At 69.2% G+C, this 54,615-nt stretch carries 57 protein-coding genes (1 of these 57 running past the window's edge); 24 read left to right on the top strand and 33 right to left on the bottom strand.

Annotated elements, in window-relative coordinates; genetic code table 11:
• Positions 1–179 precede the first annotated feature (179 nt).
• On the top strand, positions 180–1,574 hold the full coding sequence (dnaA, locus tag J2Y58_RS14070) for a chromosomal replication initiator protein DnaA (RefSeq protein WP_310104130.1): 1,395 nt from the start codon (positions 180–182) through the stop codon (positions 1,572–1,574).
• A gap of 134 nt (positions 1,575–1,708) precedes the next feature.
• Here dnaA and J2Y58_RS14075 read toward each other — a convergent pair whose 3' ends face one another.
• The 4 genes from J2Y58_RS14075 to secB all read right to left on the bottom strand — a co-directional run bounded on the left by J2Y58_RS14075 (position 1,709) and on the right by secB (position 5,260).
• Positions 1,709–1,993 carry a PspC domain-containing protein gene (locus J2Y58_RS14075; RefSeq protein WP_310104131.1) on the bottom strand — a complete coding sequence of 95 codons (285 nt, stop codon included), beginning with the start codon at positions 1,991–1,993 and terminating at the stop codon, positions 1,709–1,711.
• A 142-nt stretch (positions 1,994–2,135) separates the two neighbouring features.
• Positions 2,136–3,143 (bottom strand): tryptophan--tRNA ligase, encoded by a 1,008-nt coding sequence (trpS, locus tag J2Y58_RS14080; RefSeq protein WP_310104383.1) that lies wholly within the window; start codon positions 3,141–3,143, stop codon positions 2,136–2,138.
• 5 nt (positions 3,144–3,148) lie between these two features.
• Complete coding sequence (murJ, locus tag J2Y58_RS14085) at positions 3,149–4,735, bottom strand: murein biosynthesis integral membrane protein MurJ (protein WP_310104134.1); 1,587 nt, start codon at positions 4,733–4,735, stop codon at positions 3,149–3,151.
• Positions 4,736–4,762: 27 nt separating this feature from the next.
• On the bottom strand, positions 4,763–5,260 hold the full coding sequence (gene secB, locus J2Y58_RS14090; protein WP_310104135.1) for a protein-export chaperone SecB: 498 nt from the start codon (positions 5,258–5,260) through the stop codon (positions 4,763–4,765).
• 202 nt (positions 5,261–5,462) lie between these two features.
• On the opposite strand from secB, the gene J2Y58_RS14095 reads away from it, so the two are divergent.
• The 3 genes from J2Y58_RS14095 to J2Y58_RS14105 are packed head-to-tail and all read left to right on the top strand — an operon-like array spanning position 5,463 to position 7,997.
• Complete coding sequence (locus J2Y58_RS14095; RefSeq protein ID WP_310104137.1) at positions 5,463–6,107, top strand: Tim44/TimA family putative adaptor protein; 645 nt, start codon at positions 5,463–5,465, stop codon at positions 6,105–6,107.
• 53 nt (positions 6,108–6,160) lie between these two features.
• Entirely contained in the window at positions 6,161–7,483 is a 1,323-nt protein-coding gene (locus J2Y58_RS14100; RefSeq protein WP_310104139.1) for a murein transglycosylase A, read from the top strand.
• A complete protein-coding gene (locus J2Y58_RS14105) occupies positions 7,458–7,997 on the top strand; it encodes a Smr/MutS family protein (RefSeq protein ID WP_310104141.1) in 540 nt (179 codons plus the stop codon). Before J2Y58_RS14100 ends, J2Y58_RS14105 begins: the two co-directional genes overlap by 26 nt.
• Before the next feature lie 162 nt (positions 7,998–8,159).
• Here J2Y58_RS14105 and dapE read toward each other — a convergent pair whose 3' ends face one another.
• Positions 8,160–9,290, bottom strand: a complete 1,131-nt coding sequence (gene dapE / locus J2Y58_RS14110; RefSeq protein WP_310104143.1) for a succinyl-diaminopimelate desuccinylase — start codon at positions 9,288–9,290, stop codon at positions 8,160–8,162.
• Positions 9,291–9,391: 101 nt separating this feature from the next.
• Here dapE and J2Y58_RS14115 point away from each other — a divergent pair, with 101 nt between their 5' ends.
• A complete protein-coding gene (locus J2Y58_RS14115) occupies positions 9,392–9,736 on the top strand; it encodes a cupin domain-containing protein (RefSeq protein WP_310104145.1) in 345 nt (114 codons plus the stop codon).
• Between the two features lie 2 nt (positions 9,737–9,738).
• On the opposite strand, the gene J2Y58_RS14120 is transcribed toward J2Y58_RS14115, so the two are convergent.
• Positions 9,739–10,401, bottom strand: a complete 663-nt coding sequence (locus tag J2Y58_RS14120) for a glutathione S-transferase family protein (RefSeq protein ID WP_310104148.1) — start codon at positions 10,399–10,401, stop codon at positions 9,739–9,741.
• A gap of 137 nt (positions 10,402–10,538) precedes the next feature.
• On the opposite strand from J2Y58_RS14120, the gene J2Y58_RS14125 reads away from it, so the two are divergent.
• Complete coding sequence (locus J2Y58_RS14125) at positions 10,539–10,706, top strand: hypothetical protein (RefSeq protein ID WP_310104150.1); 168 nt, start codon at positions 10,539–10,541, stop codon at positions 10,704–10,706.
• Positions 10,707–10,727: 21 nt separating this feature from the next.
• Here J2Y58_RS14125 and yihA read toward each other — a convergent pair whose 3' ends face one another.
• The 6 genes from yihA to J2Y58_RS14155 all read right to left on the bottom strand — a co-directional run bounded on the left by yihA (position 10,728) and on the right by J2Y58_RS14155 (position 14,249).
• Positions 10,728–11,393, bottom strand: coding sequence for a ribosome biogenesis GTP-binding protein YihA/YsxC (gene yihA, locus J2Y58_RS14130; RefSeq protein WP_310104153.1), 666 nt, complete (start codon positions 11,391–11,393; stop codon positions 10,728–10,730).
• Positions 11,390–13,093 (bottom strand): membrane protein insertase YidC, encoded by a 1,704-nt coding sequence (gene yidC, locus J2Y58_RS14135; RefSeq protein WP_310104155.1) that lies wholly within the window; start codon positions 13,091–13,093, stop codon positions 11,390–11,392. The genes yihA and yidC overlap by 4 nt, the downstream gene beginning before the upstream one ends.
• A gap of 18 nt (positions 13,094–13,111) precedes the next feature.
• Complete coding sequence (gene yidD, locus J2Y58_RS14140; RefSeq protein WP_310104158.1) at positions 13,112–13,324, bottom strand: membrane protein insertion efficiency factor YidD; 213 nt, start codon at positions 13,322–13,324, stop codon at positions 13,112–13,114.
• A complete protein-coding gene (gene rnpA, locus J2Y58_RS14145) occupies positions 13,321–13,689 on the bottom strand; it encodes a ribonuclease P protein component (RefSeq protein WP_310104160.1) in 369 nt (122 codons plus the stop codon). Before rnpA ends, yidD begins: the two co-directional genes overlap by 4 nt.
• A gap of 47 nt (positions 13,690–13,736) precedes the next feature.
• Positions 13,737–13,871, bottom strand: a complete 135-nt coding sequence (gene rpmH, locus J2Y58_RS14150) for a 50S ribosomal protein L34 (RefSeq protein ID WP_028056723.1) — start codon at positions 13,869–13,871, stop codon at positions 13,737–13,739.
• An 87-nt stretch (positions 13,872–13,958) separates the two neighbouring features.
• Entirely contained in the window at positions 13,959–14,249 is a 291-nt protein-coding gene (locus J2Y58_RS14155) for a hypothetical protein (protein WP_310104181.1), read from the bottom strand.
• A 99-nt stretch (positions 14,250–14,348) separates the two neighbouring features.
• Here J2Y58_RS14155 and J2Y58_RS14160 point away from each other — a divergent pair, with 99 nt between their 5' ends.
• Entirely contained in the window at positions 14,349–15,857 is a 1,509-nt protein-coding gene (locus tag J2Y58_RS14160; protein WP_310104184.1) for a YifB family Mg chelatase-like AAA ATPase, read from the top strand.
• Positions 15,858–15,967: 110 nt separating this feature from the next.
• On the opposite strand, the gene J2Y58_RS14165 is transcribed toward J2Y58_RS14160, so the two are convergent.
• Positions 15,968–17,290: a dicarboxylate/amino acid:cation symporter gene (locus J2Y58_RS14165; RefSeq protein WP_310104187.1), complete on the bottom strand. Its 1,323-nt coding sequence runs from the start codon at positions 17,288–17,290 to the stop codon at positions 15,968–15,970.
• 73 nt (positions 17,291–17,363) lie between these two features.
• Between J2Y58_RS14165 and J2Y58_RS14170 the strand changes: the two genes are divergently transcribed.
• Entirely contained in the window at positions 17,364–18,632 is a 1,269-nt protein-coding gene (locus tag J2Y58_RS14170) for a Xaa-Pro peptidase family protein (RefSeq protein WP_310104385.1), read from the top strand.
• Here the strand turns inward: J2Y58_RS14170 and J2Y58_RS14175 are convergent.
• Positions 18,629–19,336, bottom strand: a complete 708-nt coding sequence (locus J2Y58_RS14175) for a choice-of-anchor E domain-containing protein (RefSeq protein WP_310104190.1) — start codon at positions 19,334–19,336, stop codon at positions 18,629–18,631. The two genes, J2Y58_RS14170 and J2Y58_RS14175, sit on opposite strands and share 4 nt — an antisense overlap.
• A gap of 115 nt (positions 19,337–19,451) precedes the next feature.
• Between J2Y58_RS14175 and alaS the strand changes: the two genes are divergently transcribed.
• Positions 19,452–22,115 carry an alanine--tRNA ligase gene (alaS, locus tag J2Y58_RS14180; protein ID WP_310104191.1) on the top strand — a complete coding sequence of 888 codons (2,664 nt, stop codon included), beginning with the start codon at positions 19,452–19,454 and terminating at the stop codon, positions 22,113–22,115.
• Positions 22,116–22,411: 296 nt separating this feature from the next.
• On the opposite strand, the gene J2Y58_RS14185 is transcribed toward alaS, so the two are convergent.
• Positions 22,412–23,113: a hypothetical protein gene (locus tag J2Y58_RS14185; protein ID WP_310104195.1), complete on the bottom strand. Its 702-nt coding sequence runs from the start codon at positions 23,111–23,113 to the stop codon at positions 22,412–22,414.
• Between the two features lie 161 nt (positions 23,114–23,274).
• Between J2Y58_RS14185 and radA the strand changes: the two genes are divergently transcribed.
• The 8 genes from radA to J2Y58_RS14225 all read left to right on the top strand — a co-directional run bounded on the left by radA (position 23,275) and on the right by J2Y58_RS14225 (position 30,745).
• Positions 23,275–24,642, top strand: coding sequence for a DNA repair protein RadA (gene radA / locus J2Y58_RS14190; protein ID WP_310104198.1), 1,368 nt, complete (start codon positions 23,275–23,277; stop codon positions 24,640–24,642).
• Between the two features lie 148 nt (positions 24,643–24,790).
• On the top strand, positions 24,791–25,345 hold the full coding sequence (locus J2Y58_RS14195; RefSeq protein WP_310104201.1) for a CvpA family protein: 555 nt from the start codon (positions 24,791–24,793) through the stop codon (positions 25,343–25,345).
• Positions 25,342–25,776 carry an iron-sulfur cluster assembly scaffold protein gene (locus tag J2Y58_RS14200; protein WP_310104204.1) on the top strand — a complete coding sequence of 145 codons (435 nt, stop codon included), beginning with the start codon at positions 25,342–25,344 and terminating at the stop codon, positions 25,774–25,776. The genes J2Y58_RS14195 and J2Y58_RS14200 overlap by 4 nt, the downstream gene beginning before the upstream one ends.
• The gene (locus J2Y58_RS14205) at positions 25,776–27,539 is read left to right on the top strand and encodes a cation:proton antiporter (protein WP_310104206.1); all 1,764 of its coding nucleotides are present in this window, start codon (positions 25,776–25,778) and stop codon (positions 27,537–27,539) included. The genes J2Y58_RS14200 and J2Y58_RS14205 overlap by 1 nt, the downstream gene beginning before the upstream one ends.
• Positions 27,536–27,868, top strand: a complete 333-nt coding sequence (locus tag J2Y58_RS14210) for a DUF423 domain-containing protein (RefSeq protein ID WP_310104208.1) — start codon at positions 27,536–27,538, stop codon at positions 27,866–27,868. Before J2Y58_RS14205 ends, J2Y58_RS14210 begins: the two co-directional genes overlap by 4 nt.
• Before the next feature lie 22 nt (positions 27,869–27,890).
• Positions 27,891–28,136, top strand: a complete 246-nt coding sequence (locus J2Y58_RS14215; protein WP_310104211.1) for a hypothetical protein — start codon at positions 27,891–27,893, stop codon at positions 28,134–28,136.
• Positions 28,137–28,212: 76 nt separating this feature from the next.
• A complete protein-coding gene (locus J2Y58_RS14220) occupies positions 28,213–30,327 on the top strand; it encodes a prolyl oligopeptidase family serine peptidase (RefSeq protein WP_310104213.1) in 2,115 nt (704 codons plus the stop codon).
• Between the two features lie 76 nt (positions 30,328–30,403).
• Entirely contained in the window at positions 30,404–30,745 is a 342-nt protein-coding gene (locus J2Y58_RS14225) for a hypothetical protein (RefSeq protein ID WP_310104217.1), read from the top strand.
• Positions 30,746–30,893: 148 nt separating this feature from the next.
• Here the strand turns inward: J2Y58_RS14225 and J2Y58_RS14230 are convergent, their stop codons facing one another.
• A complete protein-coding gene (locus J2Y58_RS14230) occupies positions 30,894–32,528 on the bottom strand; it encodes an inorganic phosphate transporter (protein ID WP_310104220.1) in 1,635 nt (544 codons plus the stop codon).
• An 82-nt stretch (positions 32,529–32,610) separates the two neighbouring features.
• Complete coding sequence (locus J2Y58_RS14235) at positions 32,611–33,012, bottom strand: GFA family protein (RefSeq protein WP_310104225.1); 402 nt, start codon at positions 33,010–33,012, stop codon at positions 32,611–32,613.
• Between the two features lie 138 nt (positions 33,013–33,150).
• Between J2Y58_RS14235 and J2Y58_RS14240 the strand changes: the two genes are divergently transcribed.
• From J2Y58_RS14240 to J2Y58_RS14250, 3 genes are all read left to right on the top strand, one after another.
• Positions 33,151–35,490, top strand: a complete 2,340-nt coding sequence (locus J2Y58_RS14240; protein ID WP_310104389.1) for a UvrD-helicase domain-containing protein — start codon at positions 33,151–33,153, stop codon at positions 35,488–35,490.
• Between the two features lie 50 nt (positions 35,491–35,540).
• On the top strand, positions 35,541–36,035 hold the full coding sequence (locus J2Y58_RS14245) for a DUF5872 domain-containing protein (RefSeq protein ID WP_310104228.1): 495 nt from the start codon (positions 35,541–35,543) through the stop codon (positions 36,033–36,035).
• 216 nt (positions 36,036–36,251) lie between these two features.
• Positions 36,252–37,529: an MFS transporter gene (locus J2Y58_RS14250; protein ID WP_310104230.1), complete on the top strand. Its 1,278-nt coding sequence runs from the start codon at positions 36,252–36,254 to the stop codon at positions 37,527–37,529.
• Positions 37,530–37,532: 3 nt separating this feature from the next.
• Here J2Y58_RS14250 and rsmD read toward each other — a convergent pair whose 3' ends face one another.
• The gene (gene rsmD, locus J2Y58_RS14255; protein WP_310104233.1) at positions 37,533–38,072 is read right to left on the bottom strand and encodes a 16S rRNA (guanine(966)-N(2))-methyltransferase RsmD; all 540 of its coding nucleotides are present in this window, start codon (positions 38,070–38,072) and stop codon (positions 37,533–37,535) included.
• Positions 38,069–39,172, bottom strand: coding sequence for a pseudouridine synthase (locus tag J2Y58_RS14260; RefSeq protein WP_310104236.1), 1,104 nt, complete (start codon positions 39,170–39,172; stop codon positions 38,069–38,071). Before J2Y58_RS14260 ends, rsmD begins: the two co-directional genes overlap by 4 nt.
• 93 nt (positions 39,173–39,265) lie before the next feature.
• Between J2Y58_RS14260 and J2Y58_RS14265 the strand changes: the two genes are divergently transcribed.
• On the top strand, positions 39,266–39,715 hold the full coding sequence (locus J2Y58_RS14265) for a response regulator (RefSeq protein WP_310104238.1): 450 nt from the start codon (positions 39,266–39,268) through the stop codon (positions 39,713–39,715).
• A 50-nt stretch (positions 39,716–39,765) separates the two neighbouring features.
• On the top strand, positions 39,766–41,100 hold the full coding sequence (locus J2Y58_RS14270; protein ID WP_310104241.1) for an AmpG family muropeptide MFS transporter: 1,335 nt from the start codon (positions 39,766–39,768) through the stop codon (positions 41,098–41,100).
• Between the two features lie 65 nt (positions 41,101–41,165).
• On the opposite strand, the gene J2Y58_RS14275 is transcribed toward J2Y58_RS14270, so the two are convergent.
• From J2Y58_RS14275 to phhA, 11 genes are all read right to left on the bottom strand, one after another.
• Positions 41,166–41,603 (bottom strand): DUF6628 family protein, encoded by a 438-nt coding sequence (locus J2Y58_RS14275; RefSeq protein ID WP_310104244.1) that lies wholly within the window; start codon positions 41,601–41,603, stop codon positions 41,166–41,168.
• 69 nt (positions 41,604–41,672) lie between these two features.
• Positions 41,673–42,992 carry a glutamate ligase domain-containing protein gene (locus J2Y58_RS14280; protein ID WP_310104247.1) on the bottom strand — a complete coding sequence of 440 codons (1,320 nt, stop codon included), beginning with the start codon at positions 42,990–42,992 and terminating at the stop codon, positions 41,673–41,675.
• A gap of 12 nt (positions 42,993–43,004) precedes the next feature.
• A complete protein-coding gene (gene accD, locus J2Y58_RS14285; protein ID WP_310104250.1) occupies positions 43,005–43,871 on the bottom strand; it encodes an acetyl-CoA carboxylase, carboxyltransferase subunit beta in 867 nt (288 codons plus the stop codon).
• The gene (gene trpA, locus J2Y58_RS14290) at positions 43,868–44,668 is read right to left on the bottom strand and encodes a tryptophan synthase subunit alpha (protein WP_310104253.1); all 801 of its coding nucleotides are present in this window, start codon (positions 44,666–44,668) and stop codon (positions 43,868–43,870) included. Before trpA ends, accD begins: the two co-directional genes overlap by 4 nt.
• Complete coding sequence (gene trpB / locus J2Y58_RS14295; protein WP_310104256.1) at positions 44,665–45,909, bottom strand: tryptophan synthase subunit beta; 1,245 nt, start codon at positions 45,907–45,909, stop codon at positions 44,665–44,667. The genes trpA and trpB overlap by 4 nt, the downstream gene beginning before the upstream one ends.
• Positions 45,906–46,544: a phosphoribosylanthranilate isomerase gene (locus tag J2Y58_RS14300; RefSeq protein ID WP_310104258.1), complete on the bottom strand. Its 639-nt coding sequence runs from the start codon at positions 46,542–46,544 to the stop codon at positions 45,906–45,908. The genes trpB and J2Y58_RS14300 overlap by 4 nt, the downstream gene beginning before the upstream one ends.
• 121 nt (positions 46,545–46,665) lie before the next feature.
• Complete coding sequence (gene pyrF, locus J2Y58_RS14305; protein WP_310104261.1) at positions 46,666–47,340, bottom strand: orotidine-5'-phosphate decarboxylase; 675 nt, start codon at positions 47,338–47,340, stop codon at positions 46,666–46,668.
• Entirely contained in the window at positions 47,340–47,666 is a 327-nt protein-coding gene (locus J2Y58_RS14310; protein WP_310104263.1) for a hypothetical protein, read from the bottom strand. Before J2Y58_RS14310 ends, pyrF begins: the two co-directional genes overlap by 1 nt.
• A gap of 44 nt (positions 47,667–47,710) precedes the next feature.
• Positions 47,711–49,006 carry a homogentisate 1,2-dioxygenase gene (hmgA, locus tag J2Y58_RS14315; RefSeq protein WP_310104268.1) on the bottom strand — a complete coding sequence of 432 codons (1,296 nt, stop codon included), beginning with the start codon at positions 49,004–49,006 and terminating at the stop codon, positions 47,711–47,713.
• Between the two features lie 155 nt (positions 49,007–49,161).
• Positions 49,162–50,220 carry a 4-hydroxyphenylpyruvate dioxygenase gene (gene hppD, locus J2Y58_RS14320; protein ID WP_310104271.1) on the bottom strand — a complete coding sequence of 353 codons (1,059 nt, stop codon included), beginning with the start codon at positions 50,218–50,220 and terminating at the stop codon, positions 49,162–49,164.
• Between the two features lie 24 nt (positions 50,221–50,244).
• Positions 50,245–51,096 carry a phenylalanine 4-monooxygenase gene (gene phhA / locus J2Y58_RS14325; protein ID WP_310104273.1) on the bottom strand — a complete coding sequence of 284 codons (852 nt, stop codon included), beginning with the start codon at positions 51,094–51,096 and terminating at the stop codon, positions 50,245–50,247.
• A gap of 94 nt (positions 51,097–51,190) precedes the next feature.
• Between phhA and J2Y58_RS14330 the strand changes: the two genes are divergently transcribed.
• Positions 51,191–51,661 carry an Lrp/AsnC family transcriptional regulator gene (locus J2Y58_RS14330; RefSeq protein WP_310104276.1) on the top strand — a complete coding sequence of 157 codons (471 nt, stop codon included), beginning with the start codon at positions 51,191–51,193 and terminating at the stop codon, positions 51,659–51,661.
• Positions 51,662–51,703: 42 nt separating this feature from the next.
• Here the strand turns inward: J2Y58_RS14330 and trmFO are convergent, their stop codons facing one another.
• Positions 51,704–53,014: a methylenetetrahydrofolate--tRNA-(uracil(54)-C(5))-methyltransferase (FADH(2)-oxidizing) TrmFO gene (trmFO, locus tag J2Y58_RS14335; protein WP_310104279.1), complete on the bottom strand. Its 1,311-nt coding sequence runs from the start codon at positions 53,012–53,014 to the stop codon at positions 51,704–51,706.
• A 59-nt stretch (positions 53,015–53,073) separates the two neighbouring features.
• On the opposite strand from trmFO, the gene J2Y58_RS14340 reads away from it, so the two are divergent.
• The gene (locus J2Y58_RS14340; protein WP_310104282.1) at positions 53,074–53,517 is read left to right on the top strand and encodes a DUF488 domain-containing protein; all 444 of its coding nucleotides are present in this window, start codon (positions 53,074–53,076) and stop codon (positions 53,515–53,517) included.
• A 126-nt stretch (positions 53,518–53,643) separates the two neighbouring features.
• On the opposite strand, the gene J2Y58_RS14345 is transcribed toward J2Y58_RS14340, so the two are convergent.
• Positions 53,644–53,997, bottom strand: a complete 354-nt coding sequence (locus J2Y58_RS14345; RefSeq protein WP_310104285.1) for a DUF952 domain-containing protein — start codon at positions 53,995–53,997, stop codon at positions 53,644–53,646.
• Positions 53,994–54,615 carry the final stretch of a DNA gyrase subunit A gene (gene gyrA / locus J2Y58_RS14350; RefSeq protein WP_310104288.1) on the bottom strand. 2,150 nt of this gene lie beyond the right edge of the window, so the window shows 622 of its 2,772 coding nt (coding positions 2,151–2,772); its start codon lies off the right edge, out of view; its stop codon occupies positions 53,994–53,996. Before gyrA ends, J2Y58_RS14345 begins: the two co-directional genes overlap by 4 nt.

The raw sequence follows: 54,615 nt of genomic DNA on the forward strand, positions 1-54,615 counted from the left end.
ATCCTCTCGAACCGCGCCGCCGATCGTGCTGCGCGACACAAAGACAATGAGCGGATGCCGCCGCGCCAGGGGCCGCGGGCAGGGGGACGTTTGACTTTTCGGTTCTGGGGGCCGCGAACACGTCGTTCGCGCCGATGGGAGACGTGTGCGTGACGCAAGCTGGTGGACAGGACGACGGGATGAGCGATCTGGCACGGGCCTGGGCCCGGGTCCGCGCCAACCTGCGCCGGTCCGCCGGTGCCCGTGTGTTCGACCAGTGGCTGGCGCCGATCGCCCTGGCGGATGGCGACGACCAGATCGACGTGCGCCTGACGCTGTCGTCGGCATTCATGACCAACTGGGTCAAGAGCCATTATGCCGAGCGGCTGCTGCACGAATTCCGCGCCGTGCTGCCCGGCGTGCGCAGCGTCGCGATCGACACCGCGCCGCGCGCCGCCGCGCCGATGGTGCTGACCGCCCCCGCGCCGGTCGCCGCGAAACCGGTGGCGGCCCCTTCGACGACCCCCGGGCCGGTCGCCGCATCGTTCGAGCGGGCACCGGACGGGGTGGAGCGGCCGTCGCTCGACCCGCGGCTGACCTTCGACCGCTTCGTGGTCGATCCGTCGAACATGGTGGCGCTGAATGCCGCCCAGGCGCTGGCCGCGCCGGGTGCGGTGCGGTTCAGCCCGTTGTTCCTCCACGGCGGCACCGGGCAGGGCAAAACGCACCTGCTGCATGCGATCGCGCACCGGTTCCTCGCCGAGCACCCGCAGGCGCGCGTGATGCTGCTGTCCGCCGAGCGGTTCATGTTCGAATTCGTGGCGGCGATGCGCGCGCGCGACACGTTCGCGTTCAAGGCGCGGCTGCGCGGGTGTGACCTGCTGTTGATCGACGACCTGCAGTTCATCGCCGGCAAGGACGTGACGCAGGACGAATTCTTTCACACCGTCAACGAGATCATGGCGGCGGGCAAACGGCTGGTGATCGCCGCCGACCGCGCGCCGCAACTGTTGGACGGCGTCGAGGCGCGTATCCTCGGACGGCTGGCCTCCGGGCTGACGGTCGACATCCGCCCGTCCTCGCCCGAGCTGCGCCGCGCCGTGCTGGCGCGCCGGATCGCCGAAACGCCCGACGTGCGCGTGCCCGCCGAAGTGCTCGACCTGCTCGCCGAGCGGATCACGTCGAGCATCCGCGAGCTGGAGGGCGCGCTGACCCGCGTCACCGCTTATGCGATGCTGACCGGGCAGCCGATCGACCTGGCGTTCGCGACGCAGACGCTGGGCGACATGCTGCGCGGGCATCAGCGCCGCGTGACGATCGACCAGATCCAGAAGCTGGTGTGCGAGCATTTCGAGCTGAAGCCGCTCGACCTCGTCTCGGCGCGCCGCGCGCGGGCGGTGGCAAGGCCGCGACAGATCGCAATGTACCTGTCGAAGCGGCTGACGACGCGCTCGCTGCCCGAGATCGGGCGCAAGTTCGGCGGGCGCGACCATTCGACGGTGATCCATGCGGTGCGGCGGATCGAGGAACTGCGCGACAGCGATCGCGAGGTCGATCAGGCGGTGCATGTGCTGATGGGGCAGTTGCAGGGCTGATCGGGTCGGCCAGCGGGGCTCCGGCATCGCGGCTCTGGCATTTCATCCGTTCGTCCTGACCGTGTCGAATTACGTGCGACTCGGCACGTGCTCCGACAGGCTCAGCACGAACGGAGAGGTGCCGGCCGCTCTTTCTAAGCCGCCTTGCGATATTCCTGCTCGACGATCGTGTCGCTCGCGGCGGGTGCGTCGGCCACGGCCACCTTCGCCGGCTTGCGGTTCGGGAACAGCAGCCGGCTGACGACCACCAGCACGCCGAGCGCGGCATAGGTCAGCAAAACCTTTTCCAGCGAGAACAGCAGCGCCACCGCGAAGGCGAGGCGCAGCCACATCGGGTTGAAGCCGAAATCCTCGCCGAGCGCGGCGCAGATGCCGAAGAGGTTGTCGCGCGGGGCCTGCGGGGTATTCGTGTCGGTCATGTCTCGCTCCGTTGGTTGCGGAACGATCAGCAAGACCGATGCCAAGTACGCAAATACGTCGTTCTTGCGCGGGTAGCGGCCGTGGGGCGGTGCGATACGCCGAATGTTGGCGCGCGGTGCGGTGCCGCGCGCCAACCCGGGCTCAGATCAGCAGCCCCATCGCCTCCTGCGCGCGGCGCAGCGTGGGGGCGGCGAGCGCGGCAGCGCGTTCGGCGCCGTCGCGCAGGATCGCGTCGATCGCCGCCCGGTCGTTCAGCAGCCGCAGCATCTCGTCGCGGATCGGCGCGAGCGTGGCGACCGCCAGATCGGCGAGATCGGGCTTGAACTGGCCGAAGCCCTTGCCGGCATAGTCGCTCAGCACGTCCTGTGCGTCACGATCGGCAAGCGCGGCGAAGATCGTCAGCAGGTTGCGCGCCTCCGCACGCCCCTCCAGCTCGTCGAGCGTCGCGGGGAGCAGGTCGGGGTCGGTCTTGGCCTTGCGGAACTTGTCGGCGATCGTCTCGTCCGAATCGACCAGCTTGACCAGCGACTGTTCGGACGGGTTCGACTTCGACATCTTGGCGGTGGCGTCGCGCAAGCTCATGATGCGCGGCGCGGCCTTGCTGACCAAAGGTTCGGGCAGCGTGAACAGGTCGACCGCGAAGTCGGTGTTGAACTTGGTCGCGATATCGCGGGTCAGTTCCAGATGCTGCTTCTGGTCCTCGCCGACCGGCACGTGCGTGGCGTTGTAGAGCAGCACGTCGGCGGCCATCAGCACCGGATAATCGTAAAGTCCGACCGACGCGCCCTCGCGGTTCTTGCCCGCCTTGTCCTTGAACTGCGTCATGCGGTTCAGCCAGCCGACCCGCGCGACGTTGTTGAGCAGCCACGCCAGTTCCGAATGCGCGGCGACGCGCGCCTGGTTGAACACGATCGAGCGCGCCGGATCGATGCCGGCGGCGATCAGCGTCGCGGTCATCTCGACGGTGTTGGCGGTCATCTCGGCCGGGGCGATGAATTCGGTCAGGCCGTGGAGGTCGGCGATGAAGTACATCGTCTCGCCGCCCGACGCCTGGACGTCGTCCTGCATCGCCTTCCACTGCTTCACCGCGCCCAGGTAATTGCCGAGGTGGAGGTTGCCGGTCGGCTTGATGCCGGAAAGGACGCGCATATTGGTCATTTGGTGGCTCTGCGACGAAGGAGGGACTTGATGTCGGCGGGGCGATAGGCGCCGGTGGCGACACAGGCCAGCGCATAGATCGCCACGCCGCTGCCGACCAGTGCGGCGAGCGCGGCGATGCGGATGACGAGCGCGCCGGTCAGGAACGGGTCGACCAGCGGGGTCACCGCCAGCAGCGCCGCGCCCATCGCCGCGGCGGCAAGCGCGAGCCGCGGGACGCGGCGCTTCACCTGCGGATCGAGCGCGAAATGCCCGCGGCGCGCGAGGACGAGGTAGAGCGAGGCGACGTTGATCGAGGAGGCGAGCGCGGTGGCCAGCGGCGGCCCGATCTGCCCGATGTTCCAGTGCGCCAAGGTCGGGATCAGGATCAGATTCCCGACCAGGTTGATCGCGACCGAATACAGCGCGAGCCGGACCGGCGTCCTGGTGTCGGCACGCGCATAGAAGCCGGGGGTCAGTACCTTGACCAGCACGTAGCTGGGCAACCCGATCGAGAAGGCGGCCAGTGCGAGCGCGGCGCGCTGCGTATCGCCGGCGTCGAACGCGCCGTGCTGGAACAGCCCGCGCACGATCGGCTCGGCGGCGAAGACGAACGCGGCGGTGGCGGGCAGCGTGAGGAACAGCGCGAGTTCGAGTCCGCGGTTCTGCATGTCCATCGCCTCGGCGTCACGCCCTTCCGACAGCATCCGCGAAACGACCGGCAGCAGGATCGTGCCGAGCCCGATCCCGATCAGCCCGAGCGGCAGCTGGTTGAGGCGGTCGGCATAATAGATCGCCGAGATCGACCCAGCCGACAGCAGCCCGCCCGCCAGCGCCGAGGAGATGGCGAGGTTGATCTGCGCCGCGCCGGCGCCGGTCGCGGCGGGGACGATCAGCTTCAGCATCTGCTTCACGTCGTCGTCGATGCGCGGCGGGCGCAGCTTCAGGCTGACGCCCGCGCGGCGGCACGCCCACCACAGCCAGGCGAGCTGCAATGCGCCGCCCGCGGTGACCGACAGCGCCTGCGCGCGCGCGGTGGCGTAGGGGTCGGTGCCGTGGAAGAAGACCAGGGCCGCGACCATCGCGACGTTGAGCAGGATCGGTGCCGCGGCATTGACCCAGAAGCGGTGCAGCGAATTGAGGATGCCGCCGAGCAGCGACACCAGTGAGATCAGCAGCAGATAGGGGATGGTGAAGCGCGACAGCATCACCGCGAACGCGAACTGCTCCGCGGTGGGATGCTGGCGATCGAAGCCGCCGGACAGCGCCCAGGTGAGCGGATAGGCCGCCGCCAGCAACAGCGCGGTGAAGACCAGCAGAACCGGGAAGAGCAGCGCCAGCGCGCGTTCGGCGAAGTCGATGCCCGCTGCGGTGCCGCCGCCCTCCGCCACCTTGCGGTTGAACAGCGGGATGAACGCGGCGGAGAAAGCGCCCTCGGCGAACAGCGCGCGGAACATGTTGGGCAGGCGGAACGCGACGAGGAACGCGTCCGATGCGAACCCCGCGCCGACGTAGCTGGCCTGGAGCGTGTCGCGCACCAGCGCCAGCACGCGGCTGGCCAGCGTCAGCCCGCCGATCGAGCCCAGCGCGCGGGCGAGGTTCATCCGCCGATCCTCACCCGCCGTGTGGTGTTACGCCTGGCCCGCCGCGCCGAAGTTGACGCCCTGCGCCTCGGCCTGCTGGAGGAAGAGCGCGTTGAAGTCGATCGGCTCCAGCAGCAGCGGCGGGAAGCCGCCGTCGCGGATCGCATCGGCCACGACGCGGCGCGCGAACGGGAAGAGGAGGCGCGGGCCTTCGCCCAGCAGGAACGGCTGGACATGCTCGGCCGGCACGTTGCGCAGCCCGAACAGCCCGGCATAGGACAGTTCGGCGATGAACGCGGTCTTGCCGCCGGTGGTGGCGCGCACCTCGATCTTCAGGGTTACCTCGTGCACCTCGTCGGCGACCTGCGCGGCGCCGATGTCGAACTGCACGTTGATTTCGGGCGCCTGCGGCTCCTGGTAGATCGCCGGCGCGTTCGGGTTCTCGAACGACAGGTCCTTCACATATTGCGAGATCAGCCCGGCGGCCGGGGCGGTGTCGGCGCCGTTCGCCAGCGGCTCGCCGCCCAGATTGCCCAGATCGTCCATCGTCCTACCCCTATCATCATGCCAGGCGCGGCACGCGCACGCGCCACGCGGGAAACGTCGGGCGGTTAGCAGCGGGTCGCGTGCGTTACAATCCGGATACGGGCGCGGATACGGCGGGCGAAAGGATACAATGGGCGGGTCGGGCGATTTGATGTTCGGTGCCCACGCGCCTATGTACGCACACCAGCCTACTGGAGTTGCCGTGTTCTACGTTGTCCTGCTCGCCATGGTCGCCGGCTTCCTGGCCCTGCGGCTCTATTCGGTTCTGGGCAAGCGCTCCGGCCATGAACAGCCGCTGCCCAAGCCCGCGGAGGAGCGCGTGACGTCGGTAGCGATGCCGCGGGCGATCGAGACCGCGGCGGAGGCGCGCGAACTGACCGCGCGGCCGTTCGATGCCGCGACCGAGCCGGGGCTGCGCGCGATCGTCGCGGCGGAACCGCAGTTCGACGTCAACCGCTTCCTGGAGGGGGCGAAGTCGGCCTATCGCATGATCCTGGAGGCGTTCTGGCGCGGCGACGAAGCGGCGTTGCGCGACCTCGTCAGCGACGATGTCCACGCCGCGTTCGCCGAGGCGATCGAGACGCGGCAGCAGCAGGGTCAGGTGCTCGACAACCGCCTGATCGCGATCGAGCGGGCGACCATCGTGTCCGCCGCGGTCGCCGCCGGCGAGGCGCGGGTCGCGGTCCGCTTCGATGCCGATATCGTCGCGGTCACGCGCGATGGCGAGGGCAACGTCCTCGCCGGTTCGACCAGCGACGCGGTGCAGACGCACGATGTATGGACCTTCGTTCGCGCCGTGCGCGCGTCGGATCCCAACTGGATCCTGGCCGACACCGACGAGGCGTGAGGACGAGGATGGAACACGGGGCCTGAAAACAGGCACGACGAAAAGGGGTTGGAATGCGGATAGGAGCGACGCTCGCGGTGGCGGGCGCCTTGCTGACGGCGGGTTGTGTGGGGCCGGGGGGACGATCGATCCCGCCGGCCCCGTCGCGTCCGGTCACCGCCGTGCCGCGCCCCGCCGCCAACCCGCCGCGTCCCGGTTCGACCGCGTCGCGACCGGTGCGCCAGCCGGTCGCGTCGGTGCCGCTCGCCGCGCTGCCCGCCGTCAGCGTGCCGGGCGCGGCCTCGGCCGCGGTCGCCGGTCTGCTTCCCGCCGCCGATCCCGCGACGCTGCCGATCGACGCCGCGCAGGCGCAGGCGGCGTTCGACGCCTTCCGCATTTCCTGCCCCAGCGTGATCCGGCGCACCGATACGTCGGGGCTGACGATCGGGAGCGATTGGCAACCGGCCTGCGCCGAGGCCGCGCGCACCGACCGCCGCAATGCCGTCGACTTCTTTCGCCGCTGGTTCGAGGCGGTGCAGGTCGGCGACGGCCGTGCGTTTGCCACCGGCTATTACATCCCCGAGATCGCCGGGTCGCGTAGCCCCCGTGCCGGCTATGTGCCGATCTACGCGCGCCCGACCGACCTGATCGAAGTCGATCTCGGCGCCTTTTCGCCGACCTGGGCCGGCAAGAAGATCCGCGGGCGTGTGCAGGGGCAAGCGCTGGTGCCCTATTTCGACCGCACCGCGATCGAGGACGGCGCACTGGGCGGCCGCGCGCCCATCCTGGGCTATGCCGCCGATCCGGTCGAATTGTTCTTCCTGCAGGTGCAGGGCTCGGGTTTCATCCGGCTTGACGAGGGCGGCGTGCTGCGGATCGGGTACGACACGCAGAACGGGCGCGACTATACGGGCATCGGCGCGCTGATGAAGAGCCGCGGGCTGCTGGGTCCGGGGCAATCGTCGATGCAGGGGATCGTCGCGTGGCTCCACGCGCACCCCGAGGAAGGTCGCGCGATCATGCGCGAGAACAAGAGCTACGTCTTCTTTCGCGAGCTGACCGGGGCGCCGCAGGGCGCGCTCGGGCTGCCGGTCAGCGGCGGGGCGACCGTCGCGGCCGACCCCAGGTTCGTGCCGCTGGGCGCGCCGGTGTTCCTGTCGATGGACCGCACCGACGCCAACGGCATCTGGATCGCGCAGGACACCGGCGGCGCGATCAAGGGCAGCAACCGCTTCGACACCTTCTGGGGCGCGGGCGAGGAAGCGCGCGCGATCGCCGGCGGGATGAGCGCGCGCGGCACCGCCTTCGTGCTGTTGCCGCGCGGCAGCTACGAACGATGGCGCGCGGCGCAGGCGGCGACGGGGCAGGCCGGTGGCGGCGCGACGCCTCGGCGCTGACGAGGAAGCGCTGTGGGCGCGGGTACGTGCCACGGTGCGCGCGATGCCCGGCCGCAAGGTCGCCGCGCCCGCGACCGCTCCCGAACGCCTGCCGCTGCCCGCGCCCGCGACGGGCATGATGGCGCTGACGACGCCGACCCCGCCGCCCTCACATGCGCGCCGCGAGCCGGGGCAGACGCTGGACGGCGGGTGGGACCGGCGGCTGGCGGGCGGCGTGGTCGCCCCCGACCGGACGATCGACCTGCACGGGCACACGCTGGCCAGCGCGCATGCCGCGCTGGAGATGGGGCTGGCGCAGGCGGTCGCGCGGCAGGACCGCGTCATCCTGCTGGTGACCGGCAAGCCGCCGCGCCCCGAAAGCCAGCGCCCGCACGGTCGCGGCGCGATCCGCGCCTCGATCGCGGACTGGCTGCGATTGTCCGCCCATGCGGGATCGATCGCCGCGGTCCGCAACGCCCACCCGCGCCATGGCGGGGCGGGGGCGCTGTATATCGTGTTGCGGCGACGGCGGTGAGCGCTATGAGCTCGCGCATGCTCGGCCGTGTCGGTGCGCGCTGTAGCGGCTTACCCTTTCGCCCTCGTCTACGGCATCATCTCAATCGTCGGTGCTGACTTCGTCGGGCCGCGTGCCCGCGACACGCCCTTCGACAAGCTCGGGACGAACGGTGTATTGTCGTCAAGCCTGCCCGGAGAACGCACGGCCGATCACCTGCTCGTAGATCTCGGTCAGCTGTTCCAGATCGGCGATCGCGACCGCTTCGTCGGCCTTGTGCATCGTCGCATTGAGGAGTCCGAACTCGACCACCGGGCACAAGGCGCGCAGGAAGCGTGCGTCGGAGGTGCCGCCGGTCGTCGATAGCTCCGGCGTGCGCCCGGTCACCTCCAGCACCGCCGCCGACACCATCGCCGACAGCGCGCCCGGCGCGGTCAGGAACGCCTCTCCCGAGATGCGCGGGGTGACGATCGCGTGCGGGTCATGGGCGTGGACGATCGCCGCAACCCGGTCCGCCAGCTGCTGCCCCCGGTGCAGGTCGTTGAAGCGGATGCTGACGCGCGCGGTCGCCCGCGCCGGGATGACGTTGGTGGCGGAATTGCCGACCGTTACGTCGGTGATCTCCAGGTTCGACGGCTGGAACCACGCGCTGCCTTCGTCGAGCACCAGGGCGTCGAGCTCGGCCAGGATCGCGACCAGCCGCGGGATCGGATTGTCGGCCAGGTGCGGATAGGCGACGTGCCCCTGCCGGCCGGGCACCTTGATCCCGATATTCACCGAGCCGCGTCGCCCGATCTTTATCATGTCGCCTAGCGCCGCGACCGAGGTCGGCTCGCCGACCAGACACAGATCGGGTGCGAGCCCGCGTTCGTGCATCCGCTCGATCAGCGCGACCGTGCCATGGGTCGCCGGGCCTTCCTCGTCGCCGGTGATGATGAGCGTCAGGCGCCCCGCATCCACGGGCACGCGCGCCGCGGCGGCGACGAAGGCGGCGACCGCCCCCTTCATGTCGACCGCGCCGCGCCCGACCAGCAGGCCGTCACGCCGCTGCGGGGCGAAGGCGTCGGCGCTCCACCCCTCGCCGGGAGGGACGACATCGACATGGCCGGCGAAGGCGAGATGCACGCCGCGGTCGCCGCGCGTGGCGAGCAGGTTTTCGACCGGGCCGTCCGGCGCCTCGCCGCTGATCCGGCGCTCGACCGCGAAGCCGAGCGGCACCAGCGCCGCCTCCAGCACGTCGAACACGTGCCCGCGCGCCGGCGTGACGCTGTCGGCAGCGATCAGGTCGCTGGCGAGTTGAACGACATCGGTCACGACAGGAGCCCGCCCTGCCCCGACTCGATCTCGATCACGTCCCTGCCGCGAACGGCAGCGATTACCCGCCGCCGTTCGCCGAAGCGGCCTCGAACCGGCTGGTGCGCGACCTGTCGGCGGCGGCGGGGCTGACCGACTTCGTCGCGACGCATGTCGTGGTGCCGCCCGGGGGCTGGTCGTCGCAGCGCCACTGGCACGAAGGCGAGGACGAGATCGTCGTTCTGCTCTCCGGCAGTGCGACGCTGGTCGACGATGCGGGTGCGCATCCGATGCGGGCCGGGGAGGTGGCGGTGTTCCGCAAGGGCGACGGCAACGCGCATCATCTGCGCAACGACGGGGACGCCGCGTGCGTGCTGTTCGCGGTCAGCCTGCCCGAACGCTCGACGGTCCATTATCCCGATATCGCGATGCGCTGGTCCCCGGACGACGGCTATGCGACGGACTGACATCAGGCGACGGGCTGCTCGAACTTCTCGATGATCCACTCCTCCTCCTGCGCGCCGGCGATCCAGTCCTGCATGAACGGGTGGTGGAGCACCGCCAGCACGTAGGCGGCGGCGAAGCGCGGCGTGGGGAGCGAGTAGGTGACGATGCGGGTGCATACCGGCGCGAACATGATGTCCGCCGCGCCGAAGTCACCGAACAGAAAGTCGCCGTCGCCGCCGAAGCGCGCGCGCGCCTGCGCCCACAGTTCGAACAGCCGCGCCAGCTCGACCTGCACGTCGGCGTCGGGCGTGACCGGCGGATAGACCTGCCGGATGTTCATGGTATGCTTGCGACGCAGCGCGGCGAAGCTGGAGTGCATCTCGGCGGCCATCGAGCGCGCCATTGCGCGCGCCGCATCGTCCGCGGGCCAGAAAAGGTCACGCCCGACCTTGTCCGCCAGATAGTCGACGATCGCGAGGCTGTCCCACACCACCGCCTCGCCGTCCCACAGGATCGGCACCTTGCCCGACGAGGGTGCGAATTCGTCGCCCTCGCGGCGGCGGTCCCATTCCTGATCGTAGAGCGGCACGACCACTTCCTCGAACGGCAGCCGCGACTGCCTGCACGCGAGCCAGCCGCGCAGCGACCAGGAGGAATAGGCCTTGTTGCCGATGATGAGCTTCATGCCACCGGCCTAGGGGGCAAACGGCCCAAGGGCAACATTCGCGACCGCGCCGTTAACCGCGCCCCTACATCGCGCGGAAGGGTTGCGGGGCTACCGTGCCGACAGGAAGAGGACTTCGTAAAGAAGGAGCACCGTACATGCCCCACGCAACCCCCGCCGACGCCGCGCTTCGCGCCGCCGCGCCCGCCTTCGTGCAGGCGCCGACCTTCGTTTTCGCACCGACCGCGCCGGCGCCGACCCGTTCGGAGCTGCTGCGCCGCCAGATCGACGCGGCGCGCGGCGCACGGAGCGCGACGCTCTGGTGACGCACGCCGGAGCGGCGGCGGTCAGCCGATCGCCTCGATCACGGCCGCACGCAGTTCGGGGATGCCCATCCCGCCTTCGCTGGAGGTGACGATGATGTCGGGGTGCGCGGCGGCCCGCTTGCGCGCCTCGGCGCGCGTCTCCGCGACGATCTGCGCCAGGTCGCTGGCCTTCACCTTGTCCGCCTTGGTCATCACCAGCCGGTAGCTGACGGCGGCGCGATCGAGCATCTCCAGGATTTCTCGGTCGACGTCCTTGATGCCGTGGCGGCTGTCGATCAGCACCAGCGCACGCTTCAGCGCCTGCCGCCCGCGCAGATAGTCGTTCACGAGGAAGCGCCACTTCTTGACGATGTCCTTGGGCGCCTTCGCGAAGCCGTAACCGGGCATGTCGACCAGCCGGAAGGCGAGCGGGTCGCCGACATCGAAGAAGTTCAGTTCCTGCGTGCGCCCCGGCGTGACCGAGGTACGCGCCAGCGCCTTGCGGCCGGTCAGTGCGTTGAGCAGCGACGACTTGCCAACGTTCGAGCGGCCCGCGAACGCCACCTCCGGCACGGCGGGCGCGGGCAGGAAGTTGAGCGCGGGCGCCGACTTCAGGAAGTCGATGCGCCCGGCGAACAGCTTGCGCGCCGCCTCGATCGCCTCGGAGTCGAAGGCGGGGGCGTCGAACGTGGGCGTGTCCTCGCTCATTTCGCCGGTGCGTTCTTGAGTTGCGGATGGCGGCTGTAGAGCCACTTCTGCTGCGCGATCGAGATGCAGTTGGTGGTGATCCAGTAGATCTGCAAACCGACCGCGAACGGCGCCATCACGAACATCAGCACCCACGGCAGGATTGCGAACACCTGCTGCTGCGCCGGGTCCATCTGCGTCGGGTTCAGGCGGAACTGGAAGAACATCGAGATGCCCAGCAACACCGGGATGACGCCGATCGCCAGGAAGTGCGGCAGCGTGATCGGGATATAGCCGAACAGGTTCAGGATCGTCGCAGGGTCGGGCGCCGACAGGTCCTTGATCCACAGGATGAAGTGCTGATGCCGCATCTCGATCGTCAGCATCAGCGCCTTGTAGAGCGCGTAGAAGATCGGAATCTGGATCAGCGACGGCAGGCAGCCCGCCAGCGGGTTGACCTTTTCCGTCTTGTAGAGCGCCATGATCTCCTGCTGCTGGCGCTGCTTATCGTCCTTGTGGCGCTCCTGGATCGCCTTCATCTTCGGCTGGAGCGCACGCATCGCCGCCATGCTGGCGAACTGGCGCTGCGCGATCGGAAATACGATTACTCGGATCGTCAGCGTCAGGATGATGATCGCGACGCCGAAGTTGCCGACGATGCGGAACAGCCAGTCGAGATAATAGAAGATCGGCTTTTCGACGAGCCGGAACCAGCCCCAGTCGATCGCATAGTCGAGCTTCACGACCGCGCCGGTATCGGTGTAGCGGTCGAGCAGTTTCACTTCCTTGGCGCCCGCGAACAGCTTGGCGGTCTGCGTCAACTGGCGGCCCGGCGGCAGCATCTGCGGCGCGGTGGTGAAGTCGGCCTGATACGCCTGGTTGGCGCCGGCGCGGAACTGCCCGTCGAACGCGCGGCCCTGGTCGGGGACGAGTGCCGCCAGCCAGTATTTGTCGGTGAAGCCCAGCCAGCCGCCGGTCGTCGTGAAGCGCGTCGGCGCCTTGTCGACGTCGCTGAAATTGGGATTGTAGTGCGCCGCGCCGTTGTTGACCGACATCGGACCGGTGTGGATCGTCCAGCTGTCGGGGTCCTTCGACACGCCGCTGCGATTGACGAGGCCGTAGGCCGCGACCGGCACCGGCGCGCCGCCGCCGTTGGCGACGGTCTGCTTCACGGTGAAGAGATAGTCGTTGTCGACCGCGATCTCGATCGCGAAGCGCTGCCCGGTGGCGTTGCCGGCGGTCAGCGTGACCGGCCTGCCGGGGGTCAGCACCGGCGCGGACGCGGTCCAGACCGCGTCGGCGGCCGGCGGGGTCAGCCCGTCGGCACGCCAGCCGAAGCCGGCGAAATAGGCGTCCTGCGTGCCGGCGGGCGAGAACAGCCGGATCGGCGGCGAATTCTTCGCGACCGTCTCGTTATAGCGGGTCAGCACCAGATCGTCGATCCGAGCGCCCTTGAGGTTGATCGAGCCCTTCAGCGCGGGCGTGTCGATGCGGACGCGCGGGCTTTCGGCGAGCACGACGCGGCGGTCGCGGATCGCGGCGGGCGAATCGGCGGTGGGATCGGCCGCGGGGTTGGGCACGGGCTTGTTCTTGCCGTCGACCATCTTCGTCGCGGGCGGGTTCGCCGTGGGGAAGAAGCGGTTCTGGATCAGCGGCCATCCGAACAGGATGAGCGCCGCGATCACCGCGAACACCACGAAGTTCTTGCTTTCGTCCTTCACCAGCGTCCCACTTTTTCCTTATGGCACCGGATCGTGGCCGTGCCCGCCCCAGGGATGGCAGCGCGCGATCCGGCGCACCGCCAGCCAGCTGCCCTTGCCCGCGCCATAGCGGCGAAGCGCCTCGATTGCATAGGCGGAACATGACGGCTGGAACCGGCACGACGGCGGCAGCAGCAGCGACGGCCCCAATTGCCACCCGCGCGCCAGCAGGATCAGCGCGCGCGTGATCATCGGCGCGGGCGCGCCCGGTTGCCGCCCGGCGCGGTCGTGCGGCTCTTCGCCAGCGCCCTGGCCAGTTGTTCGCGCAACACCGACCATTCGGCGGTCAGCGCCGCCTCGCGCCCGATCAGCACATGGTCGGCGCCGGGCCAGCCGTGCTCGGGCAGGATCTCGCGCGCCAGCGCGCGGAAGCGCCGCTTGATGCGGTTGCGCACCACCGCATTGCCGACCTTCTTCGTCACGGTGATGCCGATCCGCATCCCCGCCTCGTTCGCCCCGGCCGCATCACCGCCACGCGGGTGCACCAGAAGCACGAAGCCGGGCATCGGCACCCGACGCCCGGCGTTCGCGGCCAGATAGTCCGGCCGTCTGGTCATCCGCCCGACCGCGACGCGAGTCGCGGGCAGGCGGGGATCGCTCGTGCTTACGCCGACAGCTTCTTGCGGCCGCGCGCGCGACGCGCCCGGATCACCGCCCGGCCGCCGACCGTGGCCATCCGCGCGCGGAAGCCGTGACGGCGGGCGCGCACCAGATTGCTCGGCTGAAAGGTCCGCTTCATCGTTCATGTCCCGAAATCGAATGTCGAAGGGCCGCCCAAGCGGACGGCCCGAAAGAAGGACGCCGTTAGGGGAGGGCGCCGCGAAAGTCAACGCACCGCCGCCCGGTCGCGCGCGCGTCGCCGCAGCGCCTGCCGCCTGAGTGCACTGCGCCGCCGCATCGCCACGTCGACGGCATGCCCGATTCGCGGCCAGCGGCGCTTGGCGCGCGCGAACCAGCCGCGCGCCCGCGCCGAGTTGCGCAGGATCAGCAGCATCCCGCCGGCGAACGGAAACACGCCGCCCGGCCCCGGCAGCGGCGCGATCACCGCCGCGAGCAGCAGCAGAAGGCCGCCCAGCGCCAGTTGCGTCATGCGCATCGCGGGGTGGCGTCGGGTCATGACCGGCGATGTGGCGAACGTGTGTTGCGGTTGCAAGTCACCGGCGCCATTCCCCCGCGCGCCAAACCCGCTATGAGCATCGGCGGGGTTGGGGGACACATGGTCGCGATCGTATCGACGGTAGCCTATCTGGGGCTGGAGGCGCGCAGCGTCGAGGTGCAGGTGCAGTTGATCCCCGGCCTTCCCGCCTTCAACGTCGTCGGGCTGGCCGACAAGGCGGTCGGCGAAAGTCGCGAACGGGTGCGCGGCGCGATCGCCGGCATGGGGCTGTCGCTGCCGCCCAAGCGGATCGCGGTGAACCTGTCGCCGGCCGACCTGCCCAAGGAGGGCTCGCATTTCGACTTGCCGATCGCGCTCGGGCTGCTCGCTGCGATGGGCGTGGTCGATGCGGAGGCGCTGGCCGATTACGTCGTGGTCGGCGAACTGGGGCTCGACGGCCGGCTCGCGCCGTCGCCGGGCGTGCTGCTCGCCGCGCTCCATGCCGCTGAGACGGGCAGGGGGCTGATCTGCCCGGCGGCGCAAGGGAGCGAGGCAGCGTGGAGCGGCAGTATCGAGGTGATCGCCGCGCCAGACCTGCTCGCGCTGCTCAACCATCTGAAGGGGCAGGGGCTGCTCGCGCTGCCGCAGCCGGGCGCCGTCGCCGACGCGCGCACCGGCCCCGACCTGCGACAGGTGAAGGGGCAGGAGGTGGCCAAGCGCGCGCTGGAGATCGCCGCGGCGGGCGCGCACAATCTGCTGTTCGTCGGGCCGCCGGGCGCGGGCAAGTCGCTGATGGCGGCCTGCCTGCCCGGCATCCTCCCGCCGCTCGACCCCGCCGAGGCGCTGGAGGTGTCAATGGTGCAGTCGGTGGCGGGGACGCTGCCCGGCGGCACGCTGACGCGCACGCGCCCGTTCCGCGCACCGCATCATTCCGCCAGTATGGCGGCGCTGACCGGCGGCGGGCTGAAGGTGAAGCCGGGCGAGGTCAGCCTGGCGCACCACGGCGTGCTGTTCCTCGACGAACTGCCCGAATTTCAGCGCGCGGTGCTTGATTCGCTGCGCCAGCCGCTGGAGAGCGGGACGGTCAGCGTCGCGCGCGCCAATGCGCACGTGACCTATCCGGCGCGGGTGCAGCTGATCGCGGCGATGAACCCGTGCCGCTGCGGGCACCTTGCCGACGCCGCGCTGGCGTGCGCGCGCGCGCCGAAATGCGCGGCCGACTATCAGGCGAAGGTCTCGGGACCGCTGCTCGACCGTATCGACCTGCACGTCGAGGTCGCGGCGGTCAGCGCGGTCGACCTGACGCTCCCGCCGTCGGCCGAGGGCTCGGCCGAGGTCGCCGCCCGCGTCGCTGCGGCGCGCGCGGTGCAGGCGGAGCGGCTGGCGGACTGCGGCTTGCGGACGAATGCCGAGCTGGACGGCGACACGCTCGACCGCTTCGCGTCGCCGGATGAGGCGGGAAGGGCGTTGCTGGCGCAGGCGGCGGTGGCGATGAAGCTGTCGGCGCGCGGCTACACCCGCATCCTGCGCGTCGCGCGCACGATCGCCGATCTAGCGGGCGCGGAGACGGTCGGTCGCATCCATGTCGCCGAGGCGCTCAGTTACCGCCGGCAACCACCACGAAATTAGCGTTTCTTCGTCATTCCCGCAAAGGCGGGAATCCAGAATCGCTGAGGTGGCGCCTCTATGGACGGACCTGCGCGTCTGGATTCCCGCCTTCGCGGGAATGACGGAACCGGTCACACCTCCCGGAAGCTCTCCACCTCCCGTGCCGGCCCGTTGCCGGACGGTGCCGCCGCTCCGACGATCAGCGGCGATTCGCGCGGGTCGAGCCCGCCCTCCCATTTCGCGATCACCGCGCTCGCCACCGCATTGCCGATCACGTTGGTCGCGGTGCGCCCCATGTCGAGGAAGTGGTCGATCGCCAGCACCAGCAGCAGCCCCGCCTCGGGCAGCTTGAACATCGGCAGCGTCGCGGCGATCACCACCAGGCTGGCACGCGGCACGCCCGCGATACCCTTGCTGGTGACCATCAGCACCAGCAGCATCGTGATCATCTGCCCGACCGACATGTCGATGCCATAGGCCTGCGCGATGAAGATCGACGCGAAGGTCATGTAGATCATCGACCCGTCGAGGTTGAACGAATAGCCGAGCGGCAGCACGAAGCTGGCGATGCGCGGGGGCACGCCGAAGCGGTCGAGCGCCTCCAGCATCCGCGGATATGCCGCCTCCGACGAGGCGGTCGAGAAGGCGACCAGCAGCGGCTCGCGCACGTAGCGGATCAGTTCGCGGATGCGCGAACCGATGAAGAGAAAGCCGATCCCCAGCAGCACCGCCCACAGCACCAGCAACGTCAGGTAAAAGCTGCCCATGAAATAGGCGAGCTGGCCGATCACCGCCGGCCCGCGCTCGGTCAGCGTCCCCGCCACCGCCGCGAACACCGCGACCGGCGCGACGCGCATCACGTAGTCGGTCACCTGCAGCATGACGTGGACCAGTGCGTCGATCGCCTTGACCAGCGGCGCGGCCTTCTCGCCGACCGCGGTGATCGCCACGCCGACGAACACCGACATCACGACGATCTGGAGGATCTCGTTCTTCGCCATCGCGTCGACCATCGAGGCGGGGACGATGTGGGTGAAGAAGTCCTTGAGGTTGAACGCTGCGGTCGCGAGGCCCGTCGCCTCGCCCGCGGGGGGCAGCGGCAGCCCGATCCCGACGCCGGGCTTCAGCAGGTTGACCATCACCAGCCCCAGCGACAGCGACAGCAGGCTGGCGGAGATGAACCAGGCGAGGCTGCGCGCCCCGATCCGCCCCAGCGCGGCGGTGTCGCCCATCTGCGCGATCCCCGAGACGAGCGTCGCGAAGACGAGCGGCGCGATGATCATCTTGATGAGGCGCAAGAAAATCCCGGTGACGATCGAGAAATAGCCGGCGATCTCGGTCAGCCGCCCCTGCGCGGCGGACGTGCCCTCGTCCAGCGAGGTGTTGAGCACCAGCCCGACGACCAGCCCGAGCACCAGCCCGCCGAGAATATAAAGGGTCAGCCGCTTGGCCATTCATCGCTCCGTCTATCTCGCCGGAGCCAAGGGGATTGCGGCCGCGCGGTCAAGCACCGTATCGCTGGCGACCATGATCCCGAGCCCACTTCGCCCTCCGTATCGCCCCTCGCGTCGCGCCGTCGCGGGCGGGGCGGCGGCGCTCTTCGCCACCTCGATCGTCCGTGCCGCCGAGCCCGATCTGGCGGGGTTGTCCGACATGACCATGGGCGCGGTGCCGATCGGTCCCAACGAGCGGCGCGCTCGGCTCGCGCGTGCGCAGGCGTTGATGCGCGCCAACGGGATCGGTGCGGTGCTGGTGGAGCCGGGATCGAGCCTCATCTACTTCACCGGCGTGCGCTGGGGGCGCAGCGAGCGGCTGACCGCGGCGATCATCCCCGTCGAAGGCGAGCCGTGCATCGTAACGCCGTTCTTCGAGGAGCCCTCGGTCCGCCAGACGCTCGCCGTACCCGCCGAGGTGCGGGTGTGGCAGGAGGACGAGGATCCGCTGAAGGTCGTCGCCGGCTTCCTGCGCGACCGCAAGCTGGGCGAACGCCCGGTCGGGATCGAGGAGAGCGCGCGCTTCTTCGCCTTCGACGGGCTGGCGCGGGCGTTGCCGGGCGCGAAGCTGGTCAGCGCCAACCCGGTCGTGCGCGGCTGCCGGATGGTGAAGACGCCGGCGGAGATCGCGCTGATGCAGCTTGCCACCGACGTGACGGTCGCCGCGTATCGCTGGACCCATCCACGCGTCGAGGCGGGGATGACCGGCGCACAGATCGGCGCGTTGATGAACGCCGCGACGAAGAAGCTCGGCGGCGATCCCGAATTCGCGCTCGCGCTGATCGGCCCCGCCGCCGCGCTGCCGCACGGCAGCCGCGAGGTGATCCGCGTCGCGGACGGGCAGGTCGTGCTGATGGACTGCGGGTGCACGGTGCAGGGCTATCAGTCCGACGTGTCGCGCACCTGGGTGCACGGCATCGCCACGCCCGAGCAGCGCAAGGTGTGGGACCTGGTCAGGGCCGGGCAGGCGCTGGCGTTCCGCACTGCGCAGGTCGGGGTTGCGGCGGGTGCAGTCGACGATGCGGTGCGCCGCTTCTACGAGGCGGCGGGCTATGGCCCCGGCTACCGCCTTCCGGGCCTGTCGCATCGCACCGGGCACGGGATCGGGATGGACGGGCACGAGCCGGTGAACCTCGTCCACGGCGAGACGACGCGATTGGCGCCCGGCATGTGCTTCTCCGACGAGCCCGGCCTCTATCTGCCCGGCAAGTTCGGCGTGCGGCTGGAGGATTGCTTCCACATGACCGCTGCGGGGCCGGCGTGGTTCAGCACCCCGCCGGCATCGCTCGACCGGCCGGTCTAGGCGGCGACGAGCGCACGGCGGCGGCGCAGCGCCGCCCCCGTCGCCGCGAACCCGGCGAGCATCATCGCCCATGTCGCCGGCTCCGGTACCGGCGGCGTATAGTCGTAGGTCAGCGTGTAATTCGCCGCCCCGCAGTAGCTTTCCGGCAACGACAGCGGATTGCCGTTCACCACCGCGCACGAACCGTTCAGCTGGTACACGCGCCCGCCGACCGGCACCCCGGTGAACGTCGTGTCGCCCGAACCGGGAAGATAGCCCAGGTCGAAGCCGTCGAAGGTCGTGCGCCGGCCGATGAACTGCGCCGGATCGAACTGGTAGGTCGCCGACCCGCGCGCGGTGACGGCGACGAATCCGTATACCGGGTCGCTGCCCCGTTCGAGCGCCACCGTGCTGCCGCCGCTACCGATCAGCGCGACGAGCGGGTTGCCGAGCGCAGCGTTGTTCGACCGGAACAGCCACGCGCCGTCGATCGTCCACGTCAGATCCGCCGCCGCGATGCCCGCCGGCGCGCTGACGCCCCACGCGCGCGTCTTCGTCAGTTCGACGCGCAGCGTCACCCTGTCGAGCGTGCCCATGGCGGCATCGAACCCGTCAAAGCCCCGCAGCGCCCCCTGCTCGCTGTCGAACTGAACGATCGTGGCCGCCTGCGCGGCAGGCGCGACGACGGCAGCAGCGATCGCCACTGTCCGTATGGAACCCTTCATCTCTCCAACCCCCGTTATGATGTCGCGCGCCGCTTCGCACAGCATGGTTAATGCCACAAGGCGAAGCGCGCGTGGCGGCTAGGCAGCGCGGCGTTGTCGGATTAAGTCGGGCGCCATGACCGCTACCAACGACATTCGCCGCTCGTTCCTCGACTATTTCGGCTCGGCCGGGCACCGCATCGTGCCGTCCGCCCCGCTGGTGCCGCAGAACGATCCGACGCTGATGTTCGTCAACGCGGGCATGGTGCCGTTCAAGAACGTGTTCACCGGGTTGGAGACGCGGCCGTACAGCACCGCCACCTCGTCGCAGAAATGCGTGCGCGCCGGCGGCAAGCACAACGACCTCGATAACGTCGGCTATACCGCGCGCCACCACACCTTCTTCGAGATGCTGGGCAATTTCAGCTTCGGCGATTATTTCAAGGAACAGGCGATCACCCACGCCTGGACGTTGCTGACGAAGGAATGGGGGCTGCCGGCGGACAAGCTGACCGCCACCGTCTTCCACACCGACGATCAGGCGTTCGACCTGTGGAAGAAGATCGCCGGTCTGCCCGACCACCGTATCATCCGCATCCCGACGAAGGACAATTTCTGGGCGATGGGCTCGGACGGGCCGTGCGGGCCGTGTTCGGAGATCTTCTACGACCACGGCGAGCACATCCCCGGCGGCCCTCCCGGCAGCCCGGACGAGGACGGCGACCGCTTCGTCGAAATCTGGAACCTCGTCTTCATGCAGCACGTGCAGGAGGCCGATGCGATCGTGGGCGACCTGCCGCGCCCGTCGATCGACACCGGGATGGGGCTGGAGCGTATCGCCGCCGTCCTGCAAGGCGTCCACGACAATTACGACACCGACACGTTCAAGGCGCTGATCGCCGCCTCCGGCGCGCTGACGCACACCGCGACCACCGGCGACAATCAGGCGAGCCACCGCGTGATCGCCGATCACCTGCGTTGCTCGGGCTTCCTCGTTGCCGACGGCGTGCTGCCCGCCAACGAAGGCCGCGGCTACGTCCTGCGCCGGATCATGCGCCGCGCGATGCGCCACGCCCACCTTCTAGGCGCGAAAGAGCCGTTGATGCACCGGCTGGTCCCGGCGCTGGTCGCCGAGATGGGCGCCGCCTATCCCGAACTGGTCCGCGCACAGCCGCTGATCGAGGCGACGCTGCGGCAGGAGGAGACGCGCTTCCGCCAGACGCTCGACAAGGGGCTGCGGCTGCTCGACGATGCCACCGCGGGAATGCGGCCCGGCGACACGCTGCCCGGCGACACCGCCTTCCGCCTCTACGACACCTATGGCTTCCCCTATGACCTGACCGAGGATGCGCTGCGCGCGCAGGACTTCAAGGTCGATCGCGCCGGCTTCGACGCCGCGATGGCGGAACAGAAGCGCGCCGCACGCGCGGCGTGGAAGGGCTCGGGCGCGAAGGCGTCGGACGAACTGTGGTTCGATCTGGCCGAGGAGGTCGGCGCGACCGAATTCACCGGCTATAGCAGCGATGTCGGCGAGGGCGTCGTCCTCGCGCTGGTCAAGGACGGCGCGCGTGTCGACCACGCCGTGACCGGGGACACGGTCGACGTGATCGTCAACCAGACACCCTTTTACGGCGAGAGCGGTGGGCAGGTCGGCGACGCCGGCGTCATCAGCAACGACAACGCCGTGCGCGCCGACGTTCGTGACACGTCGAAGCAGCTCGGCAAGCTGTTCGTCCACCACGCCACGATCGCGGCGGGCGAGTTGAAGGTCGGCGACACCGTGAAGCTGGCGATCGACGTCACGCGGCGCGCCGCGATCCGCGCGAACCACTCCGCCACCCATCTGCTGCACGAGGCGCTGCGCCAGAAGATCGGCACCCATGTGGCGCAGAAGGGCTCGCTGGTCGCGCCCGAGCGGTTGCGCTTCGACGTGTCGCATTCCAGCGCGATGACCGCCGAGGAACTCGCCGAGGCCGAACGCGCGGTCAACGCGCAGATCCGCGCCAACGGCAGCGTCGAAACCCGCCTGATGACCCCCGACGAGGCGATTGCCGAGGGTGCGATGGCGCTGTTCGGCGAAAAGTACGGCGACGAGGTTCGCGTGGTCTCGATGGGCAGCGAGGCCGATGGCCGCACCTATTCGATCGAGCTGTGCGGCGGCACCCATGTCCGCGCGCTGGGCGATATCGGCGTGTTCAAGATCGTCGGCGAAAGCGCGGTGTCGTCGGGCGTGCGCCGCGTCGAGGCGCTGACCGGCGAGGCTGCGCGCCAGTGGCTCAACGCGCGCGACGAGAAGCTGCGCGAGGCGGCAGCGACGCTCAAGGCGTCCCCCGACGAGGTGCCCGCACGCGTCGCCGCACTGGTCGAGGAGCGCCGCCGGCTGGAGCGCGAACTCGCCGAGGCGAAGAAGGCGCTGGCGCTCGGCGGTGGCGGTGGCGGCGCGGCACCGGGGCCGGAGACCGTCGGCGGCGTCGCCTTCGTCGGGCAGGTGCTGAACGATTTCGACGCCAAGGGGCTGCGCGGCGCGGTGGACGACGCGAAGAAGCGCATCGGCTCGGGGGTCGCGGTGCTGGTCGCGGTCAACGACGGCCGCGCCTCGGTCGCGGTCGGCGTGACCGACGATCTGGTCGCCTCGGTCAGTGCGGTCGACCTGCTACGCCGCGCGGTCGCGGTGCTCGGCGGGCAGGGCGGCGGCGGCCGTCCCGACATGGCGCAGGGCGGCGGGCCGGACGCGACCAAGGCCGACGAGGCGGTCGCTGCGGTGCGTGCGGCACTGGAGGAGCGACAAGTCGCCGCGTGAACGGTGCTTCGGCGGGACCGTCCCCGGACCGGCCGTGTCGAACCCGTTGACGCACGTATCAAGCGACCCGCCGTTCGAGAAATCGGGACGCACCGGGCCCGTTGATCCGACGTTCGTGTTGATCGGATCGGCTTCTTGGCGAGTGAGCATGTGACCAGGCGCCGCTTGGAACACGCACTTGCCACAGCCTCGGCGTGAACGGGTCAGATCGTCGGGCTGGGCCCTCCGATGACGCCACGCACGAAAACGCCGCCCGCGTCTTGCGACACCGGCGGCGCTCGCTCATTCGGCAAGGATCAGCGCGGCGTGCGCTTGGTCTTTGCCTTCACCGACGCGTTCGCATCGGCGCTGGCGCCTCCCGCCACTGCACCGACTGCGCCGGTAGCAGCGGTCGCCGCCCCGCCGACCGCCGCGCCTGCGGCATCGGTGGCGGCGCCGGCCGCGTTCGTTGCCGCGCCGGCCGCCTGGCCCATCGCCGCCTTCAGCTGCGCTGCGGTCATGCCGAGCGTGATGCCCTGCGGTCCGGGGCCGAAGCCGGTGGTCGGCAGCACTGCGTCACCATCGGTGGTGGTCAGCGTCACACCGCTGGCGTCGACCGACTTGATCGTGCCCAGCTGCGCACCGCCGGTGCCGTAGACGGTGGCGCCCGGCACCAGCTTGGCCTTGAAGTCGGCGCTAGCCTGCGCCTGCTGCTGCCCGGCCGCGGCTTCCAGCTGTGCCTTGGTCATCGCCAGCACGGGACCCTGTGCGCCCTTGCCGAGCGAGGTCAGCGGGATCGCCGCCTTGACGGTGCCGGTGTTCACCACCGCATTGGTACCGTCGGTCGATTCGACGGTGCCCACGACGCCGCCCGAGGTGTCGTACACGGTCGCGCCGGTGGTGACGGCGGCGGTCGCCGACGTGGTGGCCTGCGCCGGAGCTGCGGCCGGGGCCTGCGCAAGCGCGGCGCCCGGGACGAGAGCGGCGGAAGCCAGGGCGAGAACGGCAAAATGCTTCACGAGGAACTCCTATACTCGTTGGCAGAAATGCTGGGTCGACAGCGAAACGGTCGGCCGTCGACAGGGTTCCGAACCTGCAACATCGCACCTGTCGCCACGGTGAACACCTTGTTCATCTTATGGGTGTTCCGGAATCGTTCCTGATGCGCTAGGCGCAAACAATGGCGAAGGTTCAGAAGAGATTTGTGTGCCAGTCGTGCGGCTCGGTCAGTCATCGCTGGCAGGGGCAATGCGCCGATTGCTCGGAATGGAACACATTGGTCGAGGAGGCACCGCTCAACGCCACGCCGTTTCAGGCGAAGCACAATCTGCAAGGCGGCGGACGGCTGATCGCGCTGACCGCGCTCGACACGCCGTCCGCCTTGCCCGACCGCCTGCCGTTCGGCATCGCGGAGTTCGACCGTGCGCTCGGCGGCGGGCTGGTCGCGGGATCGGCGACGCTGATCGGCGGCGATCCGGGGATCGGCAAGTCGACCTTGCTGCTCCAGGCCGCAGCGCAGCTGGCGCGCGCCGGGCACGACGTCGCCTATGTCTCCGGCGAGGAGGCCGCGGACCAGGTGCGGCTTCGCGCGCAGCGTCTGGGGCTCGGCGATGCACCGGTGCGGCTGGCGGCGGCAACGTCCACGCGCGACATCCTGACCACCCTGGGCAACGGTACGCCGCCGCGGCTGCTGGTGATCGACTCGATCCAGACGATGCATTCCGACCTGATCGAGGGTGCGCCCGGCACCGTCAGCCAGGTGCGCGCCACCGCGCAGGAGCTGATCCGCTTCGCCAAGGAGCGCGGCACCGCGGTGGTGCTGGTCGGGCATGTCACCAAGGATGGGACGATCGCCGGCCCGCGGGTGCTCGAACACATGGTCGACACGGTGCTCGCCTTCGAGGGCGAGCGCAGCCATCAATATCGTATCCTGCGCAGCCTGAAGAACCGCTTCGGCGGCACCGACGAGATCGGCGTCTTCGCGATGGCCGGCGACGGCCTGGTGGAAGTATCGAACCCCTCCGCGCTGTTCCTCACGCAGCGTGACGAGGGCGTGACCGGCGCCACCGTCTTCCCTGCGCTGGAGGGGACGCGGCCGGTGCTGGTCGAGATCCAGGCGCTGGTGGTGCGCGTGGCGAGCGGCGCGACCCCGCGGCGCTCGGTCGTCGGCTGGGATTCGGGGCGGCTGGCGATGATCCTGGCGGTGCTCGAGGCGCGCTGCGGCCTCAGCTTTTCGACGTGCGAGGTCTATCTGAACGTCGCCGGCGGCTACCGCGTGCAGGATCCGGCCGCCGATCTGGCGGTCGCCGCCGCTTTGGTCTCGGCGCTCAGCGAACGGCCGGTGCCCGCCGAGGCGGTCGCATTCGGCGAGATCGCGCTGTCGGGCGAGCTGCGCCCGGTGTCGCACGCGCCGCTGCGGCTGAAGGAGGCGGCGAAGCTCGGCTTCGACCGCGCGCTGCTGCCCGCCGCAGTCGAGAAGGCCGCGATGCGCCAGTCGGCGTTCCGCACCCTCGGGCAGTTCGTCGACCATCTGCTCGGGCGCGGCTGAGCCGGCTGTCCTTCCTGCGCCAACATATGCGAGACTGGCGACCGAGCGATGCGAGCGCGACGATCGCCGAGTGCGGCAGCCCGTTTCGCGACCCCTTCGCCAACTTCCGGGCCTAGCCGGGCGGCGGATCGGGTCATAAGAGGGAGCCATGAACCTGGAACCGCTCGATATCGTCGTCCTCGTGCTCGTCGCGCTGGCGGCGATCGGCGGGGCGCGGCGCGGGTTCGTCGGCGAGGTACTGGCGCTGTTCGCGTGGGTGGCGATGATCTTCGCCTTGAAGATCTTCCACCTGCCGCTCGCCCAGGCGCTGGCCGGCACCGTCGCCAGCGTGTCGGGCGCGGCGGTGCTGGCGTTCGTGCTGCTGACCGGCGGCACCTATGTGGTCAGCCGGATCGTCATCAACGCCATCGCGGCGCGCACCCGCACGTCGGTTCTGGGGCCGATCGACCGCGCGCTGGGCTTCGGCTTCGGCGCGCTCAAGGGATTGATCCTGGCCAGCCTTGCCTATCTTTTCCTGATCCTCGCGCTCGATCTCGCCGGCGGCGGGCCGACGCGGCGCCCGGCATGGCTGACGACCGCGCGCACGTATCCGCTGCTGGCCGCGACCAGCGGCGCGGTGGCCGATTTCGTCGATCGGCGCCGCAAGGGCCAGCCGGTGTTCGGCTCTCGCACCCCCTCCCGCAACGGCGAACCTTCCTCATGAGCCTCGACCTCTACACCCCCGACATCAGTGCGCTGGCGGTCGGCAATCCCTTTCCGGACCGGCTGGCCGACGCCACCGGCTCGGCGGAGCGGCGCTCGCCGATCTGCGGCAGCCGCGTGACCGTCGACGTCCGGCTGGACGAAGACGGGCGCGTCGCGGCGGTCGGCACGCAGGTGCGGGCCTGCCTGCTCGGCCAGGCGTCCTCGACGTTGATGGCGCGCCACGTCGTCGGCCGCTCGGTCGATGAACTGGAGGCGGCCCGCGACGCGCTCACCGCCTGGCTGGCGGGGGAGGGAGGGGCGCCGGATTGGCCGGGGCTGACGATCTTCACGCCGGGGCTGAAGCTGACCGCGCGCCACCCCTCGATCCGACTGGCGTTCGAGGCGGCGGCCGACGCCGCGGCGCAGGCGCGCGACGGAGCGCCGCGCTGATGGAACATGCCGGTATCTCGATGGTGCGCGACGGCACCATCCTGCTCGGATCGGGGCTGATCTTCGTGCTGCTGTTCCGGCGGCTGGGGCTCGGCGCCACGCTGGGCTTCCTGGTCGCCGGCGCGCTGGTCGGGCCGCAGCTGCTGGGGCTCGTCGGCGATGCCGAGAGCAAGCTGGGGTTCGCCGAACTCGGCATCACCCTGCTGCTGTTCATCGTCGGCCTGGAGCTCAGCCCGCAGCGGTTGTGGCGGCTGAAGGAGGACATCTTCGGGCTGGGGCTGATCCAGGTCGTCGCGTGCGGCATCGCTCTGGTCGCGATCCTCGCGCTGGCGGCGCGCTTCTCGCTCGCCGCGGCGCTGGCGGTGGGGATGCCGTTGGCGCTGTCGTCGACCGCGCAGGTCCTGCCGATGCTGCAGAGCGCCGGGCGGCTGCGCACGCCCTTCGGGGAACGTGCCTTCTCGATCCTGCTGTTCCAGGATCTGTCGATCATCCCGATGATCACGATCATCGCGGCGATCAGCCGTAATCCTGCCGATACGGGCGGGCCGTCCGGCTGGCTGCTGGGGCTGTATACGGTGCTGGCGATCGTCGGGCTGGTCGCCGCCGGCCGCTTCGTGCTGCGCCCGTTGTTCCGGCTGATCGGCAATCTCGGCGAGCGCGAGATGTTCGTCTTTGCCGCGCTGTTCACCGTGATCGCGGCGGCGGCGGTAATGGAGTTCCTGGGGCTGTCGACCGCACTCGGCGCGTTCGTGGCGGGTGTGATGCTCGCCGACAGTCCGTACCGCCACGAGTTGGAGGCGGATGTCGAGCCGTTCCGCGCGATCCTGCTCGGGCTGTTCTTCCTGGCGGTCGGCATGATGCTGAACCTGGGCGCGATCGCCGAGCGCCCGGTGTTCGTGGTGACCATGGCCGCCGCGCTGATCGTGGTGAAGGCGATCGTCATTACGCTGCTGGGGCTCGCCTTTCGCATGGCATGGCGGCAGGCGCTGGCGCTCGGCCTGCTGCTCAGCCAGGGCGGCGAGTTCGGGTTCGTGCTTCTGGCGCAGGCCCAGAACGCGCTGCTGATCGCGCCCGACGCCGCGAGCCTGTTCGGCGCGATCATCACGCTGTCGATGGCGACCACGCCGTTCCTGATGATGTTCACCCGCCGCTTCCGCGAGGAGCCGGTCGCGGCGCAAACCGACCGCGACGGGCCGAAGGCGGACGGCGCCAATGCCATCATCGTCGGCTACGGCCGCTTCGGGCAGACGGTCGGCCAGATGCTGATGACGCAGGACATCCCGGTCACGCTGATCGACACCGACATCGAGATGATCGACATCGCCGCCGAGTTCGGTTCGAAGGTCTATTACGGCGACGGCACGCGGCTGGACCTGTTGCGCCAAGCGGGGGCGGCGGAGGCGGAGCTGATCCTGTTCTGCATGGACGGCGACCAATTGTCGCCCGAGCAGCTGGAGGCGGTGCATGAGGCGTTCCCCAACGCCGCGCTGTACGTGCGCGCCTATGACCGCCGCGCGCTGGTCAAGCTGAAGAACGGTCCGGCGCGCGCGGTTGTGCGCGAGGTGCTCGAATCGGCGGTGAAGATGGCGCGGCTTGCGATGGGCGGGGTCGGCATATCCCCGACCGAGATCGACCGCGCCGAACAGGCGTATCGCGCCCGCGACAAGGAACGCCTGCGCATCCAGCTCGAGGCCGGCGACATGCGCGCCGCCCGCGCGCTGGTCGCCGAACAGCATCCGTGGGGCGGGGGGGAGCGGCCGTGAACCTGATCGTGACGCTCGCCGCGCTGTCGGGCGCGTTGGCGGTCGCCGCGGGCGCGTTCGGCGCGCACGGCGCGTCGGGTGCGGCGGTCGAATGGCTGAAGACCGGCGCACACTATCAGCTGGTTCATGCACTCGCGGCGCTGCTCGCGCTGCGGCTGGAGGCGCGGGGGCCGGCGTGGCTGTTCCTGGCGGGCGGCGCGGTGTTCGCCGGAACCCTGTACCTGATGGCGCTCGGGCTGCCGCGCTGGCTGGGCGCGATCACGCCGATCGGGGGAACGTTGCTGATCGTCGGGTGGCTGTGGCTCGCCTGGCTCGGCGCGCGGACCTGAGCTCCATCAGCGCTCCAGGGCGATGATCGAGGTGAAGGCGGGCGTTGGCGGCAACCCTATCATCGCGGGCGATGGCGTGTGTCGCGCCGAGGAGCCTGCCATGACCGATCCCAAGCTGCCGAGCCGGCGCGCGCTGCGCTTTCTCGCGATCCTCGCCGCTGCCGTCGCGTTCGTGTGGGTGGTGGCGTTCGTCGGCGAGAACATCAGCCACACGCGGATCAAGGCGGAGCAGGAGCGCACCGGCGGCGGGGTGCCGCGCGGCTCGTGAGCGCAGGCGCGGACGCGGGCTTGTCCGCCGCGCGATCGTATCGCACATTACCTTCCGTGGCGACGGAAGGAATGAGATGACCCGCAGGCGGATCGGAATGTGGCTGGCAGGCGCGGCGCTGCTGGCGTCGGGAGTCGCAGCGGGCGCGGCCTATGCCCAGCAGCGCGGTGCCGACGCCGATCCGTACGTCTGGCTGGAGGACAAGGACGGCGCGCGCGCGCAGGCGTGGGTCGCCGCGGAGAATGCGCGCACGCTGCCGCGATTGCAGAACGACCCGCGCTACAAGCAATTCCATGCCGAGGCACTGGCGATCGCCGCCGCCAAGGACCGCATCCCGATGCCGCAGCAGGTGATGGGACGAATCGTCAACTTCTGGCGCGACGCCGATCATCCGCAGGGCATCCTGCGCTGGACCACGCCGACCGACTATGCCGCGTCGCAGCCGGCGTGGCGGACGCTGCTGGACGTGGATGCGCTCAGCAAGGCCGAGGGGCGCAAATGGGTCTACAAGGGCATGAACTGCCTGGCGCCCGAAGAGCGGCTGTGCCTGATCGCATTGTCGGAAGGCGGCGAGGACGCGGTCACCTATCGCGAGTTCGACCTGGCGAGCGGGCAGTTCGTCGCGAACGGCTTCGTGCTGCCGACGTCGAAGCAGGGCGCCGCGTGGCTCGACAAGGATACGCTGCTGGTCAGCCGCGACTGGGGCGCGGGGACGATGACTGCCTCGAGCTATCCGTGCGTGGTCAAGAAGGTGACGCGCGGGCAGCCGCTGGCGCAGGCGGTCGAAGTGTATCGCGGCGCGCCCGACGACCAGCTCGGCACCTATGCCAGCGTGATGACCGATGGCGCGGGCAACCGCGCGGTGTTTCTCGAGCGGCAGAAGACCTTCTTCGGCGCCGACCGGTCGTTGTGGACGCCGGCGGGCGTGCGCAGGCTCGACCTGCCGGCGCGCACCGCGCCGGCGGCGATGGTCGACGGGCAGGTGGTCTTCACCACCAGCGAGCCATGGGGCGTCATCCCGACGGGCGCGGTCGCTTCGGTGCCGCTCGAAAAGCTGGAGGCCGGACGGGTGGAGCCGGTGCTGATCTTCGCACCGACTGCGCGGCAGGCGGTGGCGGGAGTCGATGCGACCCGCCACCACCTGATCGTCGATTATACCGACAACGTCCGCGGGCGGATCAGCATCCATACGCCGGGCGCCAGCGGCTGGACGACGCGCCAGGTGGCGCTGCCCGACAATGTCAGCTTCGGCATCGCGGGCACGTCCGAGCACAATGACACCGCGTTCCTGGCGACCACCGGTTTCCTGACGCCGACGACGCTGGCGCGGTTCGATGCGGGGAGCACGGCGGCCCCGGTGCAGGTCAAGGCGTTGCCTGCCAAGTTCGACGCGGCCGGGCTGGTGGCCGAGCAATTCGAGGCGACCTCGACCGACGGCACCAAGGTGCCCTATTTCATCGTCCATCGCCGCGATGCGCCGCGCGACGGCCGCACGCCGACGATCATGACGGCCTACGGCGGGTTCGAGGTGCCGATGCTGCCGAGCTACGCCGCGAGCACCGGCAAGCTGTGGCTGGAACGCGGCGGCGCCTATGTGCTCGCCAACATTCGCGGCGGTGGCGAGTTCGGCCCGGCGTGGCACGATGCCGGGCGCAAGACCAAGCGGCAGGTGATCTATGACGACTTCGCCGCGGTCGCAAAGGACCTGATCGCACGGCGCTTCACCAGCCCTGCGACGCTGGGCATCTATGGCGGGTCGAACGGCGGACTGCTGATGGGGGTCGAGTTCAACCAACATCCCGAGTTGTGGAAGGCGGTGACGATCCAGGTGCCGCTGCTCGACATGGTCCGCTACGAACAGATCGCCGCCGGCGCATCGTGGGTCGACGAATACGGATCGGTGTCCGTGCCCGAGGAGCGCCGGTTCCTGGCAAGCATCTCGCCGTATCACAACATCAAGCGCGGCGTCGCATACCCCGAGCCGTATATCTGGACGACGACCAAGGACGACCGCGTCGGCCCGCAGCACGCGCGCAAGTTCGCGGCCCGACTGAAGGAATACGGCCTGCCATACCTCTTTTACGAGGATACGGCGGGCGGCCATTCGGGCGATGCCGATATCGAGCAGGGCGCACGGTTGCAGGCGTTGCAGATGACCTATTTCGCGCAGAAACTGATGCCCGCGCGGTGACGCCGCGGCGGGTTCGAACGCTGCGTTTCGCTGCGCAATCTTGTGGCGGGTGCGGCGGGTGGCTATGGCGCGCGCGATGAGTGCCGAAACCGACAACCGGCCGCCGCCGGTGGTGCCCGATACCGTTCCCGTCGTCTTCGAGGCGATCGTCAAGCAACAGGCGATCGCCGCGATGTACAATCGCGGCAGCGTTACGTTGGCGCCGCACATCCTTTATACGAAGCACGGCGAAATCTATCTGGACGCGCTGACGCTGGAGCGCGACGGCCAGCCGCCCAAGGAGCCAAAGATCGGCGCGTTCAAGCTGGCCGGGCTGACCGCGCTGCGCATCACGCCGCGTCGCTTCAAGCCGAGCGAATTGTTCGTTGCCAGCGAACCGCGTTACGACGGCGTCACGTTGCTGGCGGTCGACGTCTGAGCGGCCCGGCGTTCGCATGACGGGCGTCGTCCCGCCGACGCGCGGGACGCTCGCCGCGGACGATTTCCCTGCCTGCGCCGCGTAGAACCCAGCGGCTATCGCGCGACGAACCCGCACGGTAGGCCAAGGTCGGCCAAGCGGCGCGCCGTCAAAGCCCCTCGGCGCGTACCAGAGAAAGCAGCAGCCAGTACAGTAGCCCGGCGAGGAGCATCGCGACCGGCAGCGTCATCAGCCATGCCGCTGCCAGCTGCAGCAGCGTGCGGCGTTGCAGCCCATGGCCGCTCGCCACCGAAGCACCCGCGACGCCCGACGACAGGATGTGCGTGGTCGACACCGGCAGCCCGAAGCGATCGGCGGCGAGGATCGTGCCCGCCGCGACCAACTCGGCCGAGGCGCCCATGCCATAGGTCATGTGCTGCTTGCCGATCTTCTCGCCGACCGTCACCACGATCCGCTTCCACCCGACCATCGTGCCGAGCCCCAGCGCCAGCGCCACGGCGACCTTCACCCACAACGGAATATAGCGCGTGCCGCTCTCCAGCCGCTTCTGGTAATCGACCAGCGTCGCGATATCCGCCTTCTGCATCCGGTTCTCGGGTGCGGCGGCGATCATCCGGGCGGCGTCCATCACGAGGTACATGTCGTTGCGGATGTTGGGCGCGGCCTGTGCGGGCACGTTGCTGAGCGCACCATAGCCGGCGACGCGCTGCGTCAGGTCGCGCGAAACCGCCACCGTTGCGCCATAAGCGGCGGGGGTGACGGGGTGGCGCGCCGATAGCGCGGTCTTCAGCGCCGCGCGGGCCTGCGGCAGTGCGACCGGGGCGGCGCCATGGCGGACCAGCACCGTCTCGGCGGCGGCGGCGCTGCGCATGAAGGCGGGCATGTCGCTGGCGGGCAGCGTGCGGTTGAGCGCGTAGGCGGTCGGTGCGCAGCCGATCAGGATGAGCATGATGAGCCCCATCCCCTTCTGCCCGTCGTTCGAGCCGTGGCTGAACGACACCGCGGTGCAGGTGAAGATCAGCAGCGCACGGATCCCGTGTGGCGGGGGTGCATCGCCCTCCGGGGGCTGCATCAACTGCGGGTTGCGGCTGAGGTGGCGGATGACCAGCAGCAGGAGCGCAGCCGCGCCGAACCCGATCAGCGGCGCCATCCACAGGCCGGTGAGCACCTTGGTCGCCTGGCTCCAGTCGACGCCGGACGTGCCGCCCGCGCCCCCGGTCAGCAATTGGTTGGCGAGCCCGACGCCGAGCACCGATCCGATCAGCGTGTGGCTGGAACTGTTCGGCAAGCCGACATACCAGGTGGCGAGGTTCCACAGCACCGCGGCGAACAGCAGCGCAAAGATCATCGCGAATCCCGCACCCGATCCGACGTTCAGGATCAGGTCGACCGGCAGCAGCGTGATGATCGAATAGGCGACCGCGCCCGACGACGCCATCACGCCCAGAAAGTTGAAGAAGCCCGACCATATGACGGCGACATGTGCGGGCAGCGCGTTGGTGTAGATGACCGTGGCGACCGCATTGGCGGTGTCGTGGAAGCCGTTGACGAATTCGAAGCCGAGCGCGATCAGCAACGCCAGTCCCAGAAACGCGAAGACGCCGAGCGCCAGTTGCTCCCCGACCTGTTGCGTGTCGATCAGGACGCTGATCCCGGCATAGGCGAACCCGCCGAGGACGACGGCGATGAAGGCCGCCCGTGCGCCGGGATGGACCGGGCCATCGAACGATCGCCGCGCCGCAACGGGGGGCGAGGGCGACGTCGCAAGGACATTGGATGCCATGATGAGTCGCGCTGTCGGCCCGTACGGTGACAGTTTGATGACGCGTGGTCATCCCTGGTGACCCAATCACGAATAAACTGGATCAGTCCACGCCGGGATAGGTGGCGAAGGTGGGAAGGCTTCCGATCCCATCCACCCACGACAACTTCTCCTTGCACATGATATGGGCCGAGGGAGGATGATCCTGCGGCGCGTCGAGCGTACCGGTCTGGATGTCGATCAATCCCGGCAGAACGGCGGGGTTGCAATAGAACAACCCGGTGCCGCAGGCGGCGCAGAACTCGCGCACGCCGTGCTCCGACGACGCATAGCGCGCCGGGGTGCCGTTTACCGTCACCTGATCGTCGCGGAACGCGATCCATCCGACCATCGGCGCACCCGACCAGCGCCGACAGTCGGTGCAGTGGCACAGCGCATGATGCTCGTACGCGCCCGCTGCCGCATAGCGGATCGCGCCGCAATGACAGCCGCCGGTGATCGCCATGATCCTTCTCCCGTCTTTGTTGCCGATATGTTCCTGTCTGTCATGCGCGCTGCGATGATGCAAGCGGTCGCAGTACGTCGAGAAGCTGCGCAGGTCGGCGTCGGGGCGCAACGGTAAAGGATGCCGTTTCGCTTGCTGATGGCGGCTGCGTTCCCTACCTGTTCGAGCGTGACCGACCTTTCCACCGCCGTTCAGGATCCGCCGTATCTGGCAGGGCTCAATCCCCCTCAGCGCGAGGCCGTGCTGACCACCGACGGCCCGGTGCTGGTGCTGGCAGGCGCGGGCACGGGCAAGACCGCGGCGCTGACCGCGCGGCTGGCGCATCTGCTGTGGACCCGGCGGGCATATCCATCGGAAATCCTGTCGGTGACCTTCACCAACAAGGCCGCGCGCGAGATGCGCGAGCGCGTCGGGCGGCTGGTCGGCGATGCCGTCGAGGGGATGCCATGGCTCGGCACCTTCCATGCGATCGGCGCCAAGATGTTGCGCCGTCATGCCGAACTCGTCGGGTTGCAGAGCAACTTCACGATCCTCGATACCGACGACCAGCTGAGGCTGCTCAAGCAACTGATCGTCGCGGCGGACATCGACGAGAAGCGCTTTCCGGCGCGCTCGCTCGCCGGGCTGATCGACGAGTGGAAGAACAAGGGACTTGTCCCCGCCGACGTCGACGCCGGGGAGAGCGAGCGCTATGCCAACGGGCGCGGCGGCGAATTGTATCAGCAATATCAGGAGCGGTTGAAGGCGGTGAACGCCTGCGACTTCGGCGACCTGCTGCTGCACGTGCTGACGATCCTGAAGCGCGACCGCAGCGTGCTGGAGCAGTACCAGCAGCGCTTCCGCTACATCATGGTCGACGAATATCAGGACACGAACTCGGTTCAGTACCTGTGGCTGCGGTTGCTGGCGCAGGAGCGGCGCAACATCTGCTGCGTCGGCGACGACGACCAGTCGATCTATTCGTGGCGCGGGGCGCAGGTCGAGAACATCCTGAAGTTCGAAAAGGACTTCCCCGGCGCGAAGGTGATCCGGCTGGAGCAGAACTATCGCTCCACCCCGCACATCCTGGGCGCTGCGTCGGGGGTGATTGCCAACAACGGCGGGCGGCTGGGCAAGGAATTGTGGACCGAGCTGGACGCCGGCGAAAAGGTCCGCGTGCTCGGCGTCTGGGACGGGCCGGAGGAGGCGCGGCGGGTCGCCGACGAGATCGAGGCCGCACAGCGCAGCGGCACCAGCCTCGACGATGTTGCGATCCTGGTCCGCGCTCAGCACCAGACGCGCGAGTTCGAGGATCGCTTCATCTCGATCGGGCTTCCGTACCGGATTGTCGGCGGGTTCCGCTTCTACGAACGCGCCGAAATCCGCGATGCGCTGGCCTATCTTCGCGTCGTCAACCAGCCCGCCGACGATCTGGCGTTCGAGCGGATCGTGAACACGCCGAAGCGCGGGTTGGGCGACAAGGCGATCGCGAAGCTGCACCAGCTGGCGCGTGCGGGCGGCGTGCCGCTGTCGATGGCGGCGGCGCGCATCCTCGATACCGACGAGCTGACCCCGCAGGCGCGCAAGGCGCTCGGCCGCTTCGTCGGCGACATCGCGCGCTGGCGCGACATGGCGCGCGATCTGCCGCATCCTGAACTCGCACGGCAGATCCTCGACGAAAGCGGCTACACCGCGATGTACCAGGCCGAGAAATCGACCGAGGCGGCGGGGCGGCTGGAGAACCTGACCGAACTGGTACGCGCCATGGAGGAATATGAGAACCTCGGGGCGTTCCTGGAGCATGTCAGCCTCGTCATGGACAATGAGGCGACCCGCGAGGACCCGAAGGTGACGATCATGACGATCCACGCCGCCAAGGGGCTGGAGTTCGACAGCGTGTTCCTGGCCGGCTGGGAGGAGGGGCTTTTCCCGTCACAGCGTTCGCTGGACGAGGGCGGCACCCGCTCGCTGGAGGAGGAGCGGCGGCTCGCCTATGTGGCGATCACGCGCGCGCGGCGGCGTGCGACGATCCTGCATGCCGCCAATCGCCGCATCTATGGGCAATGGACCAGCTCGATCCCGTCGCGGTTCGTCGGCGAGCTGCCCGCGCATCATATCGAGAGCGAGACGAGCATGTCGGGGGGCGAGAGCCTGTGGCGCGCGAACTGGTCCGAACGCGCCGACCCGTTTGCCGATGTCGCGCGCGGCACGGGTCGCGGGCCGGGGTGGCAGCGTGCCGCGGGAACGCTGGGGGCCAAGCCGGGCGGCGAATGGTCGAGCCGCACCTTCACGCGCGAGCCGACGCGGGTGGTCGAGAGCCGCAGCTCGGCGGTCAGCCTCGGCAACAAGGGCCGCGCCGACCTGTCGACGGGGCAGCGCGTGTTCCACCAGAAGTTCGGTTACGGCACGATCGCCGAGATCGAGGGCAACAAGCTGGAGATCGATTTCGAGCAGGCCGGGCGCAAGCGGGTGATGGACAGTTTCGTCACCGCGGGGTGAGCGGCCCTTCCTTGGCGCCGTGCGTTGGCGCGCGGAAAGGAGAACCGAGCATGCCCGAGACTGCCGAAAAGACCGATCCCGACCTTTGGGAAAAGGTGAAGGACGAGATCACCGCCGGTGCGAAGGGCGGCAAGCAGGGGCAATGGTCGGCCCGCAAGGCGCAGATGGCGGTCGCGGAGTACAAGAAGCGCGGCGGCGGCTACAAGGGTGGGAAGGACGACCACAACTCGCTCCATCAATGGACCGAGGAGCGGTGGGGCACCAAGTCCGGCCACCGCAGTGGCGACACCGGCGAGCGCTACCTGCCCAAGCAGGCGCGCGACGACCTGACCGACGAGGAATATGCGCGAACCAGCGCCAAGAAGCGCGCCGACACGAAGAAGGGAAAGCAGTTCTCCGCGCAGCCGGACGATGTCGCGGAGAAGACCGCAGCGGCGCGTGATCACCGGACTCGCGACGAGCTCTACGCCGAAGCGAAGAAGCGCGACATCGCGGGGCGTTCGACGATGAACAAGGCGCAGCTGCGTGCAGCGCTGGCGGCCTAGTGCGAAAAGACGGGGCGACCCGCAGGGCCGCCCCGTAGTTCAGGGAATTGCCGGGCGAGGGGGATTGCCCGGCAGATCGCGACTCCGCCAACGGCGGCATCACGCGACCCCTATAACGCGACAACATTGCTGCCATGTGTCGCCGTTGCCCGATTTCATGACCGAACCGGGTTTTTGCGCGTTGACGTAGCGGCTCGGCGCGGCGGAAAGGGACCGATGACCGTCACCGTCCCGTCCGCCGCGTCGCACCGCCGCATCCTGCTTGCCAGCCTGGTCGGCACGTCGGTGGAATTCTACGACTTCTATATCTATGCCACCGCCGCCTCGCTGGTGTTCGGGCCGCTGTTCTTTCCGGCCGGCGACGCGTCGGCGCAGTTGCTGGCGGCCTATGCCAGCCTGGCGGTGGCGTTCTTCGCGCGGCCGGTAGGGGCCTGGGCGTTCGGGCATTACGGGGACAGGATCGGGCGCAAGTCGACACTGGTCGCCAGCCTGATGCTGATGGGCGGGTCGACGCTGGCGATCGCGTTCCTGCCGACCTACGCGCAGGCCGGCTATCTGGCGCCGCTGCTGCTATGCTTCCTGCGGTTCGGGCAGGGCTTCGGGCTGGGCGGCGAGTGGGGCGGGGCGGCGTTGCTGGCGGTGGAGAACGCGCCGCCGGGCTGGGGCGGGCGCTATGGCATGGTACCGCAACTAGGCGCGCCGGTCGGGTTTATCGCCGCCAACGGATTGTTCCTGCTGCTCGGCATAGCGATGACGCCGGCGGACTTCATGGCGCGGGGATGGCGGATCCCGTTCGTGCTGTCGATCGTGCTGGTTGGGCTGGGGCTGTGGGTGCGGCTGAAGATCGCCGAGACGCCGGCGTTCGCGCGCGTGCTGGAGGAAGGGCCGCCGCCCAGCGTGCCCATGGGCGAGCTGTTGCGCGATCACTGGCGTGCCGCGCTGGGCGGGACGCTGGGGGCGGTGGCGTGCTTTGCGGTCTATTATATCGCGACCGCGTTCGCGCTCGGCTATGCGACGACCCGGCTGGGGATCGCGCGGCCGACGATCCTGTCGATGCAATTGGGCGCGATCCTGTTCATGGCGGTCGGCATCGCACTGTCGGGGGTTTGGGTCGACCGCAAGGACGCGCGCTTCGTGCTGTCCTGGGGGTGCGTCGGTGCCGTGATCGCCGGGTTTTTACTGGCCCCGGGACTGGGTTCGGGCGTGCCGGTGCTGATGTTTGGGAGCCTGGCGACGGCCTTGTTCGCGATGGGGTTCGTCTATGGTCCGCTCGGCGCATGGCTGCCCGGGCTGTTCCCGGCGCGCGTCCGCTACACCGGGGTGAGCCTGGCGTTCAACATGGCGGGAATCATCGGCGGCGGGCTGACGCCGGTCGTCGCGGAGACGCTGGCGCGGCGCGGCGGGCTGTCGCTGGTCGGCGGCTATCTGGCGGCGATGTCGCTGGTCAGCCTGATCGCGCTGCTGGTGATGCGCGGGCGCGCGAGCGACCGGTGACCGTCAGGCACGGCGCAGCAGCATCAACCGCGCGCGACCGTGCGTGCGGTCCGCATCGACGGTAAAGCCGGGGGGTACATCGCCTTCGCCGCGCGCGGTCTCGATCGACACCCAGGTCGCCGGACCGATCCAGCCGAGCCGCGCGAGCTTGTCCGCCGCCACCGCGCCGGCACCGGTGCCATAGGGCGGGTCCATCATCACGATATCGAGCGGCGCGCGCGCCGGCCCGAGCGCCAGGACCGAGGCGGCGCGGATGTCGGTGCCGGTCGCCTCCAGCTTCGCGACGTTGGCGCGCAAGGCGTCGAGCGCGGGCTTGTCCTGCTCGACAAAGAGGCAGGTGGCGGCGCCGCGCGACAAGGCTTCCAGCCCCAGCGCGCCGGAGCCCGCGAACAGATCCGCGACCGCGAGCCCCTCGAAGCTGCCGACCCGACTGGCGAGCATAGAGAACAACGCCTCGCGGGTGCGATCCGCGGTCGGGCGGGTCGCATCGCCCTTGGGCGCGGCGAGCGGTCGGCCGCGCCATTGGCCGGCGATGATCCTCATTTGCGCCCCCGGGGACCGCCCGAGCGCGATGGCCCGGATTTTGGCTTCGGCTTCGCCCAGCCCGGCTGGCGCTTGATCTTCGGCGGGCGCGCCGGGGTGACGGACGGCTCCTCGGCGATCGGCGCAGCGGCCTTGGGCGCAGGCTTCGGCGTGGTGCGCGCAGCGGCCGGGCGGGTGCCGGCGGCGGAACGCGGGGACGACGGCGCCGGCGGGCGCGCGGCCGGCGGACGCCGCTCCGTACCGAACGGCGTGCGAGCGGCACCACGCGCGCCCTCGGCAGGCGGGCGGGTCGCGGCCGCATGGCGACCCGCGCCGCGACGCGCGCCGGGGACTGCCACGTCGGGAACCGCCGGTCGCTGCCTTGCGGCGGCCTTCAGCGTGTGGCGGAACGCGGCGAGATCGGCGGCGCGGACCTCGCCGATGTCGCCTACGGGCAAATCGCCGAGCACGAACGGACCGTAGCGGGTCCGGATCAGCCGGCTGACGCGCAGTCCCAGATGTTCGAGCACGCGGCGCACCTCGCGGTTCTTGCCCTCGCGCAGCGTCATCTCGATCCAGACGTTGGCGCCGGTGCGCCGCTCCAGGTTGGCGTCGATCGCGCCGTAGCGGATGCCGTCGATCTCGATGCCGTGGATCAGCTCCTCCAATTGCGCCTGGCTGATCTGGCCGTAGGCGCGCGCGCGATAGCTGCGCTCGACCCCGGTGGCGGGCAGTTCGAGCTGGCGCTTCAACTCGCCGTCGGTGGTGAGCAGCAGCAGTCCCTCGGTATTCAGGTCGAGCCGGCCGACCGGCACCAGCCGCGGCAGGTCCTTTGGCAGCCGGTCGTAGATCGTCGCGCGGCCCGCAGGATCGCGCTCGGCGGTCAATACGCCCGTCGGCTTGTGGAAGAGGAACAGCCGCGTCGGTTCGGCGGCGGCGACCGGCTGTCCGTCGACGGTGACGCCGGCGAGCGAGGGGAGCACGGTGGCGGGCGTGTCGATCGCGATGCCGTCCTTCGCGACGCGGCCTTCCTCGATCATCCGCTCCACTTCGCGGCGCGAGGCGATCCCGGCGCGGGCAAGCAACTTGGCGATACGGTGCTGGGTGCGATCTTCGGCCATCGGGCGCGCTTAGCCGATCGCGGAGAAAGATGCGGGAAATAATTGCGCGGCGCGGTGTTGTGCAAGTGCAACGATACCGGGGCGTAACAGACGATGTTGTTCGGGCGGCGACAGCGATCGATCGAAAAGCTGCTGGTGGTCGAGGATGAGCCGCTGGTCGCATTCGATACCGAATACCTGCTGAGTGACAACGGCTTCACGGTGGTGGCGACGGTGGATCGGGTCGCGGACGCCGTTCGGTTGATCGAGGGCGGCGTGGCGATCGACCTGATCCTGGTCGACGTGAACCTGGCCGACGGCAGCGGGATCGACGTCGCGCGCGCGGCGGCGACGCGCGGCATGCCGGTGCTGTTCGTGACCGGCGCCTGCCCGGTCGAGGCGGAGACGGTGGCGATCGGATGCCTGACCAAGCCATATACGCAGCGCGACCTGCTGGGATCGATCGGCGCGATCGAGATGCAGGTCGAGGGCAAGCCGCCGCCGCGGGTGCCGGGCGGATTGCGGCTGTTCGGCGCCGGACCGGCCGCGACCGGGCTTACCTGACGCCGATTTCCCGCTAAGCCCCTCTATGCGGGACGAGGCATGGAGGATCGATGGCGACGCGGACGGATGGGCGAACCTGGGTGGACGGCGTGCGCCCATATCTGGAGCGCGGGCCGCTGGCGGCGTTCGCGCTTGGCGTGTCGTCGGGCTTTCCGTACGCGATGATCGCCGCCACGTTGACCACGCGGCTGGCGCAGGGCGGGATCGACAAGAAGACCGTTACCGCGTTCAGCCTGGCGTTCCTGGTCTATAATATCAAATTCCTCTGGGCCTGGGTGGTCGACGGCGTGCGGCTGCCGCTGCTCGGGCGGCTGGGGCAGCGGGTGTCGTGGCTGTTGCTGGCGGGCGTGCTGGTGATCGCGGCGGTCGCCAATCTCGCGGTGATCGATCCGCGCGCCAGCATCGGCGCGACCGTGACGGCCGCGATCCTGGTGGCGGTGGCGGGATCGACGTTCGACGTGGTGATCGATGCGTATCGGATCGAGATCCTCGAACCGCGCCAGCTGGGCGTTGGATCGGGGATGAGCCAATATGGCTGGCGGATCGGATCGACCGCGGCCGCCTCGCTGGCGCTGTTTGTGGCCGCGCGGCACGGCTGGACGATCGCCTATCTGTCGACCGCGGTGCTGGCGTTGCCGGCGATGCTGGCCGGGCTGATCGTTGGTGAGCCGCGGCGGCATCGCGACGTCGAGCCGCGGCGCGGCATGGGTGCGACCCTGGCGGCGGTGTGGCAGCCGTTCGTGCAGTTCTTCGCGCGGCCGGGCGCGTTCATTGTGCTGGCGTTCATCCTGATCCACAAGATCGGGGATACGCTGGGCCAGCTCGTGCTGCGGCTGTTGCTCAACGATCTGGGCTTCGGGAACGACGAGATCGCCTTGTACGACGTCGGCGTCGGATTCTGGGCCTATCTGGTCGGCATCTTCATCGGCGGCGCGATCTATGCGCGGCTGGGGCTGAAGCGGTCGGTGCTGATCAGCCTGGTGCTGATGGCGGTGTCGAACGCCAGCTTTGCGGGCCTGGCGGCGGCCGGGCACAGCAACGCCGGTCTGGCGGGCGCTATCCTGTTCGAGAACATTGCGTCGGGGATCGGCGGGGTGACGGTGGTGGCTTACTTCTCCGCCCTGTGCGACCTGCGCTTCACCGCTGCGCAATATGCGCTGATCTCTGCGGCGGCGAGCGTGGTCGGCCGGATCGTCACCGGGGCGAGCGCGGGAGCGCTGGTCGAGCGGGTGGGGTACGTCGATTTCTACCTGCTGACGGTCGTGCTGGCGCTGCCCGGAGTGCTGCTGTTCTGGTGGATGAGCCGATCGGGGCTGGTCGACCGATCGGTCGGCAGCGCGGGCACCGAGGGGCCGGGCGACGCCCGCGACGGCGTGTCGGCCTAGCCAGCGTCTGATCCAGCAAGGCTGGATCAGCAGCGGTGCCGCTTTCCACGCAAGTGGATCAAGCGCTAGGCCGACACCGGCCGGCCATCGTCGGCGAAGGCGGCCGCCAGTGCGGCGGCGCTGGCGAGCGGGCCGTCGACGTGGCGCTGGCCGAGCAGGTCCTGCATCAGCAACCGCGCGCTGTCGGTGCGGGTTTCGATGCGCGCGACGATCGCGAGCAGCACCTGCTCGGACGGCGTCATCCGCGCGCAGCAGCACGGTGCGATGGCGATCGGCACCGCGGCATGCGCGGCCAGATCGGCCATCAGGTTGCGCATCAGCATGAGCGGGCGACGAAACGCCTCCCCGAAGGCGGTGAACAGGCCGTGCGCGGCGCGCGCGTCGGACAGGCCGTTGGCGCCCATGCGCCGCATCGCGAACAGGACGACGCGCGCGTTGGGGCAGTCGGGCAGGGCATGCGGCAGGGCCGTGGCGGTCACGGCGGGGGCGGGAAGCTGGGTCATGAACAGGCGACTCCTCTTGCCCGCGCAAGGTCGCCTGTCCGCTATTGCAAGTCAATCGCAGAATTTGGATCAGGTCGGCAGTTCGTCGTTTGCCCTCAACACCTCGCCGGCAAGGTAGAGCGAGCCGGCGATCAGGACCGAGGCCGAAGGGGGGCCGTGGGCGAGCAGATGGATCGCGGCGTCGATGGTCGCGGCGCTGTCGGTCGCCGGGATCGCCAGTGACCCGGCGACCGCGCGGAGTGCGTCGGGGCTATGGTGCGCGTGACCGGGTACAGGCAGTGCGACGAGGCGGTCGATCGCGTGCGCGAAGGGCGCCAGGAAGCCGGCAGCGTCCTTGTTGGCGAGCATGCCGACGATGACGGTCAGGCGGCGCCCGCTGCCGCCGCCCAGCGCCGGAAGCGCGGCGGCGATCGCCTCGCCGGCCGACACGTTGTGGCCGCCGTCGAGCCATACCGGCGTGTGCCCGAGCGGTGCGGTGAGTGGCCCGGCGCCGAGCCGTTGCAGCCGTGCGGACCAGTGCGTCGTGCGGGCGGCGGCCTCCAGCGCCGGGGAGGGAACGGGAAGCGCCGACTGGTGGCGAAGCATGGCGATCGCGAGCGCGAGGTTGCCGCTCTGGTGAGTGCCGGGCAACGAGGGCAGCGGCAGGGTAAGGCTGCCCGCGGCGTCGGTGTAGCGCAGCTGCTGGTCGGTGGTGACATCCCATGCCGCGCCGCGCGGGAGCCAGCGCGCACCGCTGACCGCCGCCGCGCGCGCGATCGGTGCGGCGATGGCGGGTGGGTAGGACATCGTCACCAGCGGGACGCCGCGCTTGGCGATGCCCGCCTTCTCGGCAGCGATCTGCTCCATCGTGTCGCCGAGGAAGGCCTGATGGTCGATCCCGAGTGCGGCGATCCCGCAGGCGACCGGCTCCGGCAGGACGTTGGTCGCGTCGAGCCGCCCGCCCAGCCCGACCTCGATCACGCAGGCGTCGGCGGGCGTGCGCGCAAAGGCGAGGAAGGCGGCGGCGGTGGTGATCTCGAAGAAGCTGGCGCCGATCCCCTCGGCGCGATCGAGCACCTCCGCGAGCAAAGCCGCGAGCGCGGGGTCGTCGATCAGCCGACCGCCGAGGCGGATGCGCTCGTTGAAGCGCACCAGATGCGGACTTGTATACGCATGGACCCGGTATCCCCCGGCCTCCAGCGCGCCGCGCAGGAAAGCGCAGGTCGAGCCCTTGCCGTTGGTGCCCGCGACATGGAACACCGGCGGCAGCGCGCGATGCGGGTCGCCGATCCGCGCGAGCAGCCGCGTGATCCGCTCCAGCCCGAGGACGTCTGCGCCGGGTGACAGCGACCACAAGCGGTCGAGTTGCGCCTGGACGTCCGGGTCGGTCGACACCGCATGGTCAGCCATCGGCGGGACGCGTCAGGCGGCCTTGCGGTCGCCGCATAGATAGCCGATCACCGTCGCCAGCCGCTCACGCAGGTCGCGGCGGTGAACGACCATGTCGATCAGGCCGTGCTCCAGATAATATTCGCTGGTCTGGAAATCGTCCGGCAGCTTCTCGCGGATCGTGTTCTCGATCACGCGACGACCGGTAAAGGCGAGCGTCGCCTTGGGCTCGGCGATGTGGACGTCGCCCAGCATCGCATAGGCGGCCATGACGCCGCCCGACGTGGGGTCCGTCAGCACGACGATATACGGCAGCCCGGCGTCGTGGAGCATCTGGATCGCCACGGTGCTGCGCGGCATCTGCATCAGGCTGAGAATGCCCTCCTGCATCCGCGCGCCGCCCGAGGCGGTAAAGACGATGAAGGGCGCGCGGTCCTTGATCGCGGTCTCAATGCCCTGGATGAACGCCTCGCCGACCGCCTGGCCCATCGAGCCGCCCATGAAGGCGAAGTCCTGTACGCCCAGCACGACGCGGTGGCCGTGGATCGTGCCGCGTGCGTTGACGAAGGCGTCCTGCTCACCGGTCGCGGCGCGGGCGGCCTTCAGGCGATCGGCATATCGCTTTGAATCGCGGAACTTGAGCGGATCCTCGGCGGATCGCGGCGAGGGCAGCACGTCGATGCTGGCGGGATCGAGCAGGTATTCGAACCGCTCGGACGGGCCGATGCGCTCGTGATGGTCGCAGGTCGGGCAGACGTGGAGATTCTCCTCCAGCTCCTTGGTGAACACCATCGTCCCGCAACCCTTGCACTTGTGCCACAGGTGATCGGGGGTCTGCGCCTTCGCACCACCGGGGACGATCCCCGACAGCGCGTTGCGGACGTTGCTGAGCCAGCTCATGCCGAAACCTTTCGTGCGTCGGCGAGCGCCGCCGACAGCGTCCTGATATAATCCGCGACCGGCGCCGCCGCGGCCGTGCCATGCTCGGCGATGATCTCGACGATCGCAGAGCCGACCACCACGCCGTCCGCCACGCGCCCGATCGCGCGCGCCTGTTCGGGCGTGCGTACGCCGAAGCCGACCGCGACGGGCAGGTCGGTCGCGCCCTTCAGCCGCGCCACGGCCTCCTCGATCGAAGCCTGTTGCGCCTGCTGCTTGCCGGTAATGCCGGCGACCGAAACGTAGTAAACGAACCCGCCCGCGCCGTTCAGCACCTGCCCCAGCCGCGCGCCGTGCGTCGTCGGCGTGGCGAGGCGGATCAGGTCGATCCCCATCGCGCGGAGCGCCGGGCCGAGCGCATCGTCCTCCTCGGGCGGCACGTCGACGCAGATCACGCCGTCGACGCCCGCCTCATGAAGCGCTTGTGCGAACCATTCCGGGCCACGACGCAGCATCGGATTGGCATAGCCCATCAGGACGAGCGGGGTGAGCGGATGACGCGCGCGAAAGTCGGTGGCGATCGTCAGGATGTCGGCCGTCGTCACCCCGCCACCCAACGCGCGAATGTTCGCGGCCTGGATCGCGGGGCCGTCCGCCATCGGGTCGGTGAAGGGCATCCCCAGCTCGATCACGTCCGCGCCGCCGTCGACCAGCGCATCGAGGATCGCGGGCGTGGCCGCGACCGAGGGATCGCCGGCGGTGACGAAGCAGATCAGCGTCGGGCGATCGGCGATGAAGGCATCGGCGAGGCGGGTCAAATCTGCACTCCCAGCGCTTCGGCGACGGTGAAGATGTCCTTGTCCCCGCGACCGCACAGATTGGCGAGGATGATCGCGTCCTGCGGCATGTCCTTGGCGACGCGCGCCACCGCGGCGATCGCGTGCGAGGGTTCGAGCGCGGGGATGATGCCTTCGGTGCGGCACAGCAGTTGGAACGCGTCGAGCGCCTCGCGATCGGTGATGGCGGTATAATCGACGCGCCCGCTGTCCTTCAGCCACGCGTGCTCGGGCCCGATGCCCGGATAGTCGAGGCCCGCGGAAATCGAATGCGCCTCCGCGATCTGGCCGTCGTCGTCCTGGAGCAGGTACGTCTTATTGCCGTGGAGAACGCCGGGGAAGCCGCCGGCGAGGCTGGCGGCGTGCTTCGCGTCGAGCCCTTCGCCCGCCGCCTCGACGCCGAGCATCTTCACATCGGCGTCGTCGAGGAACGGATGGAACAGCCCGATCGCGTTCGATCCGCCGCCGATCGCGGCGACCAGCAGATCGGGAAGCCGCCCGGTGCGCGCCATCAACTGCGCGCGCGCCTCGCGCCCGATCACGCTCTGGAAGTCGCGGACCAGCTCCGGATAGGGGTGCGGACCGGCGGCGGTGCCGATGATGTAGAACGTGTCGTGGACGTTGGCGACCCAGTCGCGCAGCGCCTCGTTCATCGCGTCCTTCAGCGTGCGTGCGCCGCTTTCCACTGCGCGGACCTCGGCACCGAGCAGTTTCATGCGAAAAACGTTGGGCTGCTGCCGCTCGACGTCCTTGGCGCCCATGTAGATGACGCAGGGCAGCCCGAAGCGCGCGCATACGGTCGCGGTCGCGACGCCGTGCTGCCCGGCGCCGGTCTCCGCGATGATCCGCGTCTTGCCCATGCGGATCGCGAGCAGGATCTGGCCGATGCAATTGTTGATCTTGTGCGCGCCGGTGTGGTTCAGTTCGTCGCGCTTGAACCACACCTGCGCGCCCCGCTTCTCCCCATGGGGGCCGTCCGGCGCGCTGTCGCGCAGCGTGTCGGTCAGCCGCTCGGCATGGTACAGCGGCGAGGGGCGGCCGACATAATGTTCGAGCAGGTCGTCGAACTGCGCCGCAAAGCCCGCGTCCTCCTTGGCGGCGCGATATTCGCGCTCCAGGTCGAGGATCAGCGGCATCAGCGTCTCGGACACGTAGCGACCGCCATAGGGGCCGAAGTGACCGCGGTCGTCGGGTTGCGCGCGGAAGGAATTGGGTGCGTTCATGATGCGGAAACCCGTTGCAGGAAGGCGGCGATCTTGTCCACGTCCTTGACGCCCGGCGCGCTCTCGACGCCAGACGACACATCGACCAGCGTCGTGCCGGTGCGCGCGATCGCCTCGTCGACATTGGTGACGTCGAGTCCGCCGGACAAGGCCCAGGGCAACGGATGGCGAAAGCCGCGCAGCAGCTCCCAATCGAATCGCACGCCCATGCCGCCGGGCAGCGTCGCGCCCTCCGGGGTCTTGGCGTCGTAGAGCAGCCGGTCGGCAGCGCCGGTCTGCGCGGCCGCGGCTGCGAGATCGCCTCGGGTTTCGATCGCCACCGCCGCCCAGGCCTCGCGCGCGCTGAGACGGCGGAGATGCGCGACGCGGGCCGGCGTCGTCTTGTGGAGCTGAATCGCGTCGAGCCGGCCGGCCGCCACCGCCGCCATGAGGAGGTCGTCGGCAGGATCGACGAACACGCCCACCTTGCGGACGTGCGCCGGCACGCGTGCCGCCAGGCCGGCGAGTTCCTCGAACCCGAGATGGCGGGGCGAGGGCGGGAAGACGACGAAACCGACATGGCTTGCGCCCTGCGCGATCGCGGCGTCGAGCGTCGTGGCGGTGGATAGTCCGCAGATCTTGGCGGTGACGGGCATGAGCGGCCTTACTGTTTACGCTTGCCGGTTGAAACCGTTTCCGCTGAGCTTGTCGACAGAGGCGCCCGGTCGCCGGCCCTTCGACAAGCTCGGGGGTGACGAGTTCAAGAAATCCGTCGCGCTACAGCGTTGCCGCGATCGCCCGCGCCGCCGCGTCGGGATCTTCGGCCTGGGTGATCGGGCGGCCGATCACCAGCATCGAGGCGCCTGCGTCGACCGCGGCGCGCGGGGTGACGACACGCTTCTGGTCGCCGAGCGCACCATCGGCGGGGCGGACGCCGGGAACGACGAAATAGCCCTTCGGCCATGACGTGTGCGCCGCTTTCACTTCGGCACCCGAGCAGACGATGCCGTCGAGCCCGGCCTCGCGCGCCAGATCGGTCAGCCGGAGCACATGGTCGTGCGCGCTGCCCGCGACGCCGGTGGCGGCGAGATCGCTTTCATCCAGGCTGGTCAGCATCGTGACCGCGACGACCCTGGTCGATGGGTGCGCGGCAGCCTTGGCCTCCTCCAGCATCGCGCGGCCGCCGCCGGCGTGGACGGTCAGCACGGCCGGCGCGAGGTTCCCTAGCGATTGCACCGCCTTGGCGACGGTATTGGGAATGTCGTGGAGCTTAAGGTCCAGGAAAACGGGTAGGCCGATCTCCTCCATCGCGCGGACGCCGGCGGGGCCGTGCGCGCAAAAGAATTCGAGGCCGAGCTTGATGCCGCCGACATGATGGCGGACGCGCTCCGCCAGCGCCCGCGCGCGGGCCAGATCGGGGGTGTCGAGCGCGACGAAGATACGGTTGGGCATCAGAGGGTTCCGGTGTCGGCGGGCGTCGCCGCCACGGGCACGACGGGGAGCGCCGGCGTGTCGGCAACGCGTGCCGCGGCAAGCGCGCTTTCGGCGGCGCGTTCCGCCGCGGTCAGCCGCTGACGAAGGCGAAAGCGGATGAAATGCTGATAAATCAACGTCGGCACGAAGCCGAGCAGGAAGGTGGCGAGCAGCAACAGCGGCAGGTTCACCTCCGCCACCAACCCGCCGAACAGCTGGATGGTGACGTTGGTCCAATTGCCGAACGTGAACACCGCGGCGACGAACGCCAGCAGCGACCAGAACAGGATCTTCAGAAACTGCATCCGCGCACGCTAGCAGGGTCGACGGTATTTTCCAGTGCGGCGGGTCAGCGCGGGAGTACCGCCTTGGGAAAGCCGCCCCACACCGCATCGTAATCCAATTGCATTGTTGGCGACGTTTGCGCCCAGATCGTAGTGCGCACGACGTGGCGGGTTTCGAACATGAAGGCCATCGTGCCGTCGATCTTGACCGGTTTCAAATCGCTTGCGACCGCTTTCTCATAGCTGGTCTGATCAGGGCCATGGCCGTTCATCTGGTTGTGAAGGCTGGCGCCGCCGGGGACGAAGCCGCCGCCTTCCTTGGCATCATATGCGCCCGCGATCAGGCCCATGAACTCGCTCATCACGTTACGGTGGAACCACGGCGGGCGGAAGGTTCCCTCCGCGACCATCCAGCGCGGCGGGAAGATCACGAAGTCGCAATTGGCGGTACCGGGCGTCTCGCTCGGGCTGGTCAGCACGGTAAAGATCGACGGATCGGGATGGTCGAACGATACGGTGTTGATGGTATTGAAGCGTGTCAGATCATAGCGATACGGGGTGAGGTTGCCATGCCATGCCACCACGTCGAACGGCGAGTGGTCGAGCGTCGTCTGCCAGAGCCCGCCCTGAAATTTCTGGACCACGACACAGGGTTCGTCACGATCCTCGAACCAGGCGACCGGCGCCTCGAAGTCGCGCGGGTTGGCGAGGCCGTTGGCGCCGATCGGGCCGAGATCGGGCAGGCGGAACGGTGCGCCGAAGTTTTCGCAGACGTAGCCGCGCGCGCGTCCGCTGTCGGCGAGCCGGACGCGGAAGCGCACGCCGCGCGGGATCAGCGCGATCTGGAGCGGGGCGACATCGAGGCGGCCGAGTTCGGTATCGATCGCGAGCCCGCCGTCCTGCGGCACGATCAGCAGTTCGCCATCCGCGGAGAAGAAGGCGCGGTCCATGTCGGCGGTCGCCGCATAGAGATGGATCGCGACACCGGTCTGCTCGGCGACGCTGCCGTTGCCGCCGTAGGTGACGAGCGAGTCGAGCCAGTCGGTCGGCGCGTCGGGCCACGGCAGCGGATCCCAGCGCATCCGATTGGGGGAGGGGGGCGTGTCGAACGGCGCCGACTTGAGATGGCGCGCGCCGGTATAGGGCGTAAAAGCCGGGTGCTGCGCGGTGGGGCGCAGGCGGTAGAGCCAGGAGCGGCGGTTCTCGTGGCGCGGCGCAGTGAAGGCGGTGCCGGAGAGTTGTTCGGCATAGAGGCCGAACGGCACCTTCTGTGGCGAGTTGCGGCCGATCGGGAGCGCACCCGGCACCGCCTCGGTCGACACGTGGTTGCCGAAGCCGGGGAGGTAGCGAGTGTCGGGCATTGTTCTCTCCTGTTACTCGATCCGCTGGCCTGTTTGCCTGTCGGGTATGCTCAACACGCCGAGGCGTCGGACCCGGCCAAGCCGGGCCCTATGCCCCGGCTGGCCGTGCCGGCCAGGCGCGGGCGAGCGACAAGCGCTCGCGTCGCGTTCGACGCTTAGGCGTCGACCTTGACCACGCCGCGCCGGATCTGGTCCAACTCGATGCTCTCGAACAGCGCCTGGAAGTTCCCGTTCCCGAAGCCCTGATTGCCCTTGCGCTGGATGATCTCGAAGAAGATCGGGCCGACCATGTTTTCGGTGAAGATCTGGAGCAGGATGCCCTCCTCGCCGACGTTGCCGTCGATCAGGATGCGGTTGCGCTTCAGGCGGTCGAGGTCCTCGCCGTGGTTCGGCACGCGCTTGTCGACCAGCTCGTAATAGGTCTCGATCGTGTCCTGCAGCCGCACGCCGCGAGCGCGAAGCTTCTCGACGGTCTCGTAGATATTGTCGGTGGTGAGCGCGAGGTGCTGAATACCCTCGCCGTTGTATTCGCGGATGAACTCCTCGATCTGCGAGGTCTCGTCCTTGCTTTCGTTAAGCGGGATGCGGATGGCGAGATCGGGGGCGATCATCGCCTGGCTGAACAGGCCGGTGGCCTTGCCCTTGATGTCGAAGAACTTCTGCTCCTCGAAGCCGAACAGCCGGCCGTAGAAGCTGGACCATGTCCGCATCTCGCCGCGTCGGACATTGTGCGTGAGATGGTCGAGGATATCGAGCCCGACGTTGTTCTCCTGTGCCGCCTCGCGCCAGCCGGGGACTTCGTGCCAGTCGGCGTACAGGTCCTCGCCGGCCTTGACGAGATAGAGGTAGCTGCCGCCGATGCCCTCGATTGGATAGCTGTCCTCGCCGAGCGTGCCCGCAGCAGCGTCGACCGCGGTCGCGCCCTCGGCGATCGCATGATCGTAGGCGGCCTTCGGATCGGCGACACGGAACGCCATGCCGCTGGCCGACGGTCCGTGGAGCGCGCGGAAGTCGGCGGCCTGGCCGGTCGGCTCGCGGTTGAGGAGCAGGTTGATGCGGCCTTGTACGTAGCGCGTCACCTGCCTGGACGGATGACGGTGCGCGGCGACGAAGCCCATCTGCTCGAACTGCGTGGCCAGCATGTCGGGATCGGGCGAGGTGAACTCGCAAAACTCGAAACCGGCGAGTCCGAGCGGGTTCTGCGGATCAGTCATGAATATGCCTTTCAGGTGAAGGGGTCAGCCGCGCGCGTGCGCTTGCGTGCCGCGCGTGAAGACGCGGTCGTCGGGCAGGATCGTCTCCGGGTCGTGGTCCGGCTGGTGTTCCAGCTCGGCGTAGAGGGGGGCGAAATCGGTGTTGAGCGTCTGGTCGAGCAGATCCTCGAAACTGTCGATGACGAAGTACGTCTGCTGAAAATCGTCGATGCGGTAGCGGGTGCGCATCACGCGGCGCAGGTCGAACGCGAGGCGGTTGGGCGAGGGGTCGTCGAGCGCGAAGATCGATTCGGCGCGCGACGAGACGATGCCGGCGCCGAACAGCGCGAGATCGTCGCCCGAGCGGACCAGCCCGAATTCGACCGTGTACCAATAGAGCCGCGACAACCGGTCGATCGCGCCCATCGCTCCTGCGCGTTGCCCGCCCTGTCCGTATGCCTGCATGTAGTCCGCAAAGACCGGATCCGCGAGCAAGGGCACATGGCCGAAGACATCGTGGAAGACGTCGGGCTCCTGAAGGTAATCGAGCTGATCGGGGCGGCGGATGAAATTGCCGGACACGAAGCGCCGATTCGCGAGGTGATCGAAGAACACGTCGTCGGGGACGAGGCCGGGGACCGCCACGACCTGCCACCCGGTCGCCTTCATCAGCCGATCGGAGAGCTCCTCGAAATCGGGGATGCCAGGCTTGGAGAGCCGCAGCACGTCGAGCCCGGCCATGAATTCGGGGGTGACGCGGCCGGGCAGCATCGCGATCTGGCGTGCGAACAGCGTGTCCCAGGTCGCATGATCCTCGGGCGTATAGGCGTCCCATCCCTGCGGGATCGTCCAGTCGCTGGCGGCTTCCGGCGGGCGGGTGAGTGCTGCATCTGCCATGAGCCGACGATGGCAGATGGGCGTGAGCGGTGCTTATCAGATTGGCCGCCTCTAGCTCTTCTGATGAACGACTTTTGTCGTTATGGTCGTGCAAATGAAACAGGCCGTTCACCTTGACGGGATCGATCGGCGGATCGTCTCGGCGCTGCAGGCCGACGGGACGCTCAGCAACGCCGATCTGGCCCAGACGGTCGGCGCGTCGCCTGCGTCATGCTGGCGGCGGGTGAAGGCGCTCGAGGCGGCGGGGGTGCTGACCGGCACGGTGCGGCTGGTCGATCCGGTCGCGGTCGGGCGTGGGGTCAACGTGCTGTGCAACGTGCGGATGCGCAGCCACGCGATCGAAGCGCGGCAGGATTTCGAGCGCTTCGTCGATGGACGGCCCGAGATCGTCGAGAGCTTCTCGATGTCGGGGGAGTGGGATTATCTGCTGCGGATCGTGGTAGCGGACGTCAGCGATTACAACCACTTCCTGATGCAGACGCTGCTGGGCCACCCGTCGGTGGCGGGGGCGTCGTCCCACTTCGCGCTGTCGATGACGAAATATACGACGGCGTTGCCGGTGTGATCGTCGTGCGACCCCGGTCGTCACCGAGGTCGCGCGGACGGATCACGCCGCCAGCCACTCCGCCAGCGCGGTGCGGGCGCGATCGGTGTACATCTTCTTGCGGTCGGCCTTCTTCGTGCGGCCGGGGATCGGCGGGAAAAGTCCGAAGTTGACGTTCATCGGTTGGTAGCTGTCCGCCTCCGCGCCGCCGGTTATGTGCGACAGCAAGGCGCCGAGCGCGGTTTCGACCGGGGGCGGGGCAAGCGTTTCGCCCCGCAGCTCGGCAATCGCGAAGCGGCCGGCGAGCAGCCCGATCGAGGCGCTTTCGATATAGCCTTCGCAGCCGGTGATCTGCCCGGCGAAGCGGATGTTCGGACGCGAGCGAAGGCGCAGCGTTTCGTCGAGCAACTCGGGCGAACGCAGGAAGGTGTTGCGGTGCAGCCCGCCTAGCCGCGCGAATTCGGCCTTCTCCAGCCCCGGGATGGTGCGGAAGAGGCGGACCTGTTCGGCGTGCTTCAGCTTGGTCTGGAAGCCGACGATGTTCCACAGCGTGCCAAGCGCATTGTCCTGGCGCAGCTGTACGCAGGCGTATGGCCAGCGGCCGGTGCGCGGATCGTCGAGCCCCACGCCCTTCATCGGACCGAAGCGCAAGGTTTCGGGCCCGCGCTCCGCCATGACCTCGATCGGCATGCAGCCTTCGAAATAGGGGACGTTCTCCCACTCGCGATATTCGGTCTTCTCGCCCGCGATCAGTGCGGCGACGAAGGCGTGGTACTGCTCCTTGTCGAGCGGGCAGTTGATGTAGTCGGTGCCTTCACCCTTGTTCCAGCGCGACTGGAACCAGGCGGTGTCCATGTCGATCGAGTCGCGGTGGACGATCGGGGCGATCGCGTCGAAGAAGGCGAGCGAGTCGCGGCCGGTCTCCGCCGCGATACTGTCCGACAGCGACGGCGCGGTCAGCGGGCCGGTGGCGACGATCGCGGGCGTGTCCGGCAGCGTGTCGACGCGTTCGCGGACGACCGTGATGTTGGGGTGCGCGGAGACGGCGGCGGTGACGCCGGCCGAGAAGCCGTCGCGATCGACCGCGAGCGCCGAGCCGGCGGGGACTCGGTGGCAGTCGCCCTCACGCAGGATCAGCGAGCCGAGCGCGCGCAGTTCCTGGTGAAGCAGGCCGACCGCGTTGCTGTCGGCATCGTCGCTGCGGAAGCTGTTGCTACATACGAGTTCGGCGAGGTCGTCGGTGTGGTGCGCGGGCGTGGTGTCGCCCGAGCCGCGCATCTCGGAAAGGCGGACCTTGAACCCGGCCTCGGCGAGCTGCCATGCGGCCTCCGACCCGGCGAGGCCGCCGCCCACGATGTGAATGTCATGCGTCATCGTGGGGCGGATAGCGGGTGTGCCTTGCGTTGTCAGGGGGGCGTGGCCACCTCGCGGACATGACGATCTACACCATCGGGTACGAAGGCGCGACGATGGCTGCGTTCGTCGCGACGTTGCAAGGTGCGGGCGTGCGGCGGGTGATCGACGTGCGGGCGCTGCCGCTGTCGCGGCGGCCGGGGTTCTCGAAGTCGCCGCTCGCGGCGTCGCTGCGCGAGGCGGGCATCGATTATGTGCACCTGAAGGCGCTGGGGACGCCCAAGCGCGGTCGCGATGCGGCGAAGAAGGGCGACGTCGCGACGCTGACTGCCGTATATGAGGTGCAGCTGGAGCTGCCGGAAGCGCAGGCGCAGGCGGCGCAGATGCTCGCGCTGGCGGACGACATGCCGAGCGCGCTGCTGTGCTACGAGCGCGAGCCATGCCATTGCCACCGGACGCTGCTGGTGCGCGCGGTCGGGGATGGGCGCGAGGTGGTAGATTTGTATGTGCCGTTAGTGTCGTGAGGCGCCGCAGCGGCGATGGCGATTGCCGCCGGCATACCAGCGAACACTGGGATACTCGGCTTGTGGTAGCACCCTACTCGCCGAAGACTCCCGTTTTCGCTGGGGTGACGTTTGTAGCTAATGGCATCAGCCCGCGACCGGCAGCTTCACCGTGCCGTCATCATCGCGATGCAGCGGGCCGTATGCGATGACAGTTTCCAGCAGTATCTCGCCATAGAGATGCGGAAAGAGTTGGCCGCCGCGCGACTCTTCCCACTTCACTGCGTCGCCGTGCGCGGCGAGATCGATCGCGGCGACGTGGAGGTCCTGCCGGCCGGCGAAATGCTTGTCGACCGTCTCGGTCAGTTGCCCGGCCGTCGACAGGTGGATGTAGCCATCCGTCACGTCGACGGGCGCGCCGCCGAAGCGGCCGTCCTTCTCCAGCGCCGCCATCTGATCGGCGGTCAGCACCTTGTAGGCAGTCAGCGGCGTGTCGGTCATTCCCCATCCTCCGGGCCGGCGGCGGCATCGTCGCCGATCGTTGCGTCGTCGGTCGGGGCAACCGCCTGCTCGCCGGCCAGTTCCTCGGCGACCAGCGCCTCGGCGGCATCCTCGGGCTCGGGCTCTTCGTCGATCCGCGCGGCGGAGACGACGTGCTCGTCCTTGGCCACGTTGAACAGCCGCACGCCCGCCGAGCCCCGCCCGATCACGCGCAGGGAGCCCAGCGGCATGCGGATCATCTTCGCCTGATCGGTGACCAGCATCAGCTGTTCCGCCTTGGTGGCCGCAAAGCTGGTGACGACCGGCCCGTTGCGCGGGATGTTGTCGATGTTCGTGATGCCCTGCCCACCGCGCCCGGTGCGGCGATATTCATAGGCCGAGCTGATCTTGCCATAGCCGTTGGCGCAGACCGTCAGGATGAACTGCTCCTTGGCGCGTAGCTCCTCGAAGCGATCGAGCGGCATCGTCAGGTCGCCGTCGCGGTCCTTCCACGGCGCGTTACGCAGATATTCGTCACGCTCCTCCTGATCGCGCACGCCGACGCGGTGGAGGACCGAGAGCGAGATGACGTGATCGTCGCCCTTCAGCGCGATACCGCGCACGCCGGTCGAGTTGCGG

This window comes from Sphingomonas sp. BE138, from assembly GCF_031456125.1.
Classification (GTDB): domain Bacteria; phylum Pseudomonadota; class Alphaproteobacteria; order Sphingomonadales; family Sphingomonadaceae; genus Sphingomonas.

Bases quoted from the DNA above. Each gene is read 5' to 3' on its own strand.
- dnaA (WP_310104130.1), top strand. From the start codon at position 180: ATGAGCGATCTGGCACGGGCCTGGGCCCGGGTCCGCGCCAACCTGCGC.
- J2Y58_RS14075 (WP_310104131.1), bottom strand. From the start codon at position 1,993: ATGACCGACACGAATACCCCGCAGGCCCCGCGCGACAACCTCTTCGGC.
- trpS (WP_310104383.1), bottom strand. From the start codon at position 3,143: ATGCGCGTCCTTTCCGGCATCAAGCCGACCGGCAACCTCCACCTCGGC.
- murJ (WP_310104134.1), bottom strand. From the start codon at position 4,735: ATGAACCTCGCCCGCGCGCTGGGCTCGATCGGCGGGCTGACGCTGGCC.
- secB (WP_310104135.1), bottom strand. From the start codon at position 5,260: ATGGACGATCTGGGCAATCTGGGCGGCGAGCCGCTGGCGAACGGCGCC.
- J2Y58_RS14100 (WP_310104139.1), top strand. From the start codon at position 6,161: ATGCGGATAGGAGCGACGCTCGCGGTGGCGGGCGCCTTGCTGACGGCG.
- J2Y58_RS14120 (WP_310104148.1), bottom strand. From the start codon at position 10,401: ATGAAGCTCATCATCGGCAACAAGGCCTATTCCTCCTGGTCGCTGCGC.
- J2Y58_RS14125 (WP_310104150.1), top strand. From the start codon at position 10,539: ATGCCCCACGCAACCCCCGCCGACGCCGCGCTTCGCGCCGCCGCGCCC.
- yihA (WP_310104153.1), bottom strand. From the start codon at position 11,393: ATGAGCGAGGACACGCCCACGTTCGACGCCCCCGCCTTCGACTCCGAG.
- yidD (WP_310104158.1), bottom strand. From the start codon at position 13,324: ATGATCACGCGCGCGCTGATCCTGCTGGCGCGCGGGTGGCAATTGGGG.
- rnpA (WP_310104160.1), bottom strand. From the start codon at position 13,689: ATGACCAGACGGCCGGACTATCTGGCCGCGAACGCCGGGCGTCGGGTG.
- rpmH (WP_028056723.1), bottom strand. From the start codon at position 13,871: ATGAAGCGGACCTTTCAGCCGAGCAATCTGGTGCGCGCCCGCCGTCAC.
- J2Y58_RS14155 (WP_310104181.1), bottom strand. From the start codon at position 14,249: ATGACCCGACGCCACCCCGCGATGCGCATGACGCAACTGGCGCTGGGC.
- J2Y58_RS14160 (WP_310104184.1), top strand. From the start codon at position 14,349: ATGGTCGCGATCGTATCGACGGTAGCCTATCTGGGGCTGGAGGCGCGC.
- J2Y58_RS14165 (WP_310104187.1), bottom strand. From the start codon at position 17,290: ATGGCCAAGCGGCTGACCCTTTATATTCTCGGCGGGCTGGTGCTCGGG.
- J2Y58_RS14170 (WP_310104385.1), top strand. From the start codon at position 17,364: ATGATCCCGAGCCCACTTCGCCCTCCGTATCGCCCCTCGCGTCGCGCC.
- J2Y58_RS14175 (WP_310104190.1), bottom strand. From the start codon at position 19,336: ATGAAGGGTTCCATACGGACAGTGGCGATCGCTGCTGCCGTCGTCGCG.
- alaS (WP_310104191.1), top strand. From the start codon at position 19,452: ATGACCGCTACCAACGACATTCGCCGCTCGTTCCTCGACTATTTCGGC.
- radA (WP_310104198.1), top strand. From the start codon at position 23,275: ATGGCGAAGGTTCAGAAGAGATTTGTGTGCCAGTCGTGCGGCTCGGTC.
- J2Y58_RS14195 (WP_310104201.1), top strand. From the start codon at position 24,791: ATGAACCTGGAACCGCTCGATATCGTCGTCCTCGTGCTCGTCGCGCTG.
- J2Y58_RS14200 (WP_310104204.1), top strand. From the start codon at position 25,342: ATGAGCCTCGACCTCTACACCCCCGACATCAGTGCGCTGGCGGTCGGC.
- J2Y58_RS14205 (WP_310104206.1), top strand. From the start codon at position 25,776: ATGGAACATGCCGGTATCTCGATGGTGCGCGACGGCACCATCCTGCTC.
- J2Y58_RS14215 (WP_310104211.1), top strand. From the start codon at position 27,891: ATGATCGAGGTGAAGGCGGGCGTTGGCGGCAACCCTATCATCGCGGGC.
- J2Y58_RS14220 (WP_310104213.1), top strand. From the start codon at position 28,213: ATGACCCGCAGGCGGATCGGAATGTGGCTGGCAGGCGCGGCGCTGCTG.
- J2Y58_RS14225 (WP_310104217.1), top strand. From the start codon at position 30,404: ATGAGTGCCGAAACCGACAACCGGCCGCCGCCGGTGGTGCCCGATACC.
- J2Y58_RS14230 (WP_310104220.1), bottom strand. From the start codon at position 32,528: ATGGCATCCAATGTCCTTGCGACGTCGCCCTCGCCCCCCGTTGCGGCG.
- J2Y58_RS14235 (WP_310104225.1), bottom strand. From the start codon at position 33,012: ATGGCGATCACCGGCGGCTGTCATTGCGGCGCGATCCGCTATGCGGCA.
- J2Y58_RS14240 (WP_310104389.1), top strand. From the start codon at position 33,151: ATGGCGGCTGCGTTCCCTACCTGTTCGAGCGTGACCGACCTTTCCACC.
- J2Y58_RS14245 (WP_310104228.1), top strand. From the start codon at position 35,541: ATGCCCGAGACTGCCGAAAAGACCGATCCCGACCTTTGGGAAAAGGTG.
- J2Y58_RS14250 (WP_310104230.1), top strand. From the start codon at position 36,252: ATGACCGTCACCGTCCCGTCCGCCGCGTCGCACCGCCGCATCCTGCTT.
- rsmD (WP_310104233.1), bottom strand. From the start codon at position 38,072: ATGAGGATCATCGCCGGCCAATGGCGCGGCCGACCGCTCGCCGCGCCC.
- J2Y58_RS14260 (WP_310104236.1), bottom strand. From the start codon at position 39,172: ATGGCCGAAGATCGCACCCAGCACCGTATCGCCAAGTTGCTTGCCCGC.
- J2Y58_RS14265 (WP_310104238.1), top strand. From the start codon at position 39,266: ATGTTGTTCGGGCGGCGACAGCGATCGATCGAAAAGCTGCTGGTGGTC.
- J2Y58_RS14270 (WP_310104241.1), top strand. From the start codon at position 39,766: ATGGCGACGCGGACGGATGGGCGAACCTGGGTGGACGGCGTGCGCCCA.
- J2Y58_RS14275 (WP_310104244.1), bottom strand. From the start codon at position 41,603: ATGACCCAGCTTCCCGCCCCCGCCGTGACCGCCACGGCCCTGCCGCAT.
- J2Y58_RS14280 (WP_310104247.1), bottom strand. From the start codon at position 42,992: ATGGCTGACCATGCGGTGTCGACCGACCCGGACGTCCAGGCGCAACTC.
- accD (WP_310104250.1), bottom strand. From the start codon at position 43,871: ATGAGCTGGCTCAGCAACGTCCGCAACGCGCTGTCGGGGATCGTCCCC.
- trpB (WP_310104256.1), bottom strand. From the start codon at position 45,909: ATGAACGCACCCAATTCCTTCCGCGCGCAACCCGACGACCGCGGTCAC.
- J2Y58_RS14300 (WP_310104258.1), bottom strand. From the start codon at position 46,544: ATGCCCGTCACCGCCAAGATCTGCGGACTATCCACCGCCACGACGCTC.
- pyrF (WP_310104261.1), bottom strand. From the start codon at position 47,340: ATGCCCAACCGTATCTTCGTCGCGCTCGACACCCCCGATCTGGCCCGC.
- J2Y58_RS14310 (WP_310104263.1), bottom strand. From the start codon at position 47,666: ATGCAGTTTCTGAAGATCCTGTTCTGGTCGCTGCTGGCGTTCGTCGCC.
- hmgA (WP_310104268.1), bottom strand. From the start codon at position 49,006: ATGCCCGACACTCGCTACCTCCCCGGCTTCGGCAACCACGTGTCGACC.
- hppD (WP_310104271.1), bottom strand. From the start codon at position 50,220: ATGACTGATCCGCAGAACCCGCTCGGACTCGCCGGTTTCGAGTTTTGC.
- phhA (WP_310104273.1), bottom strand. From the start codon at position 51,096: ATGGCAGATGCAGCACTCACCCGCCCGCCGGAAGCCGCCAGCGACTGG.
- J2Y58_RS14330 (WP_310104276.1), top strand. From the start codon at position 51,191: ATGAAACAGGCCGTTCACCTTGACGGGATCGATCGGCGGATCGTCTCG.
- trmFO (WP_310104279.1), bottom strand. From the start codon at position 53,014: ATGACGCATGACATTCACATCGTGGGCGGCGGCCTCGCCGGGTCGGAG.
- J2Y58_RS14340 (WP_310104282.1), top strand. From the start codon at position 53,074: ATGACGATCTACACCATCGGGTACGAAGGCGCGACGATGGCTGCGTTC.
- J2Y58_RS14345 (WP_310104285.1), bottom strand. From the start codon at position 53,997: ATGACCGACACGCCGCTGACTGCCTACAAGGTGCTGACCGCCGATCAG.